A 57,224-nucleotide genomic window follows, 5' to 3' on the forward strand; every position below is an offset into this window, starting at 1 on the left:
CGGCCGCCTCGTCCTCTCCGATGGCGAACTCGAAGCCGACGGCGTCGTCCTGGCGACCGGTGGGCGCGCTCGGGCCTTGCCGGGAACGGAATCCGTTGCCGGAGTTCATGTTCTGCGCACCTTGGACGACGCTCTCGCCCTCCGCGAGGAGCTGGTCACCGGTGCCCGGGTCGTGATCGTCGGCGGCGGATTCATCGGGGCCGAGGTCGCTTCGACCTGCCGCGGCTTGGGCCTGGACGTCACGGTGCTGGAGGCATTGCCGACGCCCATGGCGCGCGTGCTCGGCCCCGAGCTCGGCTCGATCTGCGCGCGCCTGCACGGCCGGAACGGGGCCACGCTCCGCTGCGGCGCTTCGGTCGCCGGGCTGTCCACGACCTCCGGCCGGGTCACCGGGGTACAGCTGGAGAGCGGCGAGACTCTGCCCGCCGACGTCGTTGTCGCCGGGATCGGGATGAGCCCCGCAGTCGGCTGGCTGGACGGCTCGGGGCTAGAGATCGGCAACGGCGTGCGCACCAACGCCGGCCTGGTCACTTCACTGCCGAACGTGGTCGCGGCGGGCGACGTCGCGGCGTACGGACCGGCGGGCCTCCGGCACGAGCATTGGACGAACGCCACCGAACAGGCTTCGGTCGCGGTCGCCAACCTGCTGGCCGGACAGGTGGTCCGGGAGTACGAGCCGAGCGGCTACGTCTGGTCCGATCAGTACGCGGGGACGCTCCAGCTCGCCGGGCATCCTTCCCCCGGCGACGAGGTGCGCTTCGCCGACGGCGGCCCGGACGACGAGTCCTTCCTCGCCACCTACCACCGCGACGGCCAGACGGTGGCCGTGTTCGGGTTCAACAACCCGAAGGGGTTCGGCCGCCTGCGCCGGCAAGCGCTGCGGCGGCCGATGCCCGTCGGGTGACTACCGCACGACCTGGACCACGTCGCCCGGCTGCAGCGTGTTGAAGAACGCCACCGCGTCCGCGTGCGACAAATGCACGCAGCCGTGCGACTGGACCTTCAGGCTGCCCTGATGGAACGCCACTCCGGTGTTGGTGAAGAAGACCGAGTACGGCATCGGGCCGTGGAACTGCTTGCTGTAGTGGTGAAGATCCTTGTACTGCACGCGGAACGTGCCGACCGGCGTGGGGTACGCGGGCTTGCCGACGGTCACGCGCACGCCGCCGCGGGTGACCTTGCCGTTGTTCATCAGCCACGCCGTGTTCGCCGACAGCTTCAGGCACGCTTTCGCCTGCGCGCCGCACGGCGGTCCCGCCGCCTCCGCGGTCGCCGCGAATCCGATCGTTGCCGCCATCGCCGCGATACTGGCCAGCATTGCCGTGAGTTTCCGGTTCATCCTGTGCCTCCCCGAGACGGTCGTACTCTGGATCTTTCCCAGAGAGGGCGGAGTTAAACCAAAAGTGCGCCCATGTGGGTGATCCCTAACGAGACCGCCAGGACAGCGGCGACGTCGCCAGCGCGGCTTCGGCGACGCGCCGGGCGGTTTCGGTGAACAGCCCGGCCTGCGCCGACGCGAGCCATTCGTCCACTGTGGAGACTCCGGTCGCCCGGTATTCGAGGGCCTGGAAAAGCATTTCGAGTTTGTCGGCATCCTTCGCGCAACGCGCCTCGGGCGACTCGCGAGTTTCGTACTCGTCTACCGCCGCCTGCACGGTTTCCGCCGACGCACGCGGCAATCCGGCGGTCTGGTCCGCCGTGATAGCCCGGGGCTCCGGCTTCGCCAGATACGGCGCGGCGGTGTGCGGCAGGTCGCCGGTGCGGGTCTCCTGGGTGTCGTGCCAGAGCGCGAGGTACGCCGCGCGCTCGGGAACCGCGCCTTCCTCGGCGGCGAGCAGCGCGGCCAGCTGCGCCGCGCGGAGGCTGTGCTCGGCCACCGACTCGGGGTCGCGCACTCCCGCCTGCCACCAGCCCGCACGGCGGACGCGCTTGAGCACCCCCAGCTCGAACCCGAACGCGGCCAAGGCTTCGGCGTCCATCCCGCGATTCCTTTCCCCTGCCGATCTGCCAGCCGGAGCCTACGGGGCGTGGCATGCTGCCCGGACACCCGCTTCTTCGGCAGGAGGCCCCGCGTGAGCACTGTGCTGGTCGAGCACGACGGTCCGGTCACCACCATCGGCATCAACCGGCCGGAGCGGCGCAACGCCGTCGACCGCGCCACCGCCGAGGCACTGGCCGACGCCTTCCGGGAATTCGACGCTTCGGACGCCTCGGTCGCGGTGCTGTACGGCGTGGGCGGGACGTTCTGCGCGGGCGCGGACCTCAAGGCAGTGAGCGAAGGACGCGGCAACCGCACCGAGCCGGACGGCGACGGCCCGATGGGACCGACGCGCCTGCGGTTGCGCAAGCCGGTGCTCGCCGCCGTGTCCGGACACGCTGTCGCGGGCGGACTGGAACTGGCGATCTGGGCCGACCTCCGGATCGCGGAGGAGACCGCGGTGTTCGGCGTCTTCTGCCGGCGCTGGGGCGTTCCGCTCATCGACGGCGGCACGGTCCGGCTGCCGCGGCTGATCGGGCGCAGCCACGCGATGGACCTCGTGCTGACCGGACGTCCGGTCGGCGCGGAAGAGGCGCACCGGATCGGATTGGCGAATCGCGTCGTGCCTTCCGGGCAGGCATTGCCCGCCGCCATCGCATTGGCCCGGGAAATCGCGGCCTTTCCGCAAACGTGCCTGCGGGAGGACCGGGCGGCATTGCTGGAAGGCGAGTCTCTGACCGAGGAATCCGCATGGGAAAACGAATTCCGGCACGGGATTCAGTCATTGAATGCGGATACTCTTGCGGGTGCCGCGCGCTTCGCCGAAGGGGCGGGCAGGCACGGGTCGTTCGGGAACTAGTCGCGTCCGATTACCGTTGCACAGCAAGGCATGTACTCGCGTCCAAGCACGCGCGGACGACAGGCGGACATAGCAGGCATACCGCGCGATGCCGCCTTTTCGGCCCAGTCGCGCGGTTTTTCCGGACTAGGCCGAACGAGTGAAACCGCACGCGAATCCCTTTCGGTTTTTTCCGCGCCGGTCACCATTACCTGCGACGACCGTTTATTATCGCGGCCACATTCGGCGCTAGCCCGATCGAGCGAACGAAAAATTCGCTAAACGCACGTAGCGCCCAGGCCCTCGGCATCGATACAGATACACGAGGCCGGGCGCCGAAGCGCGCTCGCACGGCCGTCCGCACCGCCCGCCTCGACCACAACAGAACCCCGCCCCCCGACCCGTCGCCGGCAGGCTCTCCGCCGGCGGACGCCGACCGCCCGGCCTGACGAGGCCGGGCAATCGGCGCTTGCCGCCGCCGGAGAGCCTGCCGTGCCCCGTGCTCCCCTCCCCCCGCCGAGCACAAGACAAGAACCGAGGTTCTTCCATGACGTCGAACATCGAGCGTTCCAGCTCCTCGCCGTCGGACGACACCGCCTCCCGCCCGGCCGCCGGGCCCTGCTGCCGACTCCGGGTCGCCAGCCGCGGCGCCTGCGGGGAAAGACCGCGGCCGCGGAAGCTGTCCATCGTCATCCCCGCGCTGAACGAGCGGGTCAACATGCCCCGGGTGCTGGCCACGATCCCGCGCTCCGGGCTCGCTTCCCTCGGCTACGAGATCGAGGTGATCGTGGTCGACAACGCCTCGACCGACGGGACCGGCGAGGTGGCCGCCGCCCTCGGCGCGCGGGTGATCCTGCAGCCGCTGCGCGGGTACGGGCACGCCTATCACGCCGGTTTCGCCGCCGCGACCGGCGACGTGATCGCGACCGGCGACGCGGACTGCACCTACCCGTTCGACCACCTGCCCGGGCTGCTGTGCACGATGGCCGACCGGCAGCTCGATTTCCTGTCCACCAACCGGCTCGGCCACGAGAACCGGGAGGCGATGAAGCCCTCGCACCGGATCGGCAACCGGGTGCTGACCCTGATCAGCCGGCTCTTCTTCCGTTCGCCGTTCCGCGATTCGCAGTCCGGGATGTGGGTGTTCCGCCGGCACGTGTGGCAGCACCTCGACATCCGGTCCGGCGGGATGCCGTTCTCGCAGGAGATCAAGAACGACGCGTACGTCCGCGGCTTCCGCTGCGGCGAAACGCCGATCGAGTACCGGATCCGCGGCGGCGAAGTGAAACTGCACGCCGTGCGCGACGGCCTGCGCAACCTTTCGCAGCTGGCCGTCCACCGGGCGCGCACCGTCCGCGGGCCCGCGACCGTGCTCTGCGCCGGCGAAGCCGAGTGCGTCCTGGCGATGGCGGACTGAGCGTGGACGACTCCGCGGGAGAAGACCGGGGAAACGCTCGCGGCTGGCTGAAGTTCGCCGGCGCGGTTTCGGCGGTGGTGGTGCTCGGGGTCGTGACGGTCCTGGTGTGGCCCGCCGCGCGGACGCTGTTCCGGCAGTCCTTCACCGAGCAGCCCGAGACCTACACCGAGCTGTATTTCGTCGGCACACCCACGTTCCGGGACGGAACTGTCACCGCCGAAGTCGCGCTCGTGCGGCACGGTCCGGCGCACGCGGATTACACCGTCGTGGCGGCGCTGGAGACCTCGTCGGCGGACCGGCTCGCCGGGGTGTCGCGGCGCGTGACCCTCGAGCCCGGCCAGTTCACCACTCTGGACTTCCGCCTCCCGGTCCCGCCCGGGCACGTCGTGGACGCGATCGCGGTGAACGTCGCGGGCGGCATGGAGAACCTCCGGTTCCGCCTGCCCGGCAACGCTTCCGCCACCGGCGGCAGACCGTGACGCCCCGCCGCCGGATCGTCCAGATCACGCCTTACTACCCGCCGCATCTGGGCGGGATGGAAGCGGTGGTGCGGCACTTGGCGGTGCAGCAAGCGCGGCAGCACGACGTCACCGTGCTCACCACGACCGTCGGCGCCCGCGATTCGCCGCGGCGCGAGCGCGTGCACGACGTCGACACCATTCGGGCGCTCGCGCTCGACGTCGCGCACACGCCGGTGTCCGCCGGCTTCGTCCCCGCGTTGCTGCGCACGCCGAAGACCGCGGTGTGGCATCTGCATGCCGCCCACGCGGTGCTGCCCGAGCAGGTCGCGCTCGCCGCGGCGGTCCGGCGTCAGCCGTTCCTGCTGCACTTCCACCTGGACGTCGACCAGTCCGGGAAGCTGGGATGGCTGTTGCCGCACTACAAAAAGCACATCTTCGGCCGCGTTCTGCGGGCTGCCGCCGGGGTGCTGGTGCTGACCGAGGCGCAGCGGGAGTTCGTCCGCACCGCCTACCGGGTGGATCCGGCACGGATCTTCGCGGTGCCGAACGGGGTGTCCGCCGAGTTCTTCCTGCCGCCGCGTGCGCGACGGGAACCGGTGCTGCGCTTGCTGTTCGTCGGACGGCTCAGCCCGCAGAAGAACCTCGCCCGGCTGCTGCACGCGCTCACTCTGGTGCGCCACGCGGTCGAACTCGATGTCGTCGGGGACGGGGAACAGCGGCAGCTTCTCGAAGAAACCGTGCAGCGGCAAGGGATTCCGGGTGTGCGGTTCCACGGTCGCCTGCACGACGGCGAGCTGCTGCAGCGGTACGAACAAGCCGATCTGTTCGTGCTGCCGTCGGATCGCGAAGGGATGTCGCTCGCCGCGCTCGAAGCCATGGCCGCCTGGCTGCCGGTGCTCGCGACCGACGTTCCCGGCAACACCGAACTCCTGCACGGCGTCGGAGCCCTCACCCCAGCCGATCCCGCCGCCCTGGCCGCGGCGATCGACGACTTCGCGACGGACGAGGACTTCCGGCGACGGACCGCCGCGGCCAGCGCGGCAGCAGCGCGGAGGTTCACCTGGGCCGAGGTGGCAAGACACGTCGAAGACGTCTACGCCGAGGTACTGCCGTGACGAGACCCAGCCAGCGCACCGTCGTGCTCGGGTCGGTGCTCGTCGCCGGTGCCGTGGAGCTGAGCCCGTGGCGTCCGGCCGTACTGGTGACCGTCGCCGGTCTGTGGCTGCTGTTGGGCGCCCCGGCCTGGCTGTGCCGCCGGATTGCCACCAGGATCGTCTCCACTCGGGAAGCCCAATGGTTGCTGGGCCTAGGTTTCGCGGTGTTGGCGGCAATGGTGGCCGCACTGGCGGTCAACACCGTGCTCCCCTGGTTCGGCGTCTCGCGCCCCCTCACGACCGTGTCCCTCGCCGTGGCCCAGACCCTGACCGCGGCGGCGCTCGCGTTCTTGGACCGACGGCTCACCGGCGCCTCGCCGCCCGTGCGCGCGCTGCGGCTGATGCCGGTGCGCGACGTCGCGCCCATCGCTGTTCTCGGCGTTCTCGCGCTGGTGGTCGCGATCGCCGGGGCCGTCCGCCTGAACAACGGGTTCACCGGCGCGACAAGCCTGATCGCGCTGGTCATCATCGCGGCGCTGCTCGGGTTCCTCGTCCTCAAGGCTGGCCGTTACGGCGACGGAGCCATCGCGTTCGGAATCCTCTGCGCAGCAACGGCTTTGCTGCTGCTGACATCCCTGCGCGGCTGGTACGTCAGCGGGCACGACATCCAGCGCGAGTACCTCCTCTTCCAGCTGACCTCGACCAAGGGCTACTGGGACATCTCCGGCTATCCCGACGCGTACAACGCCTGTCTGAGCATCACCCTGCTGCCCGCCTCGCTGGCCAAGCTGACCGCGTTGCCCGGCTTGGCGATCTTCAAAGTCGTGCTGCCGACGCTGTTCGCCGCGGCACCGGTCGCGGTGTACCGCACGGCACGGAACCTCACCTCGAAACGCGTCTCGCTCCTCGCCGCGATCTACTTCCTCGCGTTCCCCACGTTTTTCACCGACATGCCCTTCCTCGGCCGTCAGGAGATCGCGTTCCTCCTGCTCGGCTGCGCGGTCCTGGCCCTGAGCGACGTCTCGGCCCCGCGACGAGCGCGCAGGATCGCGTTCACCGTCCTGTTCGCGGGAATCGTGCTGTCGCACTACTCCACCACTTACGTGCTGATCGGCGTCCTGATGCTCGGCAAACTCGCCAGCGGGATCATCCGCGTGGTCCCGCCGCTGCGCCGGCGGCTCGCAGACCGGGCGCCGAAGGAGGCGACCGACTTCGTCGCCTGGCCGATGATCGGCATCGCGGTCCTGTGCTCAGCGCTGTGGACCGGGCCGGTCACCGGCACCTGGCATCAGCTCCAGCACACCGCCGCGGCCACCGCCCAGGACCTGTTCCACCCGGACCAGGTGCAACGCGGTTCCTCCGACACCGCCTACGGCATCTTCAGCTCCGCCCGGGTCAGCCCGCAGCAACGGCTGCGCGACTACGCCGATTCCACCCGGCCGCACACTGGCGGCGCAGCACCGGCGGCGCTGTCCGCGGCGACCACCCAGGTCGCCCCCGCCGACAATCTCCCGCTCACCGCAGCGGGTTCCGCCCTCGACCGGCTCGGCGTCGACGTCCCCCGCGTCAACGGCCTGCTCCGCACCTTGTGCGCGGACGGGCTGCAACTGCTGCTGATCCTCGGGCTGGCCGGAACCGTCATCGCCACCGCGACGCTGTTCCGCCCGACGCACGACCTGTTCGTCCTCGCCGCCGGAGCTTTGGGCGTGCTCGCCGCCGAGATCGCCCTTCCACAGCTCTCGGTGGACTACGGCCTCCTGCGCACCTTCCAGCAGGGGCTGTTCGGGTTCGCCCCGTTCATCGCGATGGGGTCGGTCTGGGCGCTGTCGTGGCTCAGGCGGCGGTGGCGGATGCCCGCCGCGACCACCGCGGCGCTGCTGCTGTTCCTCGACCTCACCGGCGCGCTGCCCCGGCTGTTCGGCGGCTATCCCGCGCAACTGCACCTCGACAACGCGGGGCAGTACTACGACATCTACTACGCCCACCCGCAGGAGCGCGCCGCCATCGCCTGGCTCGAACAGCACACCGCCGCACCGCGGATCCAATCCGACCGCTACACGCTCAGCCGGCTCCAAACGCTCATCGACGGCCGCCCCGGCGACGACATCTATCCGACGCTCGTGCAGCCGGGCTCGTTCGTCCTCCTCGGCTACCCGACTGTCCGCAAAGACGAAGTCACCGTGTTCTACCAGGGCGATCTCGTCACCTACAGCTATCCGCTGCGGTTTCTCGACGCCACCAAAAACAAGGTCTACAGCAGCAACGGAACGAGTGTGTACCGATGACGTCTTCCCGTCCGCTCCGGATCCTGCTCGTCTCGCACTACTACCCGCCGCACGTCGGGGGGATCGAGAACGTCGCCGCCCAGCAGGCCCGGACCCTCGCCGCGCGCGGCGCCGACGTCACCGTGCTGACGAGCGCCGGGCCGCCGGTTGCGGACGAGGGCGTCCGAGTCGTGCGCGTTCCGGCTTTCAACGGGGTGGAAACCCGGACCGGAGTGCCGTATCCGGTGTTCGGGCCCCGGCTGGCCCGTGCCGTGGCCGAATGGGTGCGGTGGGCGGATGTCGTCCACCTTCACGACACGCTGTACCAATCCTCCTGGAGCGCCGGGCTGCGAGCCGCGCGGACCGGCACCCCGCTTTTCCTGACCCAGCACGTCGCGGTCGTCGAGCACCCGTCGGCGCTGGTGCGAGCCGTCCAACACGCGGTGTACCAGTCTGTCGGGCGGCGGCTGTTCCGGGCCAGTCGCGAGGTCTTCGTGGTCAACGATTCGGTCGCCGCCTTCGTCCGCCGATTCCGGGGCGGCAGCGCGGAACTGCTCCCCAACGGCGTCGACACCGCCCAGTACCGCCCCGCCGCGCCCGGAGAACGAGGGCTGCTGCGGAAACGCTGGCGGCTGCCCGACACCCGGGTGCTGGTGCTGTTCGTCGGACGGCCGGTGCCGAAGAAGGGATACGACCTGCTCCTCGCCGCCCGCCATCACGACTACGACCTGGTCTTCGCCGGCGAACGACCCCAGCACCTTCCCGCCGATCTCACCGTCCATCACCTCGGCGCGCTCAGCCCCGGGGAGATCAACGGCCTCTACCGCGCCTGCGACGTCTTCGCCCTGCCCTCCACCGCGGAAGGATTCCCCCTGACTGTCCAAGAAGCCATGGCCTCCGGCCTCCCGGTCGTCACCACCGACGACCCGGGATACGCCTCCTACGGACTCGACCGAACCCAAATCGCGCTCATCCCCCGCGACGCGGACATCCTTCGCGCGACGCTGCGCTCCCTGGCCGCCGATCCCGCGCGCCGCGAAGCCATGGGCCGCTACTCCGCCGGTCTTGCCGCCGCACGGTTCTCCTGGCCGAAGCACGTCCAGCGCCTCGAACAGGCCTACCGCGAGGCACTAGACCCGGCCGAGGTCCGGGCATGACTGCACTCGCCGGGCCCGTGCCGTCGTTCGCCGCCCGGCTGAAATCCGACCCGCTGGTGCGGAACTCGTTCTTCCTCATGGCCACGACCGCGCTCGGCGCCGGGTCCGGGTTCGTGTTCTGGATCGTCGTCGCCCGGCTGTACCCGCCCGCCGAGGTGGGCTGGGCGAGTTCGCTGCTCTCGGCGGTGACCCTGCTGAGCTATTTCAGCGGGCTCGGGCTCAGCTCCAGCCTCGTCCGGTACCTGCCCACGACGCCGTCCCGCGGCGCGCACGTCAGCACCGCGCTCACCTCGGTGGCCGTCACCGGCACCGTCCTCGGAGCCGGATTCGCCCTCGTCGCACCGCTGGTCTCGCCCGGGTTGTCGTTCCTCAGCGGGTCGTTCCCGGCGGTCGCGCTGTTCGCTCTGCTGGCGATGGCCGTCGCGCAGAACCTGCTGACCGACTCGGTGTTCGTCGCCCTCCGCGCGGCGAAATACAACATGCTCCTCAACGGCGTCCTGATGAGCGTGGTGAAAATCGGCCTGCCGATCGTTTTCGTCGGCGCGGGCGCGATCGGGATTTTCCTGTCCAGCACGGTGGCTTCCGCTGTCGCCGCCGTCGCCAGCGTCGTCGTCATCCGGCAGCGCCTGCGGATCCCGGTGCGGCCCCGCCTGTACCCGGCGACGCTGCGGTCCACGTTGTCGTACTCGCTCGGCAATTACGCGTCCAGCTGTCTGAATCTCGTGCCGCTGCTGGTGATTCCGCTGCTGGTGCTGCGTTCGCTCGGCCCGGAGGCGTCGGCGGCGTACTTCGTGGCGTTCCAGATCGCCAACTTCGTCAACGCCGTGCCGTTCGCGGTCGGCGAGGCGCTGTTCGCAGAAGGCTCGCACGAACAGGAAGACCTCAAGCATCTGGCGAAACGCTCGGCGCTGCTCATCCTCGCGATCGTGGTGCCCGCCGTCAGCATCACCGCCGCCCTCGCGAAACCCGTGCTGACCCTGTTCGGCGCGAGTTACGCCGCCGACGCCCGGAACTGCCTGGTCGTCCTCGCGGTCTCCGCTTTCGCGGTGGCTTTCAACACGGGGTCCGGGTTTTTGCTCAAGGTCACCCGCCAGCTCTCGGCGATGAATCTGTCGAATCTCGTCTACGCGGTGGTCACCGTCGGCCTCGCCGCGCTCGGGGCGCGGCACAGCCTCGTCTGGATCGCGGCGGCCTGGGGCGTCGGCAATCTCGCGTCCGGCCTCGTCGCGGTCGCCGCGCTGGCACTGCGCGGGTTCCGCTTTTCCCCGAGCGGCAAGGGAGGTTCGGATGAAGATCGCCCACATCGTCAACGTCGGCTTCGAAGCCGGCGGCGCGGAGCGTAGCGTCCGCCTCATCGCCGAGGGCCTGCGCCGCCGCGGGCACCAGGTCCTCGTCATCGCGACCGACCATCTGCTCGACGACCCCGCCGTCAGCGACCGCGAAGTCTTCGCCGACGTTCTGGTGCCCGCCATCCGCGGAGGTGCTGTCCGCCGCTTCGCCGGCTACTTCTGGCACCGGCCCGCCTACCGGCAGGTGACCGCCGCACTGCGGTCTTTCCGACCAGATGTGGTGCACCTGCACACCATCGGCGAATTCAGTCCCGCCGTGCTCAGCGCGTCCGCGGCCTGTCCACAGGTCCTCACCGTGCACGGTCCCGAAGACTGGACCGGGGACCTGCTGTCGTGGAATCTCCGCAGCCGCACCGAAGGCCGCGCCCGACTGTCCACGATGGACACTGCACGCCTGGCCTATTTGCGATTCCTGCAACGACCGGCCTACCTGTACCGCCTGCGCACCGTCGACCGCGTGCTGACCCCGAGCCGCTTCCTCGCCGACGCCGTAATGCACGATCTGCCCCGGACACCGATCCACGTCGTCCCGAACGGCGTGCCGCTCCGTGCTGCCGAACCGGTCCCCGACGCCGCCCACGCGCTGTTCGTCGGACGGCTCGAACCAGTGAAAGGCGCGCACGTCCTCGTGGACGCCTTCGCGACCGTCGCCCGCCGACTTCCTCGCGCTCGGCTGACGCTCGCCGGCGACGGAAAACAGCGGGCTGTCTTGGAAAAATCCGTCAGCGAACACGGGCTGGCCGACCGCGTGCGGTTCGCCGGCTGGCTCGACGGGCCCGAGCTGGCGGCCGCGTACCGCGCCGCCTCGGTGGTGGTGATCCCTTCGGTGTGGCCGGAGAATTTCCCGACTGTCGCGCTGGAAGCCCTCTGCGTCGGCCGGGCGGTCGCGGCCACCGAGGTCGGCGGGATCCCCGAACTGGTCCGCCCGGGCCACAACGGGGTGCTCGTCCCGCCGGGCGAACGCCGCGCCCTCGCCGACGCGCTCTCCCGGCTCCTCGGCGACACGGCGCTGCGGCGGGCGATGGGCGCGCGATCGGCCGGGCTCGCTTGCTGCCACAGCCTCAGCACGTTCCTCGACCGGCTAGAGCGGCACTACCAGGAGGTGCAGCCGTGAACCCCGCCCCCTGCTCAGCCCGCCCTCTCCGCTCGCCCCGAACCGCCACGCCAGGAGACCTGCTCATGCGCCGCACCCTCCCCGCTCCGCCGGAGCACCCCCGCCAGGAGGCCCGCCGATGACCCGCGTCCTCGTCGTCAACGCGTTCGAACGCGGCAACCGCGGCGACGCCGCCCTGCTCAGCGTCCTGCTCGACCAGATCCGCCGCGCGCTGCCCGGCGCGCGGATCGCGATCGCCGGTTTCGAGCATCCCTCGCGATGGCCGGAGTTCGAGGGCGTGCCCAACCTCGGCTCGTTCCGCCGCTACTCCGGCGAGGAGGACATCCCGCGGTTCCGGAGGATCCTGCGCAAACTGAGCCTGCTGCCCGTCCTCGCCCTCGCCGCCGCCCGGCTCCCGCGCCGTCCGCTGCTGGCCGTCGCCCGACTGCTGCCCGCCGAACCGCGGCGCGAACTGCGCGCCCTCGCGTCCGCGGACCTCGTCGTCTCCCTCGGCGGCGGCTACCTGACCGGCCGCGCGAACTTCGCCTCCGACCTGAACATCCTGTTCCTGCTGCTGCCGCTGTGGCTGGCCGAGCGGTTCGGCGTCCGGGTCGTGACCGGCCCGCAGTCCTACGGCCCGTTCCCGCGCCGGGTCCAGCGCGTGCTGGTCCGCCACGTCCTCGGCCGGGCGGACGCGGTCCTCGTCCGCGAGGACATCAGCCGCGACCGGCTCGCCGAAATCGGGCTGCCGCCGCGCTTGCTCACCCGCAGCGTCGACAGCGCCTTCGCCTTCGAAACCCGCTCCGACCGCGCCTGGCGCCCCGCCCTCGGCATCCCCGCCGACGCCCGGATCGCGATGGTCACCGCCCGCCAGTGGCTCGACGAGACCGGCCAGCACCGGTACGAGCACGCCTTGGCCGCGGGCATCCGCCACCTGCTCGGCCGCGGGTACTACGTCGTCCTGGTCCCCCAGGTGACCTGCGCCTTCCAAGGCGACGACGACCGCCGCGTCAACACCCGCCTCGCCGCCGGGCTCGAGCACCCCCGGCTGCGCGTCCTGGGCGACGACACCTTCGACCACCGCGACGCCCGCGCCCTCTACGCGGAGGCCGACCTCGTGATCGGCACCCGCTTCCACTCCGTCATCTTCGCCCTCACCGCGCACGTCCCGTGCCTCGCGATCGAGTACGAGCACAAAACGGCGGGCATCATGCGCGACCTCGGGCTCGAACAGTGGGTCGTCGGCATCGGGGAAGTCCGGGACACCACGTTGCCCGCGCTCCTCGACAGCCTCGTCGACCACCGTGAGGACTACCGGCGGCACCTGCGCGAAGTGCTTCCCCCTTACGCGCGCCGGGCCCGCGACCTGAGCCCGCTGCTGCATGCCGCCTGACCCGGGGTCAGCCCCGCCGCAGCCACCTGAACCGGCGGCAGCCGCACCGCCCGCAGTCGGTGCCGCCGCGCAAATGCTGGTGCTCGCTGCGGTCGTGGCCGCACGCGCGGCACCGCGCCGCCGCCCACGGCATCCGGATCCCGGACATCCTGCGCCTCCTCGAAGTCCCCCATCCCCCGACACAGACCATCACATCCGCGCGCGCCCAGCCAACCGGACCAATGAGGACAGGAGCCTCCGTGAGCCGAGACCGCACCGTCGTCTTCGTGACGCCGTACTACCCGCCGGACGTCGGCGGCGTGCAAACCTACGTGCACAGCCTGGCCGCCGCGCTGCGGGAAGTCCCCGGATGGCGGCCCGTCGTCATCACCACCAGCACCCGCGCCGGGTCCGCCGACGCCTTCCCGGTCTACCGGCTCCCGGCGCTCGCCAAACTCTCCAACACCCCGCTCGACCCGCGCTGGCCGTCTCAGATCCGCCGCATCCTGCGCGCCGAACAGGCCGATTACCTCAACGTGCACACTCCCGTGCCCGGCTTGGCCGACGCCGCGACGATAGTCGCCGGACGCACCCCCGTCGTCGTGACCTATCACGCCGCCGCCCTCGCCAAGGACGGTCACCCGCTCTTCAACACCGTCGCGCGCGCGTACTCCGGCGCCGAGGGCTTCATGCTCCGCCGGGCCGATCTGATCCTCGGGGTCTCCGGCTACGTCGCCGACCGCTTCCGTCCCCGCTTCGGCGACAAGGTCGGTGTCCTGGAGAACGCCGTCTCCCCTTCGGTCTTGGCTCCGTCCGCGCCGGCGCACCGTCCTTACGCCGCGGCTTTCCTGGCCAGCCTGGAGCCGACCCATGCCTGGAAAGGTCTGGACCAACTCTTGTACGCGCTGCGCCTGCGCCTCGGCGGTTCCGCGCCGTCCGCCCGCCTGCTGGTCATCGGCGACGGCGCCGCGCGTCCCGGATACGAAGCCCTCGCCCGGAAACTCGGCATCGCGGACAATGTCGCCTTCGCCGGAAACCTCGGCGGAGACGCGAAATTCCGGGCTCTCCGCAGCGCCGGGTCGCTGGTCCTCTGCCCGACCAGCCCGAACGACGCCTTCCCGACCGCCCTGCTCGAAGCGTGGGCGAACCGGGTGCCCGTCGTCGCCACCGCGGTCGGGCCGCTTGCCGCGCTGGTGGACGACGGCGTCAACGGGCTGCTGGCCGCGCCGTGTTCTCCCGAGGCATTGGCTGAAGCGTTGCGCCGCCTGGAGAGCAGTCCGGCTTTGGCGGAGACGCTCCGGGACAACGCCTACGAGCTTGTGCGCGGCCGGTACATGTGGAGCCATCGGGTCGCGGAGTTCGTCGAGCAGCTGACCGCGATCGATCGGCGCGGCGCTCGGGTCTCTCGGTGATGCCGACGCTGAAACCAGGACGCACCAAATCCCTGTGCCGCTTCACCTCCGCTTCACCTCCGCCGCGCCCACCGGATCCCGCGCCTCCGCCGCCTCCCCTGCCGGATTCCGGATCTCTCCCCCGGTTCCGGCCCGTTTTCCTTCCCCGCGGGCGAAACCTCCGGTTGCCGTCCCGCTCACCGGCACGACCCCCCGATCGTGGCCGCCCGCGGTCCGCCGTCCGGCGGGCGGTTCTGGGTAGCCTGGCGACGTGGCCGACCCGATCCCCCAAGTCCCTGCCCCCGGCGAGTCCGGATCCGAGCGTCCCGGCGAGGACGAACCGCCCCGGAAGGGCCGGCGGAAGCGTCCGTTCTGGCAGGAGCTGCCGATCCTGATCGGGATCGCGCTGGTGCTGACGATCCTGATCCAGCAGTTCGTCGCGAAGGTGTTCCTGATCCCGTCGGCGTCGATGGAGACGACGCTGCACGGCTGCGACGGCTGCTTCGGCGACCGGGTCGTCGTCGACCGCGTCACCTACGATTTCACCGACCCCGCCCCCGGCGACGTCATCGTCTTCCGCGGCCCGCAGCCGTGGACCGCGAACGAGATCGCGCCGCAGGAATCGGGCAACGTCTTCACGAAGGCGTTGCGCGGCCTCGGCTCCCTCGTCGGCTTCGCGCCGCCGGACGAGCGGGACTTCGTCAAACGCGTCATCGCCGTCGGCGGGCAGACCGTCCAGTGCTGCGACCCCCAGGGCCGCGTCCTGGTCGACGGCAAGCCGCTCGACGAGCCCTACATCCACTGGCTGGACCAGCCGCCGTCGGTGCGGCAGACGTTCCCCCCGGTCACCGTCCCGAAGGGCAGCCTCTGGGTGATGGGCGACAACCGCGAGAACTCGTGCGACTCCCGCTGCCAGGGCGGCGGCGGGGTGAACGGGACCGTCCCGGTGGACGACGTCATCGGCAAGGCCCGGGTGATCGTCCTGCCGCCGTCGCGCTGGGGCGGCGTCAGCGACCACGACCCGCAGGCCGCGCCCGCCGCGCTCGGCGCTCCCGCGTGGCAGCAGGGAATCCCGCTCGGGGCGGGCGCTTTGCTGGCGTTCCCGACGCTCGCCGCCGGCCGGGGTTTGCGGCGAAAGCTCAGCAAACAGGACTGAGCCGCCGTCTCCCGATCAGCCCCTCCATGCCGCACTTGTGGGCGTACCCACCGCGGCATGGGGCTTTCTCCGCAGCAGTGCGGTGTGCGGCGGCGCTGGCCAGGGGGATGCGGAGCACCGCCTGGCGAGACGGGCCGCGCGGCTCCGCTCCCGCGAACGTCCGTGAGGGGAACCCTGAGGGACTCAGAGTCCCTCAGGGTTCCCCTCACGGACCTCGGCGGCCGGTAAGCGGTCCGACGGTCCTGCTGCGGCCAAGCTCCCAGCTCGGGCCGCGCACCGTCGCCTTCGCCGGAGGGAGTCCGCGCTGCCGGTTCCGAAGTCCGCACTGCCTGTTTCAGCAGCGCGCCCCTTCGACGACGCGGCCGCGGTCACTGCCCGGAACCGGCCGCCCGCACGACGTCCAGCCGGAGATGCCGCGTCAGGTCCCCGGTCATCTGCAGCACCGGCGTCCGCTCCGCGAACAGCCACTCGTCCCCGCGCCGGACGAACCGGTCGTCGTAGTGCCCGGCCGCGATGGGCTGCAGCGGAAGGTCTTCCGTGGCTTGGAAAACGGTGAAGTAACTGTGCGCCGAGGCGGTGTCCTCCCCGGCCGCGATCCGGACGTTCGTCGTCACGTGCCGGGTCCTCGGGGTGCCGTCCGGATGGAGGATCAGGATGGCGCGGAACCAGTTCTCCACGGCTTCCCGCCCGGTCCGCCCGCCCCCGCTGTGCAGGGTTCCCTCGCGGAACAACTCGCCCACCCCGGCCAGATCGCCCGCGTCGATGCGCGCCGCGTAGGTCATGATCAGGTCCTGGATCGCCCACCGGGCCGAGTCTGCCGACATCGGGCCAGCATAGGAGCTCCACTGTGGACAACGGCCGGACAAGAACCGCCGCCGGAGCCCGAAACCGCGCCCGAACCTGTGACCTGCGGTTCTCCCGGACACCGCCCTCCCGCCGCAGCCCGGTCCGGCGGCGGTGGCATGATGCCCGCACGGTCCCGGCCGATCGGACCGCTCGCCGAGGAGGAGGGTGACGCTTGAGCACGCGCACTACCCAGGTGGACGACCTCCGGCTGGTGGCGCAGCCGAGCGCGGTCCCGTGCACCGAGCTGTTCGTCCGCCTGATCCTGACCGACTGGTCGCTGATGCCGATGCTGGACCAGGTCACGAACGCCGCCGTGCGGCTGGTCGGCGACGTCGTCGACCAGAGCAGCCCGTCCGCGCCCGCCTTCGTGACCGTCCGGCTGCAGCTGCGCGGCGACCGGCTCGTCATCGAAGTCGACGACGACCTCGTCGCCCCGACGCCGCCGCGCGACGAGCGGATCGGCGTCCGCCCCGGCGAACGCGGCGGCCGCACCACGTGGTGCGAACTGGCGCTGCCCGGCGGGATTTCGGCGGGCCAGGTCCGCCTCCCGCGCCGGGGCGACCGGCGCACGCTGGTGGACGAACCCGTCTCCGGCGAACCGGTCACCGCCGACCCGCAGGTGCTCGAACGGCTTCTCAACCGCCTCAGCACCTGGTCCGAGTAATCGTCGCCCCGGCAGCCAGTCGCACGCCCCGGCCGGCTGCCGGACGAGAATCCCGCTGACGCCGCCCGCCGGTCGAACGGCCTCGGAAACCAGCGACCGCGACGCGGACCGAGCCCCAGCGCTCGTCACCTGGAGCGTCGGCAGCCGTATCAGTTTCGGCCGCCGACACCCGGATGCCGCCAAGCCCGAAACGCCCCGGCAGCCACCACTCGGATACTGCCAAGCACCTCACGCCCCGGCAGCCAAACCAGCCTCACCGGTCACCACCCGGCCGCCGCCAAGGCCACCGCGACCAGCCGTCACCCGGCAGAAGCCTCCCAAGCCTGCTCCAGCGCCTGCGCGAAAACCTCCACCGACTGCCCGCCGGAAACCCCGAATCGCCGTCCCAGCACGAAAAACGGCACCCCGCCCGCGCCCAGCTCCGAAGCCTCGCGCTCCTCGGCCCGGACCGCGTCCGCGTACCGCGACGGATCGGCCAGCACCGCTTCCGCCTCCGCGCGCGGCAATCCGGCCTCCTCGGCCACCTCCGCGAGCACGTCCGAGGTGAACACCGCCCGAGCCTCGGCGAAATTCGCGCGGAACAACGCGGACACCATCTCGTTCTCCAGCCCCTTCTCCCGCGCGAGGTGCAGCACACGGTGCGCGTCGAAGGTGTTGCCGATTTCCCGGTCCGTCCGGTAGCCGAGCCCTTCCGCTTCGGCGAGCCCGGCGACCCGCTGCTCCATCTCGGCCGCCTGCGGCCCGTACTTCGCGGTGAGCATGTCCAGCAGCGGCTCGGTCCCCGTCTTCCCGGGGTCCAGTTCGAACGACCGGTACGTCACGGTCACCTCGTCCCGGTGCTCGAACCCGGCCAGCGCCTTCTCGAACCGCGCCTTCCCGAGATAGCACCACGGGCACACGACATCGCTCCAGATTTCCACCTGCATGCCGCCAGCGTAGAACGCGCCGCCTACCCGCCGGCCTTCACCGGCACCCGCGCCCCGGTCCGTTCCGCGCCGATGCCCGCGGCCACCACGAACGCGATCCCGGCCACCGCGGCGGGATTCGGCACCTGGTGCAGCACGATCAGCCCGAGCACCAGCGCGATCGCCGGCTCCAGGCTCATCAGCGTCCCGAACGCCGACGCCGTCAACCGCCGCAGCGCCAGCATTTCCAGGCTGAACGGCACTACCGGCACGAGCACCGCGAGCCCGAGCCCGGCCAGCACCAACGGCAACGTCAGGTCGCCGACCACCGCCGGGGCGTGCACGAAGGTGGCGACCAGACCGGCCACCGGCATCGACACCGCCAGCCCGCGCAAGCCCGACACCTCGTCGCCGACTCGTTGGGTCAGCACGATGTAGGCGCCCCAGCAGACCGCCGCCGCGAGCGCGCAGCCGAGGCCGATCAGGTCAGTCCCGCCCTGCCACGGCTGGGTCAGCAGCACCACGCCGGCCGCCGCCAGCACCGGCCAGACCCGGTTTCCGCCGCGGCCGCGCACAATCGCGACGGTCAGCGGCCCGAGAAATTCCAGCGCGCTCGCCGTGCCGAGCGGCAGCCGGGTCGCGGCGACCATGAACAGGATCGTCATCCCGGCGGTTGCGAAGCCGAGCACCACACAGGTCAGCAACGCCGGGCGACGGAACGCCGACGGCCTCGGCCGCACGAGCACCAGGAGCAGCACGCCAGCCCAAGCGAGCCGCAGCCACGCGACGCCGGTCGGCCCGATCTGGTTGGCGAGGCTGACCGAAACCGCCAGCCCGAGCTGGACGGACAGCATGGCGCCGACGGCCAGCGCGACACCGACGCGAGGAGTGGAGGGAAGCACGCTGTCCAGGAGAACTCATCGGGACCGTTCGTGTCCACGTGCCAATCCTGGACGTACCGTCCGGAGATCCTGGACAATCGACGGATGGACACTCGCAGGCTGCAGTTCCTTCTCGAACTGTCGCGGCTCGGCTCGATGCGCGCGGTCGCGGACGTGCTCGAAACCACAACGTCGACCGTCTCGCAGCAGATCTCGGTGCTGGCCAAGGAAACCGGCGTCGCACTGCTCGAACCGGACGGCCGCCGCGTGCGCCTCACCCCCGCCGGCCGGCGGCTCGCCGAACACGCCGTGACGATCCTGGCCGCCGTCGAAGCCGCCCGCGTCGATCTCGATCCCGAGGCCGAGCCCGCCGGCACCGTGCGCGTCGCCGGGTTCGGGACCGGGGTACGGCACGCCGTGCTCCCGGTCGCGGACCTTCTCGCGCAACGGCATCCGCGGGTCCGCGTGGTGATCAGCGAGCACGAGCCCGCGGAAGCACTGGCGCAACTCCGGACCGACGACATCGACCTCGCCCTCACCTACGACTACGACCTCGCGCCCGCGACCCACGATCCGTCGCTCGCCGTCCGTCCGCTGTGGACAGCGCCGTGGGGCCTCGCCGTGCCGCGCCCGGAGGCGAACCGGGTGCGGGGCGCCGGCGCGTTAGCCGTGGTCTCGGCGTTCCGCGAGCACGACTGGATCGGCAACTCCCGCAACGGCGCGGACGAGACGGTGGTCGGGACACTGGCGTCCATGGCCGGGTTCTCGCCGCGGTTCACCCACCGCGCGGACAACCTCGACCTGGTGCAGGACCTGATCGCCGCGGGCGGCGGGGTCGGCCTGCTGCCCGAATCGTGGCCGACCCGGCCCGACGTCACCGTCCTGCCGCTGACCGGCCCCGACGTCCGGCTGCGGGCCTTCGCGTGCACCCGGCGCGGGCGGGACGCGTGGCCGCCGCTCGCCCTTGTCCTCGGTTTGCTGCGCGCCGACTAGCATGGCGGCCGAGGCGGTTCGAGCACGGAGGAGGCGACATGGCAGCGGAAAAGGCGATCCTGGCCGGCGGGTGTTTCTGGGGCATGGAGGAGCTGTTCCGCCACCAGCCCGGCGTGACCGCGACCCGCGTCGGCTACAGCGGCGGCGACGTCCCGAACGCCACCTACCGCAACCACGGCACCCACGCCGAAACCATCGAAGTCACCTACGACCCCGCCCAGACCGACTTCCGCGCCCTGCTGGAGTTCTTCTTCCAGGTCCACGACCCCAGCACCACAAACCGCCAAGGCAACGACATCGGCGCCAGCTACCGCTCCGCCATCTTCTACACCACCAACGAGCAAAAACAAATCGCCGAAGACACCATCGCCGACGTCGACGCCTCCGGCCTCTGGCCCGGCAAAGTCGTCACCGAAGTCACCCCCGCCGGCGACTTCTGGGAAGCCGAACCAGAACACCAGGACTACCTCCAGCGCTACCCCAACGGCTACACCTGCCACTTCCCGCGCCCCGGCTGGAAACTCCCGAAGCGCGCCTGACCCGGCTCAGCGCGCCATCGCCGCCTCCGCGTCGCGGAACGCCGCCGGGGACAACTGACGCCACACAAACGCGGTCCCCAGCAACTGCACCGCCGCCGCCATCACCCACACCCCGCGCAGACTCCAGTGCACCGCCACAAACCCACCGGCGAGCGCGCCCAGCGGCGTCAATCCCCAAGCCAGCGCCCGGTGGCTGGTCAGCACCCGCCCCAGCAGCTCCGACGGCGTGAACCGCTGGCGGCTGGACTGCGAGCACACGTTCCAGATCAACGTCGTCCCGGTCAGGAAGATGAGCACCGCACCGACGAGCACCGGCCACGGCGGCACGATCGCGATCAGCAGCTGGCTCAGCACCGCGCACGCCTGCGCGATCCGCATCGCAGTCGAGTAGCCGAACCGCCGGACAAACCCGTCGACGAAGAACGACGACGCCACCCACCCGACGGCCAGACAGGCCAGCAGCACGCCGTACCCGAACGGCGAGAGGCGAAGTTCCTTCGTCGCGTACAGGACGAGCATCGAGCTCCCCGCAGCCGCCGCGAACGAGCCCAGCGCGACCGTGATGGTGATCGACCGCAACAACGGCGTCCCGACCAGGTAGCGCAGCCCGGCCGTGACGTCCTTCAGCGGATGTGCGGGCGCGCGCACCGGCTTCGCGGACGGAATCCCGCGCGCGAGCAGCAATGCGGCGAGCGCGGCGACGGCCGCCAGCCACGCGGGCAGTCCCGCGCTGATCCCGATCAGCAACCCCGTCGCGGGCGGGACCACGAACTGGACCATGCCGCGGTCGATCACCTGCAACCGGGAATTGGCCATGGTGAGCTGATCCGGCGTAACGACCTCAGGGACCACCGAACCCGCCGCGCCGTCTCCGAACACCTGCGCCGTGGTGAGCACGAACGCCACCACCAGCAACGCGGGAAGGCTCAGCGAACCGGTTGAACCCAGCAGCGCCAAGGTAAGCGCGGCGACGATCTGCACCGCGTACGCGCAAGCCAGCACGGTCGTCCGCCGGACCCGGTCGATCACCACTCCGGCGAACAGCGAAAGCAGCAGCCACGGCGCTTGTCCGGCGACGTTCACCAACGACACCGCACGCGGGTCCGTCGTGATCGAGACGGCTAACAAGGGCAGCGACGCAAGCAAAAGCCCTTCACAGGTTGAACCGGACACCGCCACCGCTTGCAGGCGGACCCAAGCCGATCCGCTCCCACCCCACCCCGCCATGTCCGCAGTGTCCCCCGCGGCGCAACCGGTTTTCCGCAGCGCACCGCCGCGCACTCCCGCTCTCCGGACCTCCTCGCCGAACAAAACGCCACTGGCTATCACGCGGGCGCGGGCCACGCTTTCCCTTGCGCGTCAACCGGAATCCATCCTCCCGGCCGAATCGCGGGACAGCCGCTCACCTGCTGGGACGGGCTTCAGCGAACCGCTCCGAACGGTTGAGCTGAACACATCCGATCCGTCCCCGCTGGAGGAACTCCGTGCCCCGCCACACCCCGCCCCGACCCGGCCGTCCTGCCCGCGCGCGGTCCCGTTTCGCCTTCGCACTGGCTCTTCCGCTGCTGCTCGCCGCCTGCGGCACCGCGGGCGGGGCCAGCCCGCAGGACGCCGGTCCCCCGCGTCCGGGCGGCACGCTGCGGCTGGGCATCTCGTCCAATCCGGACTGCGTCGACCCGCAGCAGGTCAGCACGAACGCCTCGGTCAACGTCGGCCGCCAGCTGGTCGATTCGCTCACCGACCAGGACCCGAAAACCGGCGCGATCACGCCGTGGCTCGCCGACCGCTGGACAGTCAGCCCCGATTCGACGAGCTTCACCTTCCACCTCCGCTCCGGCGCGACCTTCTCCGACGGCTCCCCGGTGGACGCCGCCGCGGTGAAGACCAGCTTCGACGGCATCAAGGCGCTCGGCGCGAAGGCCCTGCTCGGGTCCAGCTACCTCGCCGCCTATCGCGGCGCGACGGTGGTCGACCCGGCGACCGTCCGGCTCGATTTCAGCCAGCCCAGCGCCCAGTTCCTGCAGGCCAGCTCCACGATGTCGCTCGGCGTGCTCGCGCCGGCCGCGTTCAAGCACACCGCCGAGCAGCGCTGCCAGGGCACCGGCCTGATCGGCTCCGGTCCGTTCGTGTTCACCAGCCTGAAGCCGAACCAGAACATCGTGCTCAGCAAGCGCACCGGCTACCACTGGGGTTCGCCGTTGTGGCGGCACCAGGGCGAGGCGTACGTCGACAAGATCGACTTCCGCGTGGTGCCCGAACCGGGCGTGCGGTCCGGCAGCCTGACGTCCGGGCAGCTCGACGCGATCACCGACGTGCAGCCGGTGGACGAACCGCAGTTCTCCGGCAACGGGTTCACCGAACCGGTGCGGCCGAACCCCGGCATCGTGTTCAACCTGCACGCGAACGTGACCCGCGGCGTCCTTGCCGATCAGAAGGTGCGCCAGGCGGTCTCGAAGGGCGTGAACCGGCCCGAGGTCACCAGCACCGTGCTCACCCCGAACTACAAGCCCGCCACGAGCATCCTCGGCTCCGCGACGCCGCTGTACACCGATCTGTCCAAGGAACTCGCCTACGATCCGGCGGGCGCGCAGGCGCTGCTGCAGTCCGACGGCTGGGTCCCCGGCCCGGACGGCATCCGAACCAAGAACGGGCAGCGGCTGTCCGCGTCCGTGCTGTTCTCCGCGGTGTTCAACCAGAACCAGAGCGTGCTGGAGCTGCTCCAGCAGCAGCTGCGCAAGATCGGTTTCGACCTGAAGATCGAGCTGCACACCAACGCCGAGGTCACCCGGTTGCAGCAGGCCGGCGACTACGACTTCCTCTGGTACAACGTCACCCGCGCCGACCCGGACATCCTCCGCCAGCAGTTCTCCACGAAGACGAACAACCGGAGCAAGCTGCCCGCGGACAACCCGCTCGACGCGTCGCTGACCGAGCAGTCCGCCACCGTCGATGCCGCGAAGCGCAAGCCCGCGGCCGAAAAAGCACAGCGGACCATTGTGGAGCAGGCCTACTCGATCCCGGTGTTCGAGCTGACCCAGGTGCTCGGCGTCGGCCCGAACGCGCATGACGTCGGCTTCGAGGCTTCCTCGCGGCTGCAGTTGTTCGACGCCTGGGTTTCGGCCTCGTGAAAGGGTTTCCGCTGCTTCGCCGGATCCTGCAAGCCGTAGTGGTGCTGTGGGCGGCGTTCACGCTGTCGTTCGTCATCCTGTACCTGCTGCCCGGCGACGCGGTGCTGACCAAACTCGGCTCAGCCGAGGGCGGTCCCAGCGCCTCGCCGGAGCAGATCGCCGCCCTCCGCGCCGAGTACGGGCTCAACGACCCGGTCATCGTGCAGTACGGCAAGCACCTCCTCGCCGCGCTGCACGGCGACTTCGGCACCTCCGTGGCCACCGGCGACGACGCGACGCACCAGGTCCTCACCGCGTTGCCGCCGACGCTCGCCGTCTCCGGACTGGCTTTGGTGCTCGCGATCGTCTTCGGCGGCGGGATCGCCGTGCTCGGCACGTTCACCCGGACCCGCTGGGTGAGCCAGCTGCTGCTTTCCCTGCCGCCGCTGGGTACTTCGCTGCCGACGTTCTGGGTCGGGCTGCTGCTGATCCAGCTGTTCTCGTTCCAGCTGCGGCTGTTCCCCGCGCTCGGGTCGACCGGTTTCGCGTCGCTGGTCCTTCCGGCGGTCACCCTTGCGCTGCCGACCGGCGCCATCATCGCGCAGGTGCTGGCGAAGAGCCTGCAGACTCAGCTCGCCGAGCCGTACATCGAGGTGGTGCGGGCGAAGGGGGCGAGCCGTCGTCGAGTCCACTTCGGACACGCGCTGCGCAACGCCGGGCTGCCCGCGCTCACGCTGGTGGGCGTGGTCGCGGGCAACCTGCTGGCCGGTTCCGTGGTGACCGAAACCGTCTTCTCGCGCGACGGTCTCGGCCGGGTGACCGCGGCGGCGGTGACCGCGCAGGACGTGCCGGTGGTCCAGGCGGTGATCGTGCTCGCCGCGTTCTTCTTCGTGGTGCTCAACCTGGCCGTCGACCTCGTGTACCCGCTGCTCGACCCGCGGGTGTCCGTGCGCAAGGAGGTGCCCGCGCATGTCTGAAGCTGTGCTGCCCCAACGGTTCCTCCTCCGCCGGCCAGGCCTGCTCCTCTCCGGCCTCATCCTCGCCGCGGTCCTGGCCGCCGCCTTCGCGCCCACCCTGTTCACCGGCCAGGACCCCATCACCGGCGTCCCGTCCGAACGCCTCCAAGGCCCCTCGCTCGCGCACCTGTTCGGCACCGACGAGACCGGCCGTGACGTCTTCGCCCGCGTCGTGCACGGAGCCGGTTTGTCCCTGCGCGCGACAGTTCTCGCGGTGCTCGTCGCCTTTGTCGCCGGGTCCGCGTTGGGGCTGCTCGCCGGGTTCCGCGGCGGCTGGCTCGACTCGGTGGTGATGCGGATCGTCGACGTCCTCCAGGCAGTCCCGCCGATCCTGCTGTCGCTCGCGCTCGTGACCGCGCTCGGCTTCGGTACCACGAACGTCGCGATCGCCGTCGGGGTCGCGCATCTGGCCTCGTTCGCACGGCTGATGCGCGCGGAGGTGCTGCGAGTGCGCTCCGGCGTGTTCGTCGAGGCGGCCCGGGCGTCCGGCGTTCGCTGGGCCGGGGTGCTCGGGCGGCACGTGCTGCCCAACGCGTTGGGACCGGTGCTGGTGCTGGCCACGGTGACGGTCGGGATCGCGGTGCTCGAAGTGTCCGCGCTCAGTTTCCTCGGGTTCGGCGCGAGCCCGCCGACGCCGGAGTGGGGCGCGCTCGTGGCGGGCGGACGGAATTTCCTGGCCACCGCTTGGTGGATGACCACGTTCCCGGGCTTGACCGTCGCGGCCGTCGTGCTGGCCGCGAACCGCGTGTCCCGGGCTCTCGACGGCGAACGGAGCTGACAAAGTGCTGGAGATCAGCGAACTGGCGGTCTCGTACCGCACCTCGGGCGGCGTGGTGCCCGCCGTGCGCGACGTGAGCCTGCGGGTCGGCGCGGGCGAGATCGTCGCGGTGGTCGGCGAATCCGGCTCCGGGAAGAGCACCACCGCCCACGCCGCGATCGGGCTGCTGCCGCGCGGCGGGCTGGTCCGCCGGGGACGGATCGCCTTCGAGGGACGCGACCTGACCACACTGTCCGAAAAGGACTGGCGGAAGGTGCGCGGCACCGGGATCGCCCTCGTGCCGCAGGATCCGACGGTGTCGCTCAACCCGGTCCGGCGGATCGGCGAGCAGGTGGCCGAGGTGCTGCTGATCCACCGCCTGGCCGCCCGCGGCGATGCCGCCGCCCTCGCGGTGGAACTGCTGCGAAGGGCCGGCGTCGACCGGCCGGAGCTGCGCGCACGGCAGTATCCGCACGAGCTGTCCGGCGGTCTCCGGCAACGGGTGCTGATCGCCGTCGCACTCGCGGGCAAACCGCGGCTGATCATCGCCGACGAGCCGACCAGCGCGCTCGATGTGACCGTGCAGAAGGAAATCCTCGACCATCTGGCGGAGCTGGCCGCTGACGACGGCACCGCGATCCTGCTCATCACGCACGACCTGGGCGTCGCCGCCGACCGAGCCGCGCGGATCGCCGTCATGTCCGAAGGACGGCTGGTCGAGGAAGGACCGGCCCGCGAACTCCTCGCCGCTCCGACGCAGGACTACACGCAACGGCTCCTCGCCGCCGCACCGAGTCTCAGCCGCGAACCACTCCGGCCTCGCCGCGCGGAGGGTCCGGAGGTCCTGCTGTCCGTCGACTCGGTCTCGAAGACCTTCGCTTCGTCCCGGGCCGGGTCGGTGCAAGCCGTGGACGACGTGTCGTTCCAGCTCACCCGCGGCCGAACGCTGGCGCTGGTCGGCGAATCCGGCTCCGGCAAGACGACCACCGCCCGGATGGTGGTCGGCCTCGAAACCCCGACCGCGGGCACGGTCAGCTTCGACGGCCAGGACGTCACCCGGCTCCCGGCCGCCGAACTGCGCCGGCTCCGCCGCCGGTTCCAGCTCGTCTACCAGAACCCGTACGCCTCGCTGAACCCGCGCTTCTCCATCGCCGACGTGATCGGCGAACCGCTGCGCGCGTTCCGCGTCGGCGGCCGGGCCGCACGCGTCGCCGAGCTGGCGGACCAGGTCGCGCTGCCGTCGTCCGTGCTGCGCCGCAAGCCCGCCGAGCTGTCCGGCGGCCAGCGCCAGCGCGCGGCCATCGCCCGGGCATTGGCGCTCCGCCCGGATCTCGTGGTGCTCGACGAGCCAGTGTCCGCTTTGGACGTTTCCGTGCAGGCGCAGATCCTGAACCTGCTCGTGGAGCTGCAGGACGAACTCGGCCTGACGTACCTGTTCATCACCCACGACCTGGCCGTGGTGCGGGAGATCGCGGACCAGGTCGGGGTGATGCGCGAGGGCAAGCTGCTCGAACTCGGCCCGGCCGACGACGTCCTGCTGCGGCCGCGCGAGCAGTACACCCGCGACCTGCTGGCCGCGATCCCCGGCGGCGAGCAGGTGCGCGCGTGACGCTAGTTGGCGAGCACCAGCCGTCCGACGGCCTCGCCCGCGTCCATCCGCCGGTGCGCCTCGCGCGCCTGCGCCATCGGCAGGACGGTGACCGGCAGCCGGATCCGGCCGTCGGTGTAGAGCGGGAGCACGGCGTCCGCGGCGGGACGGGCGGGCGCGGGGCCGGCGGCCAGGAAACCGCCCACGTTGAAGCCGATCACGCCGATGTTCTTGCCCCACACGGCGTTCGAGTCCACCAGCGGCGCGGTCTCGCTGCCCGCGCTGCCGACGACCAGCATCCGGCCCATCGGCGCGAGCAGGTCCAGCGACTCGATGCGCAGGTCTCCGCCCACCGGGTCGACGATGACCTCGAACCGCTCCTCGCCCAGGCCACTGAGCTCCCCGGACAGCAGGACGCGGTCGAAGCCGAGTTGCTTCGCCGCCTCGACCTGCTCGGGCCGCCGGACCGTGCCGACGACCTCGCGCGCGCCGAGCAGCCGCGCCACCTCGGGATACACCGAGGCGAGACCGCCGAGCGCACCGTGCACGAGCACGCGCGCGTCCTTCGGCAGCCGCACCGCCTCGGTGAGCGAAAGGTAGGCCGTCACGGTGTTCGCCAGTCCGGCGACCGCCTGCGCGCGCTCCACTCCGGTACCGGCCAGCGGCACGACGAGAGCGGCGGGCGCGAGCTTGACGTCGGCGTACCCGCCCATTCCGGGCAGCGTGAGCGTGACGACCTCGTCCCCGACCGAGAAGCCGCTGTCCGGACCGGCCGCGCGGATCGTGCCCGCGACCTCGAGCCCGGGCACGAGCGGCGGCTTCGGCGCGTAGTCGTACTCGGCGAGCGTGCCGCGGCGGATCAGCGCGTCGATCAGCCCGACGGACGCGTGCGAGACCGCGATGGTCACCTCGCCCGGTCCCGGAACGGGCTCGGGCACCTCGATTTCCTCGAGGACCTCGGGACCGCCGTAGCGAGTGATGGACAAAGCGCGCATCGTGCGTACTCCCCAGTGTTCTGCGTTTGTTTCAGCGAGCCGGAACAACCTACGCCACGCGGCGGTTATTCCGGCTTAGTTCACCCGAGGAAGGACGCGCCGTGCCGACCGAAACGCAATCGCTGCGCAAACTGGGTTTCCTGACGATCGGCTTGTTCGACGGCGACGACCCGCGGCCAGGGCACGAGTCCACGCTGCGCGTGCTCGAACTCGGCGAGCAGCTCGGCTTCGACAGCGCCTGGGTGCGCCACCGGCACCTGCAGTACGGCATCTCGTCGCCGGTCGCGGTGCTCGCCGCGGCCACCCAGCGCACCAGCCGGATCGAGCTGGGCACCGCGGTGATCCCGCTCGGCTGGGAGAACCCGCTGCGGCTGGCCGAAGACCTGGCGACCGTCGACGTGCTGTCCGGCGGGCGGCTCAACCCCGGCGTCAGCGTCAGCCCGCCGAGGCACTACGAGGACGTGCGGAGCGCGCTGTACCCGGACACCGGCGACCAGGAAGACTTCGGCTACGACCGGGTGTCGCGGCTGTTGTCGCTGATCCGCGGCGAGCGGGCCTCGACGTTCAGCGGGGTCGAGGGCATCGAGACGTTCTCCGACCGGGTGCAGCCGCATTCGCCCGGGCTGGCCGGCCGCCTCTGGTACGGCGGCGCGAGCACCCGCTCGGCGATCTGGACCGGACAAGCCGGGATGAACTACCTGACCAGCAGCGTCGTCCGCGCCGAGGAGGGCTCGACGGACTTCGAGAAGATCCAGCTCTCGCACGTCCAGGCGTTCCGGGCGCATCATCCGGACGGCGCGCGGGCACGGGTTTCGCAAGGTCTGGTGGTGATTCCGACCGACAGCGCCACGGCCGAGCAGCGCGCGAAGTACGAGGATTATGCGGCAAAACGCCTGCCGCGCACGAAAACCCCGCAAGGTCCGGGCGGTTTGCTGTTCTCGCGCGACTACGTCGGGACTTCTGCCGAAATCGCGTCGCAGCTGTACCAGCACGCCGCATTCCGCGAGATCGACGAGGTCGCCTTCGCGCTCCCGTTCACCTTCGAGCACGAGGACTACGTGCAGATCCTCACCGACCTGGCCACCCGGCTGGGCCCGGAGCTGGGCTGGAAACCGGCGTCCTGACGGCGGCGAGTGCTAGCGTGGCAGGGTGCCGGATTTCACGTCCACAGTGGACATTGCCCGTCCCGCCGGGGACCAGCGCGACGCACTGCAGTGGGCCCGCGCGGTCTGGGAAGAAGCTCCGCCGCCGATGCGGACGTTCCTGCGCACCGGATGGCTCGGCCTCGGCCTGACCACCCGCCTGGCTCCGGACCGCGTGCTGGGCTGGACGATCGCTTCGGCCGCGCCGGACCGGGTCGTGCTCGAAGCGCCGTCGCCGCTGATGACGACGCGCAACATCGTGCACCTCGACGCGGACCGGGTGTACTGGACCACCGAAGTCACCTACGACCGGTTCCCGGCCCGCCAGCTGTGGGCCTTGGCGGTGCCGATCCACGAACTCGTCATCCCGGCCCGCTTGCGGCACGCCGCCGGTGCCTCGCGGCCAGGCGATCTGCAGCACCAGCTCGTCACGACCTTCCAGCGACGGCTCGGCAATCCGGTGCTGTCGCGGCTCCCCGGCCAGACGCTGCTCGAAACGACCGGCCGCACCTCGGGTCTCCCCCGCCAGACCCCGATCGGCGGGCGGCGGACCGGCCAGGAGTTCTGGCTGGTGTCCGAATTCGGCGAGCGGTCGCAGTACGTGCGCAACATCCAGGCCGACCCGAACGTCCGGCTGCGCCTGCACGGCCGCTGGCTGCGCGGGGTCGCGCACCTGCTCCCGGAGGACGACGCCCGGGCGCGGCTGAAATCGTTGCCGCGCTTGAACAGCACGGCGGTCCAGGCGTTCGGCACCGACCTGCTGACGATCCGGATCGACCTCGGCTAGCCGTCGGACAACACAGCCTCGATGGTGCGCCGCGAATTGGCCGCCAGCACCGGATTCGTCTCGCGGTAATACGGCAGCTGGATCAGCGCGATCGACAACGCCCAGCCCCGGCCGCGCTCCCACGTCGCGTCGTCCACCTCCACCGCCTCCCGGAACACCTCCCGCTCAGCCGCCGCGAACGTGTTCCACGCCGGGATCACATCCACCGCCGGATCTCCGACGCCCACCCCCGCGAAGTCCAGCACCGCGGTCAGCCCGCCGTCTCCGACCAGCACGTTCCCAGGCGACAGATCCGCGTGCAGCCACACCGGTCCTCCGGTCCACTCCGGTGCCGCGAGCGCCTTCTCCCAGGCCGCGACATACGCCGGATCGCCACCGAGCTGCGCGATCGCCTCCCGGGTCGGCGCGTCGCGAGTGCCCAGCGGACGGCCCCGGCTGACCTCCGGCACACCGGAAATGTCCAGGCCGCGCAAGGCTTTCACGAACGCCCCCAAATCCCGCGCGACCTGGGCATCGCCGAAATCCGGATTGACGCCGGGCAGCCAGCGCAGCACCGACCAGTCCCATTCGAAATCCTCGCCCGGCCGTCCTTCGCCGAGCACTTCCGGCACCGCGACCGGCAGCCGCGGCGCGAGCCACCGCAGCCAGCGCTGCTCGTGGCCGATCTCGGCGGCTCCGCGTTCCAGTCGCGGCAGCCGGACCACCAGCTCGTCGCCGAGCCGGAACATCGCGTTTTCCGTCCCCGACGAGGCGACCCGCGAGACCGCCAGCCCGGCCCACCGCGGAAACTGGGCCGCGACGAGGCGACGAACGAGGTCGTCGTCGATTTCCGCTTCGTCCTTGTGCATCCGATTCATCGGCATCGAGCAAACCGCGTCCGCGCGACAGCGGGCAACCGGTTTATTCCCGTTCCCGCCGACTGTCCCAGACCCTGGTTACCGTCGCCGCCGTCCCGGATCCCGAGCCACACTGCAGGCATCCACGGGGAAAGGACGCAGCATGACAGGGCTCACCGGACCACGGCTCGCCGTCGCGCTGGAAGGCGCCGGCTGGCATCCGGCCGCGTGGCGCGAACCGGACGCCCGCCCGGCCGACCTGCTCACCGCCGGATACTGGACCGGGCTGGTCCAGGAAGCCGAAGCCGCGCACCTCGACTTCGTCACCTTCGAAGACTTCCTCTCCCTGCGCGACCCCGCCGAACCGGAGGCTCGCGCCGACCGGGCGCAAACCCGGCTGGACGCCGTCCTGCTCGCCTCGCGGATCGCGCCGCTGACGTCGAACATCGGCCTGATCCCGACCGCGGTGGTCACCCACACGGAGCCGTTTCACCTGTCGAAGGCGATCGCGACACTCGACTACGTGAGCACCGGCCGCGCCGGGGTCCGCGTGCAGGTTTCCGGGCGTCCGGAGGAGTTCCAGCACTTCGGCCGCCGCACGCCGCCCGAGCTCGCGGACCTGTTCGAGGAAGCCGCCGATTACGTCGAAGTGCTGCGCCGACTGTGGGACAGCTGGGAGGACGGCGCCGAGATCCGCGACGTCGCCACCGGCCGGTTCATCGACCGGGACAAACTGCACTACATCGACTTCGAGGGCCGCTGGTTCTCCGTCAAAGGCCCGTCCATCACGCCGCGTCCGCCGCAGGGTCAGCCGATCGTCGCCGCACTCGCGCACGGTCCCGACGCCTACCGCCTCGCCGCCCGCCAGGCCGACGTCGTGTACGTGACCCCGAACGACCGCGCGCACGCCGCGTCGATCATCGACGAAATCGGTGCCCCGGTTCAGGTTTTCGCCGACCTCGTGGTCTTCCTCGACGAAACTTCGCAGGCCGCCGCCGACCGCAAGGCCCGGCTGGACGACCGCGCCGAGTTCACCTCCGACGCGCACGTCTTCACCGGCACCCCGGCGCAGCTCGCCGACCTCCTGCTCGACTGGCACGCCGCCGGGCTGACCGGCTTCCGGCTCCGCCCCGGCGCCCTGCCGCACGACCTCGCCGCCATCACCCGCGCGCTGGTCCCCGAACTGCGCGACCGGGGCGCGTTCCGCTCCGGATACGAGGCCTCGACCCTGCGCGGGCTGCTGGGCCTGCCGCGCCCGGCCAACCGCTACGCCGCCTGATTCCCGGGAGATTTTCCATGACTGCCAAGCAAATCCACCTCGCCGCGCACTTCCCCGGGGTCAACAACACCACCGTGTGGAGCGACCCCGAAGCGGGCAGCCACATCGAGTTCAGCTCGTTCGTCAAGCTGGCCCAGACCGCCGAACGCGCGAAGTTCGACTTCTTCTTCCTCGCCGAAGGCCTGCGCCTGCGGGAACAGGGCGGCGAAATCTACGACCTCGACGTCGTCGGCCGCCCCGACACCTTCACCGTCCTGTCCGCGCTTGCCGCCGTCACCGACCGCCTTGGCCTGGCCGGGACCATCAACTCCACCTTCAACGAACCGTTCGAGGTGGCCCGCCAATTCGCCTCCCTGGACCACCTTTCCGCCGGCCGGGCCGCGTGGAACGTCGTCACGTCCTGGGACGCCTTCACCGGCGAAAACTTCCGCCGCGGCGGCTTCCTGCCGCAAGACCAGCGCTACTCCCGCGCCGAAACCTTCCTGCGCACGGCGTGGGAACTCTTCGACTCCTGGCGTGGCGACGAACTCCTGGCGGACAAGGAATCCGGCCGCTTCCTGGCCGGCGGCGGCGACTTCGCCCACCACGACGCCCACTTCGACATCTCCGGCCGCTTTCCGGTCCCGCGGAGCCCGCAAGGCCGCCCAGTCACCATTCAGGCCGGAGACTCCGAAGAAGGCCGCGAATTCGCCGCCGCGACCGCCGACGCCATCTTCACCCGCCACGGCACTCTCGAAGCGGGCCAAGCGTTCTATCAGGACGTCAAGGGCCGCCTGGCGAAATACGGCCGCGCGCCGCACGAGCTGGTCATCCTGCCCGCCGCCACCTTCGTGCTGGGCGACACCGACGCCGAAGCGCACGAACTCGCCCACGAGGTGCGGTTGCAGCAGGTCAGCGAGCAAACCGCGATCAAGTTCCTCGAACAGCTCTGGAACACCGACCTCAGCGACCACGACCCGAACGGCCCGCTCCCGTCCTTCGACCCGACAGTCGGCGACCTGATCTCGAAGGGCCGCGCGAGCGTCCGCATGCACCGCGACCCGATCGCGACCGCTCATGAGTGGCGTCAACTGGCGGAGGCGAAGCACCTGTCGAGCCGGGAACTGATCATCGAGGTCACCGGAAGGCAGAACTTCATCGGCTCCGCCGAGACTGTCGCGTCGACGATGAACGAACTCGTGCAGGCCGACGCGTCAGACGGGTTCATCCTGGTCCCGCACGTCACGCCGGGCGGGCTGGACCGGTTCGCCGACGAGGTGGTGCCGCGGCTGCAGGAGCGCGGGGTGTTTCGGGAGGACTACAGCGGGCCTACGCTGCGGGACCACCTCGGCCTGAATTAGCCCAAGAAGCGCTTTGCGTTCCCTCGCAACAACAACTCCCGCGAGGCCTCGTCGAGAAACTCCGCCTGTCGAACCACCCCGCCAGCCGGGCGCTCCCCCAGCGGATACGGGTAATCACTCCCCACCATCACCTGCCCCGCCCCCAGCGTATCCACCAGATTCCGCAGCGCCGCCTCGGTGAACACCACCGAATCGACACTGAACCGCCCCACATACGCCGACGGCGGCAACTCCGACGTAGCAATAATGTCCGCCCGCTGATGCCAAGCGTTCTCCAACCGCCCCAACCAGAACGCGAACGACCCGCCGCCATGCGCGAAGCAGATCCGCAAGCTCGACGGCACCCGATCGAACACCCCGCCGAGGATCATCGCGATGACCGACAGGTGCGTCTCCGCGGGCATCCCGGTCAGCCACCGCGCCATCCACCGGTCGAGGCGCGGCGCGAGCGGCATGTCCCACGGGTGCACGAACACCGGCACGCCGAGCGACGCCGCGTGCTGCAGGAAAGTCACCACGCCCGCGTCGTCGAGGTCGCGGTCGCCGACGTGGTTGCCGATCTCCACGCCCCGGTGCCCGGCCGCGACCGCGCGGTCCAGTTCGCGGCACGCGGCGTCGGTGTCCTGCAACGGAACCTGGCAGAACGGGATCAGCCGCTCCGGCGCGGGAGCGCAGATCTCGAGCGCGAGGTCGTTGAAGACCCGCGCGATCTTCTCGCCTTGTCCGGGACTGGTTTCGTAGCCGAAGAACACCGGCGTCGGCGAGACGACCTGCGCCTCGATGCCGTCGGCGTCCATGTCGCGCAGCCGGACGGAGGCGTCCCAGCAGTCGGACCGGATCCGGCGGAACTCCTCCGACCCGACCATGATCATGGCCTCGCGCTCGGTTTCCGCGCGCAGCCACGGCATTCCCTCGCCGAGGTCGGGCCAGCCGTGCGGGACGAAATGGCTGTGGACGTCGATCGCGCGCACGCTCAGCCCTTCCCCGGGTGCAGCGTCCCGCACGCCCCGCAGGTCCGGGCTTCCTCGGACGCGTAGAACTGCTCGAACACCGGCGGCAGGTCGTCGACGATGTCGCGCACCTGCAGCTCGACCTCGTGCACCTTCGCGTCGCACTCAAGGCAGAACCACACGAACTTCTCGAGCGTCCCTTCCTCCCGGATCCGCTCGATCACGATCCCGATCGACCCCTCCTGCGGACGCTGCGGCGAATGGTGCACGTTGCGCGGCAGCATCCACATCTCGCCCTCGCGGATGTCGACCCGCCGCGGGCCGTCCTCGGTCATCAGGTTGACGTGCATGTCGCCCTGGTACTGGTAGAACCATTCCTCGTACGGGTCGAGGTGGAAGTCGGTCCGCTGGTTCGGCCCGCCGACGACCTGCACGATGAAATCGCCCATCGGGGCCCACATCTGCTTGTTGTTGACCGGCGGCTTCAGCTCGTCCTCGTGCTCTTTGATCCACTTCGCGAAATCGAACACGGGCGGGATGGCGGTCATCGTTCCTCCTTGCCGGGGATCCGGGCGATCGCCTGGATCTCGATGAGCAGATGCGGATGCGGCAGCTGATGCACCGCGACGGTCGTGCGGGCCGGACCGGTCTCGTCGAAGAACTCGCCGTAGACCTCGTTGTAGCCGCCGAAATCGTTCATGTTGACCAAAAACACGGTCACCTGCGCGAGGTCTTCGAGCCCCGCGCCGGCCGCGGCCAGGATGTCGCGGATGTTCTCGAGCACCGCACGCGTCTGCGCCCGGATGTCCAAAGTGGTCACACCGAATTCGTCGGCCTCCGCGCCGGCGAAGGTGTTGTCCGGCCGCCTGCTGCTGGTGCCGGAGACGAACACGAGGTCCCCGACCACCTTGACGTGCGGGAACCGGCCGCGCGGCGTCGCTTTCCCTGCGACGACATGGGCTTGCGCCACGTTCATCCCTCCTTAGTCCGCACCGAAACCGAACCGAGCCCGGCCACCCGCGCCTCGACGTGCGTTCCCGCTTTCAGCGCCACGGCCGCGGTCGCCGCACCCGCCAGAAGGACCGACTCGCTGAGCAGACGGTGCCCGTATGCGGCGGCCATCCGTTGTGCGGCGGGAAGCGCGCGCAGCGGGTCGCCGAGGATGTCGGCGGTCGATCCGGACGCGACGATCTCGCCGTCGAAGAGCAGTTCAACGGCCAGCGCGTCCACCTGGTCGATCTTGGACCATGGCCCGACTACGAACGCTGAGGCCGAGGTGTTGTCGGCGACGACGTCGGCCAGGCTGAACCGGAAGTCGCGGTAGCGGCTGTCGATGATCTCCAGCGCGGGCGCGACAGCAACCAGCTCGCCGTCCGGTCCGAGCCGGAACGCGACCTCGGGTTCGACCCGCGGATGCACGCCCCGGCTGACGTCGAACGTCCCGCCGTCCTCGATCCGCATGCGGTCGGTCAGCGAGCCGATGATGACGTCGGAGACACCCATCTGCTCGGCCTTCGCCTTGCTCGTGAAGCCCAGTTTGACTCCCGCCAGCTTCTCCCCGCGCCGCTCGCGCAGTGCGATTCCCGCGTGCTGCACGGCGTACGCCGTCGCCAGGCTCATCGGTTCGCTGCTGGTGAGCTGCGGAATCGCCTGTCCGGTGGCAGTCGCCTGGTCAAGCAGAGCTGCCCGTTCCTCGATGGTCATAGCTGCACGCACACATTCGTCGGCTGGGTGTAGAAGTGCATCGAGTGCAGGCCGCCCTCCCGGCCGATGCCGGAAAGCCCGACACCGCCGAACGGCGAGCGCAGATCCCGCAGGTACCAGGTGTTGACCCAGGCCATCCCGACCCGCATCTGCTGCGCGACCCGGTGGCCTCGCTCCAGGTCGGTGGTCCAGACGGCGGCGGCGAGCCCGTAGTCGGTGTCGTTCGCCAGCCGGACGGCCTCGTCCTCGGTGTCGAACGGGATCAGCGCCGCGACCGGCCCGAAGACCTCCTCGCGCACGACCCGCGCGGAGTTGTCCAGGCCGGTCCACAGCGTCGGTTCGATCCACGACCCGCCCGCGAGACCCGGCCCGAGTTCCGGCACCGAGCCGCCGGTGAGCACCGTCGCCCCCTCGGCCACCGCGAGGTCCAAATAGGACTGGACTTTCTTCCGGTGCTGCTGGGAGATCAACGGCCCGGTCGTGGTGTCCGGAGCGTCCGGCCGCCCCAGCCGCAACGCCTTTGCCCGCTCGGCGAGCCCATTCGCGACCGCGTCGAAGACCGAGCGCTCGACGTAGACCCGCTCCGTGCACAGGCACACCTGCCCGGTGTTCAGGAAAACCGACCGGGCGAGGCCGTCGAGAGTCTTCTCGAGGTCGCAGTCCGCGAACACCACCGCCGCGTTCTTGCCGCCGAGCTCAAAAGAAACCGGCCTTACCGACGGAGCGACCGCCCGCATGATCGCCGAGCCAGTCCGGGATTCGCCGGTGAAGGTCACGCCGTCGATGCCGCGGTGCGTGGTGAGGTACTCCCCGGCGGAGTCCGGCCCGAAGCCGTGAACGACGTTATACACCCCGGCCGGCGCCCCCGCCTCCGCGATCACCTCGGCGAGCAGGGTCGCGGTCGACGGCGTCTCCTCCGACGGCTTGACCACCACCGCGTTCCCGCACGCCAGCGCGGGCGCGACCTTCCAGGTCAACAGCAACAGCGGCAGGTTCCACGGCACGATCACCGCGACCACGCCCAGCGGCTTGGGCACCGCGTAGTTCAGCGCCTTCCGGCCGTTCGGCAGCTCGGTCAGGAAGGAGTCGAGACCGGCCGCCGCGACGGTGTCGGCGAAAGACCGGAAGTTCGTCGCCGCCCGGGCGACGTCCAGCTCGCGAGCCAGGTGCTCCGGCTTTCCGGTGTCGCGGACCTCAGCGGCGACGAAATCCTCGAACCGCTCCTCAATCCGGTCCGCGATCCGGCGCAACAAGGCGGTCCGCTCAGCCACCGGCGCGCGTCCCCACGGCCCGTCCAGCGCGGCGCGCGCCGCGGCGACCGCGGCGTCGACCACGTCCGGCCCAGCCTCGTGGACGTGCGCGACGAGCGACCCGTCGACCGGATCGAGCTTCTCGAAGGTACGCCGCCCGGCGACCCGGGTCCCGCCGACGACGTTGTGGAGTTCCGCAGCCATGAAACAGACCGTAGGGACGCCAGGAATGCCTGGCCAATGCTCTTTGCCGCCGCTGCCATAGCCGTCCGGACATGCCTCGGCCATGCCTGCCGCGGCATAGCTTTCGCCGGAATGGGCATTGGCCAGGCATGACGACGGCGGCGAAGGATGGGGCCCGTGAGCCACGTCGACCAGGACTACAGCGCACAGGCCACGGTGACCGAGCCCGAGTTCGACGCCGTGATGGCCCGCTACCGCTCCGCCTCCGAATCCGCCACCGCCGGTCTGAACGGCGAGGTTGGCCTGGCGTTCGACCCGCTCAGCGACGAACGATTGGACGTCTGGGGCACCTCGCCAGGGCAGTCGCGCCCGGTCGTGATCGCCGTCCACGGCGGCTACTGGCGCATGCTGTCGCGCCACGACACCGCGTTCATGGCCAAGGTGCTGGCCGACGCCGGAATCGCCACCGTCGTGCCCGACTACACGCTCGCTCCCGCCGCCGCACTGGAAGAGATCGTGCGCCAGGTCCGCGCCGCGGTCGCCTGGGTGCACCATCACGGCGCCAAGCACGGCCTCGACCCCCGCCGCATCCACATCGTCGGCAGCTCAGCCGGAGGCCACCTCACGGCAATGACCGCGGTCGCCGGATGGCAGGTCGCCGCCGGGCTGCCCGAGGACGTCGTCAAAGGCGCGATGACGATCAGCGGTCTCTTCGATCTCCGCCCGCTCGTCGATTCCTTCGCCAACGCGTGGCTGACCCTCGACCCGGCCCGCGCGGAAGCCCTCAGCCCGATCTTGCTGCCGCCGGGCGCCGCGCCCCTGCACGTCGCGGTCGCCGAACACGAAGCCGCCGGATTCCATCGGCAGAGCAAGGCTTTCCACGCGCACTGGCCCGCCGCTTCTTCCTGGACCGCCGTGCCCGGCCGCAACCACTTCGACGTCTTCCTCGACCTCGCCGACCCCAGCTCCACGCTCAGCCGCACCCTCATCGAGCTTGTCCGCCCATGACGCTGGAGCCCGCCCCGGCCAGTACTGTCGCCGGAATGGAGATGCCCCGCCTGCTCGACGGCCGCCTCAAGCTCAGGCACCTCGTGCTGGTGGACACCCTCACCGAACAGGGCAGCGTCGTCGGCGCGGCGGCCGCCTTGCACGTCACGCAGCCGGTGGTCACGCGCGGGCTGCACGACCTCGAAGCCATCCTCGGCGTGCCGCTCTACGAACGCGGCCCGCGCGGCATCACGCCGACCGAGTTCGGCACCGCCTTCACCGAACACGCTCGCGCCGTCCTCGCCCAGCTCACGCACGCGGCGCGACACGTCGTCGAAATCGCCGACGCGACGCGAGGCCGGGTCGTCGCAGGCATCCACCTCGCCGGTTCGAACCTCCTGCTGCCACGCGCCATCGCGCACTTGAAGAACGACCACCCGCTGGTCACCGTCGTGGTCCGGGAGGGAACGCCCGAATCGCTGCTCGTGGAACTGACCGCAGGCCGCGTGGACGTGATCGTCGGCCGGCTCAGCGGCCCGGGCACCGAAGGCACCCGACGGCAAGCGCTGTACCAGGAGTCGATCCGCGTCGTCGCCGGCGCGCACCATCCGCTCGCCGCGCGCGAGAGCGTCTCGCTGGAGGATCTCGCCGACTTCCCGTGGATCGTGCCCGGCACCGAAACGATGCTGCGCCAGGAGCTGGAAAGCCTCTTCGCCCAGCACGGTCTCGACCTGCCCGCCAACCGCGTCGAAGCCACGTCGTTCCTCACGGTCCGGCAGCTGCTCACCGAAACCGCCATGGTCGCCGCGCTCCCCGGTCTGCTCGGCATAGACGACCCGCGCCTGGTCACCCTGCCGACGCCGCTGGAGAACATCGGCCACAGCGTCGGCCTCACGCTCGCTGCCGGACGCAGGCTGAACCCGGCCACCCAGGCGCTGATCACGTCCCTGCACACCGTCGCCGCGCAGATCGAAGACGCCTGACGACGTCTATCGCTTTCTTGACGACCGACGTCAAGCCGTGATACCTCATTGGTCCGCCGCGGAGGGAGCGTTCCATGGGTTACCGCTTGTCCACCGTCGATCCGGCCCGCACCGCGCTGGTCGTCATCGACATGCAGCACGACTTCCTGGCTCCGGGCGCCCCGCTGGAATCCCCGGCTGGCCGCGCCATGATCCCCGTCCTCAACGACACCGTCCGGTTCTGCCGCGACGCGGGCATTGCCGTGTTCTTCACCGCGCACGTCCACCGCCCGGACGGCACCGACATGGGCCGCTTCGCCGACCTGTACCCGCCGATCGCCGCCGGTGCCGCGCTCATCGATGGCACGCCCGGCGCCGCCTTGTATTCCGAAGTGGACCGCCGCCCCGACGAACCGCTGATCCCCAAACACCGCTACAGCGCCTTCTACGGCACCGATTTCGAAATGCAACTCCGCGGACGCGGCGTGGACACCCTGATCGCCACCGGAGTGACCACTGAGGACTGCGTCCACGCCACCATCCGCGACGCCATGTTCCGCGACTTCCGCACGGGCGTGCTGTCCGACGCCTGCGCCACCTACGACCACCCCGACCAGGGCCACGGCGCAATGTCCGCCGCCGAAGTGCACGCCGCCACCCTGGTCGTGCTAGCCCAATCCACCACGAACGTCCTGACCAGCACCGAATTCACCACCCTCACCACGAAACCCTGACCCCCCCCACCCCGCGGAGTCGCGTCGGCGTCTGGAGGGCAACGGGACCGCCCCCAGGCGGTCGCGTTGCCCTCCAGACGCCGACCTCACGGCGACTCCGCACGCGGCGGCGAAGCCGACGCCAAAGACACAGCGTCGTGCGAGTGAATCCACTCCACCGTCTCGCCGATCCGCCCCAACTCGACGTCCCTGGCGTTAGCCGCCGGACCGTCCGGCAAATGCAACAGCCCATTCGCCACCCACGAACTCCGCTGCACCGCCCGAGTCCGCGGCCGCCGCAGCTTCTCGTACCGGGCCAGCGCCGTCTCGCGTGAATCCCGCGCCAGGCACTCGGCGAGCGTCACGGCGTCCTCGATCGTCTGGTTCGCGCCCTGCCCGTGGTGCGGCAGCATCGCGTGCGCGGCGTCGCCGAGAAGCACCACGCCGCCGCGATGCCAGCGGTTGAGCGGATACTGGCTGAACAACCCCCACCGCTGATACAACGTCGTCGCGCCGACCATCTCGCGCACCGCCGGATGCCAGCCCTCGAACGCCGCCTCGATCCGCTCCCGGGGAATGTCCTCGGTCCACGACGCGCCCGCCCACTCGGCCGGTTCGTCCAGCACCGCAAGGAAATTCACCACCGACCCGTCGCCGATCGCGTAATGCAGCAGATGCCCGCCCGGCCCCATCCAGAACTGCATCGCCCCCGCGTCCGGCAACGACGGCACCCGCGATACCGGCACCAGCCCGCGAAACCCGCTCGAACCCGAGTACCGGGCAAGCGACGCGCCGTCCACCCACGCGCGAACCGTCGAATGCACCCCGTCCGCACCCACCACCACATCAGCGATTTCGCTTGTCCCGTCGGCGAATTCGAGCCGATACCTCGACCCCTCCGCGACCACCTCGGTCACCTGCCGGCCAAGATGGACCTTGCCCCACGCGTCCGCCAGGATCCGCTGCAAATCCGCCCGATGCACCCCGAAATACGGCCCGCCGAACCGTTTCTCGTAGGCGTCCCCGATCGGAAACGCCACCACGCGCTGCCCGCCCCGCCAATGCCGGTAAACCAGCTCCGTCGGCACTGCGGAACACGCCGCCAGCTCGTCCCGCAGCCCCAGCCGCTGCATCACCCGGGACCCGTTGGCAGCCAACGCCACCGCCGCCCCGACCTCCCGCAGTTCGGCAGAGCGCTCGTACACCTCCGCCCCGATCCCGCGCTGCCGCAACGCGAGCGTGAGCCCGCCGATCCCGCCGCCGACGATCGCCACCGAGAGTGCTTTGCCCGCCATCGACCCTCCTCCGCCATGTACCGATCGGTACATGAATGGACGGTACGACGTACCGATCGGTACAGTCAAGGGGTGGATTCCGGAACCGGCCGCCGCGCCGAACTGCTGCAGCAAGCCGTGGGCTACCTCGCGACGCACGGCATCGCGGACCTGTCGCTCGCGCCGATGGGCGAAGCGCTGGGGACGAGCAAGCGGATGCTGCTGTACTACTTCGGCAGCCGGGAAAACCTGATCACCGAAGCGATCGCCGCGAGCCGCCCGGACGTCACCGAGCTTTTCCGCTCCGTGCACGACGAGGAATCCCTCGCCGCCGCGGCGCTCGCCCTGTGGAAAGCGATCACCCGAGGCCGCCAGCAACGGCCGATCCACATCCTGTTCCAGGTGCTGGCGCTGGCCCCGACGCAACCGGAGCGGTACCTGGAAGTCGCCAGGGAAACGATCACCGCGATGGTGGATCCGCTGCTGCCGGTGTACCGCGGCCTGGGCTACACCGAAACCGAGGCAGGAGCGCGGGCAAGCCTGCTGATCTCAGGCCTGCGGGGGCTGTGCCTGGACCGGATCGTCACGGGGGACGACGAACGGATCGAGATCGCGGCCCGGGCGCTGATCGCCGCCGCGGTCGCGCCGCCCGCCTGACTGCAGCGACGCCTCAAGCAGCTAGCCCTCAAGAACCGCCGGCAACTCAGCCACCGACCCCAGCACATGCGTAGCCCCGTGCGCCCGCAACGTCGCCTCGTCGTGCGCCCCCGTCAACACCCCCGCCGCCACCGACGCGCCCGCGCGACGGCCGGTCAGCATGTCGAACCCGGTGTCCCCCGCCACCGCCACCGCGCGAACATCCGTGATCCCCAACCGCAGCACCGCGGTCAGCACCATGTCCGGGAACGGACGGCCCCGCCCGCCAGCATCCGCCGGGCACACCACCAGATCCGCCAGCTCCGTCCACCCGAGCCGCCGCAGCAAGGCATCGCGCGTCACAGCCGAGAATCCCGTGCTCAGGCACACCCGGCGCCCCTGCGCCCGCAACTTGTCAATCGCTTCCTCCGCACCAGGAAGCGGCGTAGCAACCTCGACCGCCTGCGAGGCAAAAGCGCGCTCGAAAACCTGATTAGCCTTCTCCGCAACCCCCGCAGCAGGGAACAACGCCCGGAAGACCTCGATCTTCGACTGCCCCATAGTGTCGCGAACGTAGGCATCCACGTCTTCCCGCTCCGGCGAGTCCGCGGGAACCCCGACGGCCTCCAGCGCGGCGGCAAAAGCAGCCTCGACAGCGCCGTCGTCCCGAACCGTCGTGCCGGCCATGTCCAGCACGACCAGCTCCACCCCTCGCGTCATCGGACCCCCTCCACTTCCCGCCCGGTCACCGCGTGCACCGCGCTGATCAGGGCCATCGTCTCGATGTCGGCGGCGCTGCAGCCGCGCGAAAGGTCGTGCAGCGGCGCTGCCACGCCTTGCAGAATCGGACCCAGCGCAGTCGCGCCGCCGAGCCGTTCGGCGATCTTGTAAGCGATGTTCCCCGCGTCAAGGTTGGGGAACACCAACACATTCGCCCGCCCAGCCACGGTCGACCGCGGTGCCTTGGCCACCCCGACCGCATCCACCACAGCGGCATCGAATTGCAATTCGCCATCCACGTCCACCCCGGGCAGCCGTTCCCGCACCAGCGAAGTGGCCTGACGAACCTTGTCCACCGCCGAATGCTTAGCGCTGCCTTGCGTGCTGAACGACAGCATCGCCACAACCGGCACAGTTCCGGTCAAAGCGCGGTGCGTCGTCGCCGCGCCGACCGCGATGTCCGCCAGCGCATCCGCGTCCGGCTCCGGAACCACGGCACAGTCAGCAAAAGTGAGCGACCGGCCGTCCTGCAACAGCATCAGGAAGCAACTGCTCAAAGTCCGCACCCCGGCAGCAAGGCCGACGATCCGCAGCCCAGCCCGGAGCACATCGGACGTCGGCCGCGTCGCGCCAGCGAGGCACGCGTCCACCCGGCCCAACGCGAGAAGCGCAGCCGAGAGGGCAACAGGATCATTGCGAACCGTCTCGACCCGGTCCGGAAACGCCGTAGCCAGCCGCGCGAGGACAGCCTTGTCGGCAGCCAGCTCAGCGGTGTCCAGCAAAGGCGGAACAACCACCCGAAGCTCCGCCGCGACAGCAGCGACCTCCGCCGAAGGCCCTACCAGCACCGGTTCGATCTCGCCGCGGTCAACCAGACGCGCAGCCGCCGTGACGGCACGCGGATCGGCGCCGTCGGCAAGCGCGATCCGCGGGCGGGCGTCGCCGACGCGTTCCCGCCAGGTCTCGGCCAGAGGGGCCATGGTCATCTCGCAAACTCCCTCGCGGACGGCAGTGCTCCCCGAGCAGGATCTCGGCCCCTGGCCCCAAGCGACAGAGCCAGAACAGTCCCCGATGAGGGGTCCAGAAGGCCCGGCGGCTGGACCCGTCGACCGAGCGGTTTCTGGCACTTTCGCGGTGGCCAGCCGTCCCGCACTCTCGGTCGGACCACACACGGCAGATGGGAGCAGGCGATGAAGATCGGTGTGCCTCGCGAGGTCAAGAACCACGAATACCGGGTGGCGGCGACGCCTGCCGGAGTACACGAGTTCACCTCGGCCGGCCACGAGGTCTTCGTGGAGCGCGGCGCGGGCGAGGGCTCGTCGATCCGCGACGAGGACTACACGGCCGCCGGCGCGAAGCTGCTCGACCACGCGGACGACGTGTGGGGCACCGCGGACATGGTGCTGAAGGTCAAGGAGCCGGTCGCCGAGGAGTACCACCGGCTGCGTTCCGACCAGCTGCTCTTCACCTACCTGCACCTCGCCGCGAGCGAGCCCTGCACCAAAGCCCTGCTCGACGCGGGCACCACGTCCGTGGCGTACGAGACGGTCCAGCTGCCGAACGGCTCCCTTCCGCTGCTGTTCCCGATGAGCGAGGTCGCCGGACGGCTGGCTCCGCAGGTCGGCGCGCAGACGCTGATGCGCGTGAACGGCGGGCGCGGCGTGCTGATCGGCGGCGTCTCCGGGGTTCCGCCGGCCCGCGTGGTCGTGCTGGGCGCGGGCGTCGCCGGGATGAACGCGGTCGCCGTCGCGGCCGGGACCTGGGGCGACGTCGTGCTGTTCGACAAGAACGTCGACAAGCTGCGCGCCGCCGACCGGATGTACCAGGGCCGCATCCGCACCGCCGCCGCGAACTCGTACGCGATCGAGCAGGCGGTACTGGAAGCCGACCTGGTGATCGGCGCGGTGCTCGTCCCGGGCGCGAAGGCCCCGAGCCTGGTGTCCAACGAGACGGTCTCCCGGATGAAGCCGGGCAGCGTGCTGGTGGACATCTCCATCGACCAGGGCGGCTGCTTCGAGGACTCGCGCCCGACGACCCACGCCGACCCGACCTTCCGGGTCCACGAATCGGTGTTCTACTGCGTGGCCAACATGCCGGGCGCGGTCCCGCACACCTCCACGCACGCGCTCACCAACGTCACGCTCCCCTACGCGCTGGAGATCGCGAACAAGGGCCTCCGCACCGCGGTGCAGGACACGCCCGAGCTCCGCGGCGGCGTGAACACCGTGGCCGGGGCGCTGACCTACGAGCCGGTCGCGCTCGCGCACGGCCTGCCCGTCACCGACGTCGCCGACGCGCTGGCCTGAGCCCCGTCGGCGTGGCGCGGGGTGGGAAAACCGGCCACTGCGAGTTACGTTTCAGCCCACCCCGCTCCACGCCGGCCACTTGGGAGAGCGCACTTGCCACGCACGTTGATCGAGATCGACCGCTCATCGGACGAACCGCTGTACCGCCAGGTCCGGCGGGCGATCGAGCACGGGATCGCCATCGGCACGTTCGACCCGGCCCGCCGGCTGCCGAGCTCGCGGGAACTGGCCGTCGAACTGGGCGTTTCCCGGAACACGATCAACCTCGCCTACCAGGAGCTCGTCGCCGAGGGCTACGTGGAAAGCCGCGAGCGCAGCGGACTGTTCGTCAACGGCGAGATGCGCCCGCACTGCGCGGTGGAGGAACGGGACACCGAATCGCGCATCGACTGGGCCGCCCGGGTGCGCCGGTTCCCGGACGCCGACGTCGCCCACATCGAGAAGCGCACCGACTGGGCGAGCTACCCGTACCCGTTCCTCGCCGGGCAGGTCGACATCACCGCGTTCCCGGCCCGGTCCTGGACGCGTTGCCTGCGCGACGCCCTGTACCGGCCGCACGTCTTCCACAGCCTGCAGGACAGCGTCGGCTCCGACGATCCGATGCTGGTCGAGATGGTGTGCCGCCAGCTGCTGACCACGAGAGGCATCGAGGCCGACCCCGACGAAGTCCTGATCACCGTCGGCTCGCAGCAGGGCCTCGACCTGCTCGGCCGCGTGCTGCTCGGCCCGGACCAGGTCGTAGCCATCGAAAACCCCGGCTACCTCGACGCCCGGCACATCTTCCTCCGCACCGGCGCCCGCGTGACCGGAATCGACGTCGACTCCCGAGGCCTCCAACCACCGGAGTCCCTCGACGGGGTCGACCTTCTCTACCTCACCCCGAGCCACCAGCACCCGACCAACGCGACGCTCAGCATCGGCCGCCGCCGCCAACTCCTCGCGCAAGCCGCCGCGTCGGGCACGGTCGTCGTAGAAGACGACTACGACAGCGAATTCCGCTACCAAGGCAGCCCCACCCCGGCGTTGAAGGCGCTCGACAACACCGGCGACGCGGTCTACCTCGGCACCTTCTCGAAGTTCCTCTCCCCCGGCCTCCGCCTCGGCTACCTAGTCGGCCCCCGTGAGCTGGTGCGCGCGCTGCGCGAGGCCCGCCGGTACGTCCTGCGCCACCCGCCCGGCCAGCTGCAGCGGGCGCTGGCGCTGCTCATCGAAAGCGGCGAGTACCACCGTTCCCTGCGCCGCTACCGCACGAAACTGATGCGCAAATGGACCGCCACCACCGCCGCGGTCACCGAATACCTGCCGTGGGCGCAGGGTCCGTACCCGCCCGGCGGAGTCAGCCTCTGGATGACCGGACCGTCCGAACTGGACTGCCGCCTCCTGGTGGAACGCGCGGAAGAACTGGGCATCCTCATCGAACCCGGCGACATCTTCTTCCTCGGCGAGGACCCGCCGCGCAACCACTTCCGCATCGGCTTCTCCGCCACCCCGCCGTCGGCGATCGACCCCGGGATCCGGCTGCTCGGCGACCTCTGCCGGGAGCTATTGGACAGCTGACCCGCCCCGGCAGCCGGGGGTACGCGAGGGGAATCCTGATGCCCTTACAGGCGCGGTCGGGGCGTGCCCGCCCATGCCGAAGCGACTGGCGGGCCGGGCTGCCTCTCGCCGGGGCCGACGCGGGTGTCGGGAGCGGGGTGGATCGTCCGTGAGGGCCACCCTCAGGGAATCAGAGTCCGTCAAGGTTCCCCTCACGTACTCGCAGAAACGCCCCCTAGGAGCCAATCGGGCATTTCGCCAAGGTTGGCGTCCTTTGTAGACGGTCGGCGCTGAGGCCGCCGGCAGCCGCGCCGTCTGGACCCACGCGCGGGCAGCTTTCTGGACCTGTTCGCGGGCCAGCTCCCCCGGCACTGTCTTGGGGGCAGGACACGTGGACAAGGAGGTCCCATCGTGGGCGAACCCGCTGTATCCGCTCGTCCGGCTCCCGACCTGGTGGTGCTCGGGGGCACGGTGCTGACCCTGGACCGAGGCGGGACGCGGGCGTCCGCGCTCGCCGCCCGCGACGGCCGGATCACCGAAATCGGCGACGACCGCTCGATCGCCGCCCTCGCCGGTCCCGAGACGACAGTGCTCGACCTGGCCGGACGCACGGTCGTCCCGGGTTTCGTGGAGTCGCACAACCATCCGTCGTTCTTCGGCATGACGCTGGCCGCCCCGGTCGACGCCGGCAGCCCGCCCAACGACCGGATCAGCGACATCGCCGACCGCGTCCGGCAGGCGGCGCGCGACTTCGGCCCCGGCGAATGGATCAAGGGTTTCCGTTACGACGACACGCTTCTCGCCGACAACCGGCACCCCACCCGGCACGACCTGGACTCGGCTTCACCACGCAACCCGGTCCTGCTCACCCACGTGACCGGCCACTTCTCCGTGGCGAATTCCGCCGCGCTGCGAGCCGTCGGCATCACCGCGGCCACTCCCGATCCGCCCGGCGGGGTGATCGCCCGCGACGAACGCGGCGAACCGACCGGCCTCCTCATCGAGACGGCGGCGTTCCTCGTCAACTCCGCGATGCCCTCGCAAGGCCCCGACGAACTGGCCGAAGCACTCCGACTGGCCGACGCCGAATACCTGCGCAACGGCGTCACTTCCGTGCACGACACCGGAATCGGCCTGATCGGCGGCGAACAGGAACTCGCCGCGTACCGGATGCTGACCCGAGCCGGAAAACTGCACACCCGCATCCACGGCTACCTCTTCCACACCCTGCTGCCCGGCCTCGCCGAAGGCACCCCGGAGTCGCCCGATCTGTCCAATCCGGACGGATTCACCATGAACGGCATCAAAATCGTCGCGGACGGCTCGATCCAAGGCCGCACCGGCTGCCTGGCCGAGGGCTACACCTGCGCCCCCGACGACCACGGCATGATGCTGCTCGAACCGGACGACCTGTCCCGCCGCATCGCCGCGCTCGACGCCGCGGGCTGGCAGGTCGCCGTGCACGGCAACGGCGACGCGGCGATCGACGCCATCATCGACGGCTACGCCCGCCTAGGCGCACCCGAAGGCACCGGCCGCCGCCACCGCATCGAACACTGTCAAACCGCCCGCGAAGACCAGCTCGACCGGATGGCCCAAAACGGCATCGCCGCGTCGTTCTTCATCAAGCATGTCTACTACTGGGGCGACCGGCACCGCGACGTGTTCCTCGGCCCGGAACGCGCCCGCCGGATCAGCCCGCTCGCCTCGGCACGCTCCCGCGGAATCCACTTCGGACTCCACTCCGACACCCCGGTCACCCCGGTGCCGCCACTGGAAGGCATCTGGTGCGCCGTCGCCCGCCAAACCAGCAGCGGCCAGTTGCTGGGCCCGGAGCAGGCGATCGACGTCGAAGCCGCCCTGCGCGGCTACACCATCGACGCGGCCTACCTCGCTGGCGAGGAAGAGCTCAAGGGCAGCCTCGAAATCGGCAAGCTCGCGGACCTCATCGTGCTGTCCGAGGATCCGACCACAGTGGACCCGAGCCGGATCCGCGACCTGACCGTCGACGCCACGGTGATCGGCGGACGCCTGGTCTGGCAACGCGATCCGATCCCGGCGGGAGGTGTCCGATGATCCGCAGCTGGCCGAGCCTGTGCATCGGGCTCGGCGTCCCCGCGGTCGCGATCCTCGGCGGAATCCCGCTGGTGGCGGGCTCGCCCGCGACTGTCGCCGGGTTTCCGCTGGTGTTCTTCTGGATGTTCCTCTGCTTCCCGCTGACCACCCTGTGCCTCTGGATCAGCTGGCGGTTCTTCGACCGTCAGCACTACCCGGCCGACAAGCCCGCGGCGAAGGAGGACCAGTAATGCTGATTCTCATTGTCGCCGTCGTCATGGGACTGTCGATCCTGCTCGCGCTCTGGGCGGGGCGATCGTCTCGCGGCGGCGGGATCTCCGAATTCCTGGTCGGCGGCCGCTCGTTCCCGCCGTGGCTGCTGTACTTCCTGGCGGTCGGCGAGGTGTACAGCATCGGGACGATGATCGGCTTCCCGAGCGGGATCTACGCCCACGGCGCGAGTTACGGAATCTGGTTCCTCGGCTACATCCTGCTCGCCTATTCGCTGGGCTACTTCCTCGCCCCGCTGGTCTGGCGCGCGGCGCGCAAACACGACGCGATGACCGTCCCGGACGTCTTCGGCCGCCACTACGGCAGCCGGACCCTGGAGCTGATCACCTGCGTGACGATGCTGATCGCGCTCGTGCCGTGGGGCCAGTACCAGTTCATCGGCCTGCAGGTGGTGCTGAGCAACCTCGGGCTGAAACTCACGCCCGTGCAGTGCGTCCTGCTGGCCGGGGTCATCGCGTTCGCCTACATCGCCGTGTCCGGCATCCGCTCCCCCGCGTTCGTGTCGATCCTCAAAGACGCGTTCATGCTGCTCGGCGTGGTGCTCGTCGGCCTCGCCGCGGTGCTGGTCGCCGGCGGCACGTCCGGGGTGACCGGCCCGGAGGCGCTGGCCAGGGCGCAAACCACGATGGGCGGCCAGGACCTCTGGTTCGCGATGACCACGATCCTGTTCCAGAGCGTGGTCTTCTACCTCGGTTTCGGCGGCGCGTACGTGTTCCCGGCACGTTCGGAGCGGACGGTGAAGAGTTCGACGGTGTGGATGCCGCTGTACATGCTGATCTACCCGTTCCTCGTCTTCGCCGCCTACTACGGGCTCAAGCAGCACCCCGGCCTCAAGAATCCGAACACCGTCTTCATGGTGACCGCGAAAGGCCTTCTGCCGGAACCGGTTCTGGGCTTGGTAGCCGCCGGCGCCGCATTGTCCGGCGTGCTGGTGCTGTCCGCGACGGCATTGGCGATCGGCGGCATGGTCAGCCGCAACCTGGCCCCGAATGTCCGGCCCGCGGCACAACGGCGCTGGACGGTCGTGGCGGTGGCGGTGTTCCTGGTGCTCGCCGCCGTGCTCACGCTGACCGCCTCGACGCTCATGCTCACCGTGCTGAACCTGACCTACAACCTGCTGGCCCAGGTGGTGCCGGGCTGGCTGGCGATCCTGTTCGCGCGCCGAGTGCGCACCGCCGCGATCGCGACCGGCATGGTGGTCGGCGTGGTGACCGCGGTCGTCCTGTACGCGACTGGCGTGACACTCGGCGGCCTCAACACCGGTCTGGTATCGATGGGCGTCAACATGGTGATCGTCTTCGGCTGGAGCCTCCTCGCTCCCGGCAAGCGACGCTCACCGATCGCCTTGGAGCGCAACGAACCCGCCGCGGTCTCGCCGGTCGCGCAACCAGCGGGCTAGCGGCGCGCCATCAGATCGAGGATCTCGCGGAAGGCACGGAACCCCGTGCCTTCCGCGGCGTCCAGCGCCACGCTGCGGCGGTAATACGCACTGAGATCCAGCCCGACCCCGATGCCGTACACCTCCGTCTCGCTCCGCTCCAGCCCGTCGGCCACCTGCACGAGATGGCGATCGAGATAGCGCTCCTCGTTGGCTAGCACGGTCGCGCCGTCCATCGGGCTTCCGTCCGACAACACGAAAACCAGCCGCCGCCGACCCTCGCACGCCCGCGCTCGTTCAGCCGCCCACGTCAGTGCCTCGCCGTCGATGCCCTCGCGGAACAGATCGGCTTTGAGCAACGCCGCGACGTCCCTACGAGCGCGCCGCCACGGTGTCGCAGCGTCCTTGAACACCAGATGCCGACGCTCATTCAGCCGTCCCGGGTGTTTCGGCCGCCCGGCGCGCATCCAATCCCGCCGCGCGCGTCCGCCGTGCCAAGCACCCGTGGTGAAGCCGAGAATCTCGCAGCTGGAACCGGCGAGATCGAGCGCGCGAGCGAAAAGATCGACAAGCACCGCAACGGTTTCCCGGTGCGCCTTCATCGACCCCGAGCAGTCGATCAGGAACGTCACCAGCACGTCCGCGACCGGCTCCGTCCGCTCGATCCGGAACACGCGATGGTCGGCGGGCGTCGCGATCAGCCGCGCGAGGGCACGGCCGTCGATCTGGCCTTCCTCCTGCGCGCCGTCCCACCCGGACCGCTCCGGCTCAGCGAGCACCGCGGTGAGTTCCCGCGCGAGCCGAGCCACGTTGACGCCCTGCTTCGCGACCCGCGTATCAAGCCTTTCTCGTAGCTCCCGCAGCAATTCCGGCCGCACTAACGGTCCCGCCCGGTCCTCACGGTCGTACGCGGTGGTGAAGACACGATACTGCCCGGCCGCCACCGGTCCTTTGTGGTCACCGAGGCCCGCGATACCGCCTTCCTCGCTGCCGGTTTCGTCGTCGAAATCCAGCAGCAACGCGTACGCCGCAGCTTCCGCTTCGTCCTCATCCTCTTCGGACTTCTCCGGCTCCAGCAACGCCGCGACCGCTTCGGCCAGCGCCCGCGCATGCTCGGCAAACGCAGCCTGATCAGCGCGATGCCGCCGAAGCCCGGCTAACTGCGTACCCAGCATCGGCGCGATCGCCGCCCGAGTCACCTCGATCAGGTCCTCAGTCTCTTCCACGACCGGCTCGCCAGTGATCCGAGCCCGCGCAACCTGCGCGACGGTGTAAATCAGCACACCGCGCGCCGTCTCGGTCAGTCCACTGTGGTGCGCCGACAGCGACCAGCGTTCGTGCCGCCGCCGCACATTCGCCGTGATACCAGGAAAACCGGCCGGAACCAAAGACTCGACCCGGAACTGCTCCAGCAGCTCGAACAGCAGCCGCTCGACGCCGCCGTCGGGCCGCAATCGCCTGTGCAGCGCCCGATCGGACCGGCTCAGGTGCAACGCCATCCCGTCCGCCGCGCCGCGGAACGACTGCAGATCCTCGTCGTCGGCCAGCAGATGCGGCGCGGGCATCGGCACCGGGCGGGTGCCGCGGTGCAAGCGCCCGCCCCGGAAATGCGCGTCCGGCACCCCGCTGACCGCCCGGATCGCCGCCGCGGACAGCTCCTCGACCTGCTGGCGCCGCCGGGTCTCGGGCGTGCTCACGCCGCGGCCAGCTCCTGGTCGAAGCACCGCTGGAAGTACTCGGCGACGACCGGGCGTTCGGCCTCGTCGCATTTGTTCAGGAACGTCAACCGAAACGCGAGCGCCGGATCCGTGAAGATCTCGCAGTTCTCCGCCCACGTGATGACCGTGCGCGGCGACATCAGCGCCGACAGATCACCCGCCCGGAACCCTTCGCGGGTCAGCCCGGCGACCGCCACCATCGCCTCGATCAAAGACACGGACAGTCCCGGCACGCGCGCCCGCACGATCGCGGCTTCTTCTTCAGGGGCCAGATAATCCAGCGCGGCGACGATGTTCCACCGGTCGATCTGCGCGTGGTTGAGCCGCTGCACGCCGTGGTAAAGCCCGTTGAGATTGCCCAGCCCCACCGTGTTGGCGGTGGCGAAAAGCCGGAAACCCGGATGCGGGCGCAGCACGGTGTTGCTGTCGATCAGGGTGAATTTGCCGTCCCGTTCGAGCAGCCGCTGGATGACGAACATGACGTCCGGCCGCCCCGCGTCGTACTCGTCGAGGATCAGCGCCGTCGGCCGCCGCAGCGACCACGGCAGGATTCCCTCCCGGAATTCGGTGACCTGCTTGCCTTCGCGCAGCACCACCGCGTCCTTGCCGACAAGGTCGAGTCGGCTGATGTGCCCGTCGAGATTCACCCGCAGGCACGGCCAATTCAGCCGCGCCGCGACCTGTTCGACGTGCGTGGACTTGCCGGTGCCGTGCAATCCCTGCACGAGCACGCGCCGGTTGTGCGCGAACCCGGCCAGCAACGCGAGCGTCACGTCCGGGTTGAAGCGGTAGGCCGGATCGACCTCGGGCACGTGCTCGTCGGGTTCGGAAAAGCACGGGACTGTCATGGACGAGTCGAGGCCGAACGCGTCGCGCACGGCGATCCGGGCGTCAGGGCCGGTGGGACCGTTGCCGCTCAACGGGTTCATCGGGGGACCTCCGTCAGGACGGGATGCTGTCGGCGTCGTCGGCCGACCCCTCGGCCTCGACCTCCTTGATCGCTTCGGCGGCCCGCTGCAACGCGGGAAGCGCCTGCAAAGCCTTGTCGGCGGTGAGCCGCATGACCGGAGCCTGCACCGCCACCGCCAGGTTGGACCGTCCGGTCCGGCTGGGCACCAAAACCGCCACGCACACGAGCCCGGGCAGGAATTCCTCGTCGTCGAGGGCGAAACCGTCGCGCCGGATGCGGGCGAACTCCTCCTCCAGCGCGTCGAGATCGGTGACGGTCTTGGCCGTGTACTGCTTGAGCGGAGCGTGCGCCAGGAGCTTGCGCCGCTGCGCCGGGCTCATCTGGGACAGGATGATCTTGCCGCTGGCCGAGCAGTGGATCGGCACGCGCGAACCGGGCCGCAGGTAGAACCGCAGCGGCTCGGGCGTTTCGACGCGGTCGAGGTAGACGATCTCGCTGCCGGACAGCGCGGTGATGTTGCAGCTCTCGCCCAGCTCGTCGACCAGGTGATTGAGCACCGCGCGCCGCGCGCCGTGATGCGTGGCGTTGAGCAGCAGGTTTTCCGCGAGGCGGCGCAACCGGTCGCCGGTGCCGTAATGCCGCCCGTCGGCCTGGCGCACGAGCAGCCCCGCGCCCTCCAGCTGCTGCAGCATCCGGTGCAGCGTCGGCTTCGGCAGGCCGGTCTCCTCGACCAGGCCCTGCAGCGTCACCAGCTGGTCCTTCGCCGCGATCAGCTCGAGCAGCGCGAACAGCCGCATGGTCGGGGTGTCTCCGTCGAGGCCCGCGCCGTCCGGCTCGCGCACGAGTTCCACGGCGCTGGTCTTCCGCAACTCACTCACGTTCCGAAAACTAGCACATCCTGTCTCGTTTTCCATCAACTGCCGGTTGACCTCCCGCGCGCGGCGTCCTATCGTCCATCGCGTTCAGCTTTCACGAACCTCACGTACCGAAAACCAAGACTTTCAGCGTCGAAGGAGTTCAACCATGGCGGAGAGGAAGACGGGCGACGGCCGCACCGTCGTCAGCGGGCCGGCGAAGATGACCCCGTCGGAGGCCTTCGTCGAGACGATGGTGGCCAACGGCGTCACCGACATCTTCGGCATCATGGGCTCGGCGTTCATGGACGCGATGGACATCTTCGCGCCGGCCGGCATCCGGCTCGTCCCGGTAGTCCACGAACAGGGCGCCGCGCACATGGCCGACGGCTACGCCCGGGTCAGCGGACGGCACGGCGTGGTCATCGGGCAGAACGGCCCCGGCATCAGCAACTGCGTCACCGCGATCGCGGCGGCGTTCTGGGCGCACAGCCCGGTCGTGATGATCACGCCGGAAGCGGGCACGATGGGCACCGGCCTCGGCGGCTTCCAGGAAGCCAACCAGCTGCCGATGTTCCAGGAGTTCACCAAGTACCAGGCGCACGTCAACAACCCGAAGCGGATGGCCGAGTACACCGCGCGGGCCTTCGACCGGGCGCACGCGGAACTCGGCCCGACCCAGCTGAACATCCCGCGCGACTACTTCTACGGCGAGATCGAAACCGAGATCCCGGAACCGCAGCGCCTCGACCGCGGCCCCGGCGGCGACCGGACCCTCGCGCAGGCCGCCGAACTGCTGGCCACCGCGGAATTCCCGGTCATCATCTCCGGCGGCGGCGTCGTGATGTCCGACGGCGTCGAGGAGTGCAAGGCGCTCGCCGAGCGCCTCGGCGCGCCGGTCGTCAACAGCTACCAGCACAACGACAGCTTCCCGGCCAGCCACCCGCAGTGGTGCGGCCCGCTCGGCTACCAGGGCTCCAAGGCCGCGATGAAGCTGATCTCGCAGGCGGACGTGGTGATCGCGCTCGGCACCCGGCTCGGCCCGTTCGGCACCCTGCCCCAGCACGGCATGGACTACTGGCCCAAGAACGCGAAGATCATCCAGATCGACGCCGACCACAAGATGCTCGGCCTGGTCAAGAAGATCACCGTCGGCATCTGCGGCGACGCGAAGGCCGCCGCCGCCGCGCTGACCGAGCGCCTCGCCGACCGCACCCTCGCCAGCGACGCCACCCGCGACGAACGCGCCGGGCGGATCAAGGCCGAGAAGGACGCGTGGGAAGAAGAACTCACCGAGTGGACCCACGAGAAGGACCCGTACTCCCTCGACATGATCGCCGAGCAGGAGGGCGAGGAGGGCAACTGGCTGCACCCGCGCCAGGTCCTGCGCGAACTGGAGAAGGCCATGCCCGCGCGGGTGATGGTGTCCACCGACATCGGCAACATCAACTCGGTCGCGCACAGCTACCTGCGGTTCGAGGAGCCGCGGTCGTTCTTCGCGCCGATGTCCTTCGGCAACTGCGGTTACGCGCTGCCGACCATCATCGGCGCCAAGGCCGCCGCGATGGACCGCCCGGCGATCGCGTACGCCGGCGACGGCGCGTGGGGCATGAGCATGGGCGAGGTCATGACCGCGGTGCGGCACGACATCCCGGTCACCGCCGTCGTGTTCCACAACCGCCAGTGGGGCGCGGAAAAGAAGAACCAGGTCGACTTCTACGACCGCCGGTTCGTCGCCGGAGAACTGGAAAGCGAGAGCTTCGCCGGGATCGCGCAGGCGATGGGCGCGGACGGCATCGTCGTGGACAAGCTCGAGGACGTCGGCCCGGCGCTGCGGAAGGCCGTGGACGCGCAGATGAACGAAGGCCGCACCACGGTCATCGAGATCATGTGCACCCGCGAACTGGGCGACCCGTTCCGCCGCGACGCCCTGTCGAAGCCGGTGCGGTTCCTGGAGAAGTACCAGGACTACGTGTAATCCCCCGCTTCGCGAACAGTTGAGCCGGCCGGGCCTTGCGCCCGGCCGGTTTTTCGCGTCCGGACACCGGATCTGGCACTAGTGATCCGCCTCTTTCTGGCTCTGGGCGTGGACCAGAAAGATTGCGATCGTCGACACATTCCCGTTCTCGCACACACAGGAGGTCGCCAGGTGAACGTCACGGAGCTGCGGGCCACTGCCCGCCGACACCTCGGGCCGCACTTCACGCGCAAGGACACCTGGCAAAGCGAATTCCCGGTGTTCGTCCGCGGCGAGGGCAGCTACCTGATCGACACCGAGGGCCGCCGCCACCTCGACGGTCTCGCCGGGCTGTTCTGCGTCAACATGGGCCACGGCCGCGCGGACATCGCCAAGGCCGCGGCCGAGCAGGTCGGCACCCTCGCCTACGCCAGCAACTGGGGCTCGGCGCACCCGCCGTCGATCGAGGCCGCCCGGATCATCGCCGACCTCGCCCCCGGCGACCTCGGCACCACGTTCTTCGTGAACTCCGGTTCGGAAGCGGTCGAGACCGCGCTGAAGTTCGTCCGGCAGTACCACCGCAGCCAGGGCGCGCCGGAGCGGACGAAGATCATCAGCCGCGAAATGGCTTACCACGGAACGACAATGGGCGCGCTGTCGGTCACCGGCCTGCCCAAGATCAAGGAGCCGTTCGGCCCGCTGCTGCCGGGCATCCGGCACGTCCCGAACACCCTCGGCTTCACCGGCGACTGCGGCCCGGCCGACCAGCTGGACTGCGTCCGCGCCATCGAGGCGGTCATCCTCGAGGAAGGCCCGGAGACGGTCGCCGCGGTCTTCGCCGAGCCGGTCCAGAACGGCCGGGGCGCGCTGGTCCCGCCGGAGGGCTATTGGCCGGCGCTGCGGGCGCTGTGCGACAAGTACGGCATCCTGCTGGTGTCGGACGAGGTCATCTGCTCGTTCGGCCGCCTCGGCCACTTCTTCGGCCACGGCCTGACCGGCGTCGTACCGGACCTGATCACCTTCGCCAAGGGCTCCACCTCGGGCTACGCCCCGCTCGGCGGCGTGATCGTGCGCGAGCAGCTGGTCACCGAGCTGTACGACTCCCCGAAGGGCGGCGTCTTCACCCACGGCGCGACGTGGGGCGGCCACCCGGTGTCGACGGCCATCGCGGTCGCCAACATCAGCGCGATGCGCGACGAGAAGGTGCCCGAGCACGTCCTCTCCGAGGGCCCGAAGCTGCAAGCCGCGCTGGAGTCGCTGAAGGACGCCCACCGCTGCGTCAAGGACGTCCGCGGCACCGGTTTCTTCTACGCGATCGAGCTGATGGCCGACCGCGACGGCGGCCGCGAGCTGACCGACCAGGAGTCGCTGACGGTCCTGCGCGAGGTCCTGCCGGAGTCGTTCCGCCGCACCGGAGTCATCCTCCGCGGCGACGACCGGGGCGCGACCATGCTGATGATCTCGCCGCCGCTGGTGGCCGACACGGACGTGCTGGACGAGCTGCTGCACGGCGTCGACGGCATGCTCACCGACGTGGAGAAGGCGATCCAGCCCTGACGGATAGCCGCGACGGGCGCTGGGTACCCCTTTGTTCC

The 57,224-nt window shown here is 70.3% G+C and carries 53 protein-coding genes (1 of these 53 running past the window's edge); 34 read left to right on the forward strand and 19 right to left on the reverse strand.

Annotated elements, in window-relative coordinates; genetic code table 11:
• A protein-coding gene (locus ACFXI3_RS02715) for an NAD(P)/FAD-dependent oxidoreductase (protein WP_378397623.1) crosses the window boundary here: on the forward strand, positions 1-904 show its 3' portion. The gene continues 254 nt to the left of window position 1, outside the view; only the last 904 of its 1,158 coding nucleotides appear in the window; its start codon lies beyond the left edge, outside the window; the stop codon is at positions 902-904.
• Here ACFXI3_RS02715 and ACFXI3_RS02720 read toward each other — a convergent pair whose 3' ends face one another.
• On the reverse strand, positions 905-1,339 hold the full coding sequence (locus ACFXI3_RS02720) for a L,D-transpeptidase (protein ID WP_344273940.1): 435 nt from the start codon (positions 1,337-1,339) through the stop codon (positions 905-907).
• An 85-nt stretch (positions 1,340-1,424) separates the two neighbouring features.
• Entirely contained in the window at positions 1,425-1,979 is a 555-nt protein-coding gene (locus tag ACFXI3_RS02725; protein ID WP_378397624.1) for an HD family hydrolase, read from the reverse strand.
• Positions 1,980-2,072: 93 nt separating this feature from the next.
• Here ACFXI3_RS02725 and ACFXI3_RS02730 point away from each other — a divergent pair, with 93 nt between their 5' ends.
• The 11 genes from ACFXI3_RS02730 to lepB all read left to right on the forward strand — a co-directional run bounded on the left by ACFXI3_RS02730 (position 2,073) and on the right by lepB (position 15,570).
• Complete coding sequence (locus tag ACFXI3_RS02730; RefSeq protein WP_344273935.1) at positions 2,073-2,837, forward strand: crotonase/enoyl-CoA hydratase family protein; 765 nt, start codon at positions 2,073-2,075, stop codon at positions 2,835-2,837.
• A 526-nt stretch (positions 2,838-3,363) separates the two neighbouring features.
• Positions 3,364-4,233 carry a glycosyltransferase family 2 protein gene (locus ACFXI3_RS02735; RefSeq protein WP_344273932.1) on the forward strand — a complete coding sequence of 290 codons (870 nt, stop codon included), beginning with the start codon at positions 3,364-3,366 and terminating at the stop codon, positions 4,231-4,233.
• A gap of 2 nt (positions 4,234-4,235) precedes the next feature.
• Complete coding sequence (locus ACFXI3_RS02740; RefSeq protein WP_378397625.1) at positions 4,236-4,712, forward strand: hypothetical protein; 477 nt, start codon at positions 4,236-4,238, stop codon at positions 4,710-4,712.
• Positions 4,709-5,809, forward strand: a complete 1,101-nt coding sequence (locus ACFXI3_RS02745) for a glycosyltransferase family 4 protein (RefSeq protein ID WP_378397626.1) — start codon at positions 4,709-4,711, stop codon at positions 5,807-5,809. The genes ACFXI3_RS02740 and ACFXI3_RS02745 overlap by 4 nt, the downstream gene beginning before the upstream one ends.
• Entirely contained in the window at positions 5,806-8,073 is a 2,268-nt protein-coding gene (locus ACFXI3_RS02750; protein WP_378397627.1) for a DUF2206 domain-containing protein, read from the forward strand. Before ACFXI3_RS02745 ends, ACFXI3_RS02750 begins: the two co-directional genes overlap by 4 nt.
• The gene (locus ACFXI3_RS02755; protein WP_378397628.1) at positions 8,070-9,209 is read left to right on the forward strand and encodes a glycosyltransferase family 4 protein; all 1,140 of its coding nucleotides are present in this window, start codon (positions 8,070-8,072) and stop codon (positions 9,207-9,209) included. The genes ACFXI3_RS02750 and ACFXI3_RS02755 overlap by 4 nt, the downstream gene beginning before the upstream one ends.
• Complete coding sequence (locus ACFXI3_RS02760) at positions 9,206-10,552, forward strand: oligosaccharide flippase family protein (RefSeq protein ID WP_378397630.1); 1,347 nt, start codon at positions 9,206-9,208, stop codon at positions 10,550-10,552. The genes ACFXI3_RS02755 and ACFXI3_RS02760 overlap by 4 nt, the downstream gene beginning before the upstream one ends.
• On the forward strand, positions 10,497-11,672 hold the full coding sequence (locus tag ACFXI3_RS02765; protein ID WP_378397631.1) for a glycosyltransferase family 4 protein: 1,176 nt from the start codon (positions 10,497-10,499) through the stop codon (positions 11,670-11,672). Before ACFXI3_RS02760 ends, ACFXI3_RS02765 begins: the two co-directional genes overlap by 56 nt.
• A 118-nt stretch (positions 11,673-11,790) precedes the next feature.
• Positions 11,791-13,044, forward strand: coding sequence for a polysaccharide pyruvyl transferase family protein (locus ACFXI3_RS02770; protein WP_378397632.1), 1,254 nt, complete (start codon positions 11,791-11,793; stop codon positions 13,042-13,044).
• 239 nt (positions 13,045-13,283) lie between these two features.
• On the forward strand, positions 13,284-14,435 hold the full coding sequence (locus ACFXI3_RS02775; protein WP_378397633.1) for a glycosyltransferase family 4 protein: 1,152 nt from the start codon (positions 13,284-13,286) through the stop codon (positions 14,433-14,435).
• A gap of 250 nt (positions 14,436-14,685) precedes the next feature.
• Positions 14,686-15,570, forward strand: a complete 885-nt coding sequence (gene lepB, locus ACFXI3_RS02780; RefSeq protein ID WP_378397634.1) for a signal peptidase I — start codon at positions 14,686-14,688, stop codon at positions 15,568-15,570.
• Between the two features lie 368 nt (positions 15,571-15,938).
• On the opposite strand, the gene ACFXI3_RS02785 is transcribed toward lepB, so the two are convergent.
• Positions 15,939-16,394 (reverse strand): nuclear transport factor 2 family protein, encoded by a 456-nt coding sequence (locus ACFXI3_RS02785; RefSeq protein WP_378397635.1) that lies wholly within the window; start codon positions 16,392-16,394, stop codon positions 15,939-15,941.
• 194 nt (positions 16,395-16,588) lie between these two features.
• Here ACFXI3_RS02785 and ACFXI3_RS02790 point away from each other — a divergent pair, with 194 nt between their 5' ends.
• Positions 16,589-17,080: a hypothetical protein gene (locus ACFXI3_RS02790; protein ID WP_037814340.1), complete on the forward strand. Its 492-nt coding sequence runs from the start codon at positions 16,589-16,591 to the stop codon at positions 17,078-17,080.
• 299 nt (positions 17,081-17,379) lie between these two features.
• Here the strand turns inward: ACFXI3_RS02790 and ACFXI3_RS02795 are convergent, their stop codons facing one another.
• Together ACFXI3_RS02795 and ACFXI3_RS02800 are read right to left on the reverse strand one after the other, a co-directional pair.
• Positions 17,380-18,006, reverse strand: a complete 627-nt coding sequence (locus ACFXI3_RS02795) for a DsbA family oxidoreductase (protein WP_378397636.1) — start codon at positions 18,004-18,006, stop codon at positions 17,380-17,382.
• 23 nt (positions 18,007-18,029) lie between these two features.
• A complete protein-coding gene (locus ACFXI3_RS02800; protein WP_378397637.1) occupies positions 18,030-18,887 on the reverse strand; it encodes a DMT family transporter in 858 nt (285 codons plus the stop codon).
• 84 nt (positions 18,888-18,971) lie between these two features.
• Here ACFXI3_RS02800 and ACFXI3_RS02805 point away from each other — a divergent pair, with 84 nt between their 5' ends.
• Both ACFXI3_RS02805 and msrA read left to right on the forward strand, forming a co-directional pair.
• Complete coding sequence (locus ACFXI3_RS02805) at positions 18,972-19,859, forward strand: LysR family transcriptional regulator (RefSeq protein WP_344273886.1); 888 nt, start codon at positions 18,972-18,974, stop codon at positions 19,857-19,859.
• Between the two features lie 38 nt (positions 19,860-19,897).
• Positions 19,898-20,398, forward strand: a complete 501-nt coding sequence (gene msrA / locus ACFXI3_RS02810; protein ID WP_378397638.1) for a peptide-methionine (S)-S-oxide reductase MsrA — start codon at positions 19,898-19,900, stop codon at positions 20,396-20,398.
• A 6-nt stretch (positions 20,399-20,404) separates the two neighbouring features.
• Here msrA and ACFXI3_RS02815 read toward each other — a convergent pair whose 3' ends face one another.
• On the reverse strand, positions 20,405-21,625 hold the full coding sequence (locus ACFXI3_RS02815; protein WP_378397639.1) for an MFS transporter: 1,221 nt from the start codon (positions 21,623-21,625) through the stop codon (positions 20,405-20,407).
• Between the two features lie 323 nt (positions 21,626-21,948).
• Between ACFXI3_RS02815 and ACFXI3_RS02820 the strand changes: the two genes are divergently transcribed.
• The 4 genes from ACFXI3_RS02820 to ACFXI3_RS02835 are packed head-to-tail and all read left to right on the forward strand — an operon-like array spanning position 21,949 to position 26,887.
• Entirely contained in the window at positions 21,949-23,526 is a 1,578-nt protein-coding gene (locus ACFXI3_RS02820) for an ABC transporter substrate-binding protein (RefSeq protein WP_378397818.1), read from the forward strand.
• Entirely contained in the window at positions 23,523-24,482 is a 960-nt protein-coding gene (locus tag ACFXI3_RS02825) for an ABC transporter permease (RefSeq protein ID WP_378397640.1), read from the forward strand. The genes ACFXI3_RS02820 and ACFXI3_RS02825 overlap by 4 nt, the downstream gene beginning before the upstream one ends.
• The gene (locus ACFXI3_RS02830) at positions 24,475-25,299 is read left to right on the forward strand and encodes an ABC transporter permease (protein ID WP_378397641.1); all 825 of its coding nucleotides are present in this window, start codon (positions 24,475-24,477) and stop codon (positions 25,297-25,299) included. Before ACFXI3_RS02825 ends, ACFXI3_RS02830 begins: the two co-directional genes overlap by 8 nt.
• Before the next feature lie 4 nt (positions 25,300-25,303).
• On the forward strand, positions 25,304-26,887 hold the full coding sequence (locus tag ACFXI3_RS02835) for a dipeptide ABC transporter ATP-binding protein (protein ID WP_378397642.1): 1,584 nt from the start codon (positions 25,304-25,306) through the stop codon (positions 26,885-26,887).
• A 2-nt stretch (positions 26,888-26,889) separates the two neighbouring features.
• Here ACFXI3_RS02835 and ACFXI3_RS02840 read toward each other — a convergent pair whose 3' ends face one another.
• A complete protein-coding gene (locus ACFXI3_RS02840) occupies positions 26,890-27,861 on the reverse strand; it encodes a zinc-binding alcohol dehydrogenase family protein (protein ID WP_378397643.1) in 972 nt (323 codons plus the stop codon).
• Between the two features lie 101 nt (positions 27,862-27,962).
• Here ACFXI3_RS02840 and ACFXI3_RS02845 point away from each other — a divergent pair, with 101 nt between their 5' ends.
• Complete coding sequence (locus tag ACFXI3_RS02845; protein ID WP_378397644.1) at positions 27,963-28,985, forward strand: LLM class flavin-dependent oxidoreductase; 1,023 nt, start codon at positions 27,963-27,965, stop codon at positions 28,983-28,985.
• A gap of 25 nt (positions 28,986-29,010) precedes the next feature.
• A complete protein-coding gene (locus ACFXI3_RS02850; RefSeq protein WP_378397645.1) occupies positions 29,011-29,790 on the forward strand; it encodes a nitroreductase/quinone reductase family protein in 780 nt (259 codons plus the stop codon).
• On the opposite strand, the gene ACFXI3_RS02855 is transcribed toward ACFXI3_RS02850, so the two are convergent.
• Entirely contained in the window at positions 29,787-30,647 is an 861-nt protein-coding gene (locus ACFXI3_RS02855) for an aminoglycoside phosphotransferase family protein (RefSeq protein WP_378397646.1), read from the reverse strand. The genes ACFXI3_RS02850 and ACFXI3_RS02855 overlap by 4 nt on opposite strands.
• A gap of 142 nt (positions 30,648-30,789) precedes the next feature.
• Between ACFXI3_RS02855 and ACFXI3_RS02860 the strand changes: the two genes are divergently transcribed.
• Entirely contained in the window at positions 30,790-31,905 is a 1,116-nt protein-coding gene (locus ACFXI3_RS02860; protein WP_378397647.1) for an LLM class flavin-dependent oxidoreductase, read from the forward strand.
• A gap of 17 nt (positions 31,906-31,922) precedes the next feature.
• Positions 31,923-33,245 carry an NtaA/DmoA family FMN-dependent monooxygenase gene (locus tag ACFXI3_RS02865; protein WP_378397648.1) on the forward strand — a complete coding sequence of 441 codons (1,323 nt, stop codon included), beginning with the start codon at positions 31,923-31,925 and terminating at the stop codon, positions 33,243-33,245.
• On the opposite strand, the gene ACFXI3_RS02870 is transcribed toward ACFXI3_RS02865, so the two are convergent.
• From ACFXI3_RS02870 to ACFXI3_RS02890, 5 genes are read right to left on the reverse strand one after another with little or no spacing between them, the layout of a single operon-like run.
• Positions 33,242-34,216, reverse strand: a complete 975-nt coding sequence (locus ACFXI3_RS02870; RefSeq protein ID WP_378397649.1) for an amidohydrolase family protein — start codon at positions 34,214-34,216, stop codon at positions 33,242-33,244. The two genes, ACFXI3_RS02865 and ACFXI3_RS02870, sit on opposite strands and share 4 nt — an antisense overlap.
• Positions 34,217-34,218: 2 nt before the next feature.
• Entirely contained in the window at positions 34,219-34,743 is a 525-nt protein-coding gene (locus tag ACFXI3_RS02875) for a 3-hydroxyanthranilate 3,4-dioxygenase (protein WP_378397650.1), read from the reverse strand.
• The gene (locus tag ACFXI3_RS02880; RefSeq protein WP_378397651.1) at positions 34,740-35,165 is read right to left on the reverse strand and encodes a RidA family protein; all 426 of its coding nucleotides are present in this window, start codon (positions 35,163-35,165) and stop codon (positions 34,740-34,742) included. The genes ACFXI3_RS02875 and ACFXI3_RS02880 overlap by 4 nt, the downstream gene beginning before the upstream one ends.
• 2 nt (positions 35,166-35,167) lie before the next feature.
• Complete coding sequence (locus ACFXI3_RS02885; RefSeq protein WP_378397652.1) at positions 35,168-35,899, reverse strand: 2-keto-4-pentenoate hydratase; 732 nt, start codon at positions 35,897-35,899, stop codon at positions 35,168-35,170.
• Positions 35,896-37,353, reverse strand: a complete 1,458-nt coding sequence (locus ACFXI3_RS02890) for a 2-hydroxymuconic semialdehyde dehydrogenase (RefSeq protein WP_378397653.1) — start codon at positions 37,351-37,353, stop codon at positions 35,896-35,898. The genes ACFXI3_RS02885 and ACFXI3_RS02890 overlap by 4 nt, the downstream gene beginning before the upstream one ends.
• A 156-nt stretch (positions 37,354-37,509) precedes the next feature.
• On the opposite strand from ACFXI3_RS02890, the gene ACFXI3_RS02895 reads away from it, so the two are divergent.
• The 3 genes from ACFXI3_RS02895 (at position 37,510) to ACFXI3_RS02905 (ending at position 40,015) form a co-directional block, all read left to right on the forward strand.
• The gene (locus ACFXI3_RS02895) at positions 37,510-38,340 is read left to right on the forward strand and encodes an alpha/beta hydrolase (RefSeq protein ID WP_378397654.1); all 831 of its coding nucleotides are present in this window, start codon (positions 37,510-37,512) and stop codon (positions 38,338-38,340) included.
• Between the two features lie 35 nt (positions 38,341-38,375).
• A complete protein-coding gene (locus ACFXI3_RS02900; protein WP_378397655.1) occupies positions 38,376-39,302 on the forward strand; it encodes a LysR substrate-binding domain-containing protein in 927 nt (308 codons plus the stop codon).
• Positions 39,303-39,376: 74 nt separating this feature from the next.
• Entirely contained in the window at positions 39,377-40,015 is a 639-nt protein-coding gene (locus tag ACFXI3_RS02905; RefSeq protein ID WP_378397656.1) for a cysteine hydrolase family protein, read from the forward strand.
• 86 nt (positions 40,016-40,101) lie between these two features.
• On the opposite strand, the gene ACFXI3_RS02910 is transcribed toward ACFXI3_RS02905, so the two are convergent.
• Positions 40,102-41,289: an FAD-dependent monooxygenase gene (locus ACFXI3_RS02910; protein WP_378397657.1), complete on the reverse strand. Its 1,188-nt coding sequence runs from the start codon at positions 41,287-41,289 to the stop codon at positions 40,102-40,104.
• A 72-nt stretch (positions 41,290-41,361) separates the two neighbouring features.
• Here ACFXI3_RS02910 and ACFXI3_RS02915 point away from each other — a divergent pair, with 72 nt between their 5' ends.
• Positions 41,362-41,925 (forward strand): TetR/AcrR family transcriptional regulator, encoded by a 564-nt coding sequence (locus ACFXI3_RS02915; protein ID WP_378397658.1) that lies wholly within the window; start codon positions 41,362-41,364, stop codon positions 41,923-41,925.
• A gap of 21 nt (positions 41,926-41,946) precedes the next feature.
• Here ACFXI3_RS02915 and ACFXI3_RS02920 read toward each other — a convergent pair whose 3' ends face one another.
• On the reverse strand, positions 41,947-42,624 hold the full coding sequence (locus ACFXI3_RS02920) for a phosphonatase-like hydrolase (RefSeq protein WP_378397659.1): 678 nt from the start codon (positions 42,622-42,624) through the stop codon (positions 41,947-41,949).
• Entirely contained in the window at positions 42,621-43,610 is a 990-nt protein-coding gene (locus tag ACFXI3_RS02925; protein ID WP_378397660.1) for a phosphotransacetylase, read from the reverse strand. Before ACFXI3_RS02925 ends, ACFXI3_RS02920 begins: the two co-directional genes overlap by 4 nt.
• Positions 43,611-43,814: 204 nt before the next feature.
• Here ACFXI3_RS02925 and ald point away from each other — a divergent pair, with 204 nt between their 5' ends.
• The 5 genes from ald to ACFXI3_RS02950 all read left to right on the forward strand — a co-directional run bounded on the left by ald (position 43,815) and on the right by ACFXI3_RS02950 (position 50,211).
• Positions 43,815-44,930, forward strand: a complete 1,116-nt coding sequence (ald, locus tag ACFXI3_RS02930; protein ID WP_344273820.1) for an alanine dehydrogenase — start codon at positions 43,815-43,817, stop codon at positions 44,928-44,930.
• Between the two features lie 93 nt (positions 44,931-45,023).
• Positions 45,024-46,487 (forward strand): PLP-dependent aminotransferase family protein, encoded by a 1,464-nt coding sequence (locus ACFXI3_RS02935; protein WP_344273818.1) that lies wholly within the window; start codon positions 45,024-45,026, stop codon positions 46,485-46,487.
• A 390-nt stretch (positions 46,488-46,877) separates the two neighbouring features.
• On the forward strand, positions 46,878-48,542 hold the full coding sequence (locus tag ACFXI3_RS02940) for an amidohydrolase (RefSeq protein WP_378397661.1): 1,665 nt from the start codon (positions 46,878-46,880) through the stop codon (positions 48,540-48,542).
• On the forward strand, positions 48,539-48,772 hold the full coding sequence (locus ACFXI3_RS02945; RefSeq protein ID WP_378397662.1) for a DUF3311 domain-containing protein: 234 nt from the start codon (positions 48,539-48,541) through the stop codon (positions 48,770-48,772). Before ACFXI3_RS02940 ends, ACFXI3_RS02945 begins: the two co-directional genes overlap by 4 nt.
• Positions 48,772-50,211: a sodium:solute symporter gene (locus tag ACFXI3_RS02950; RefSeq protein ID WP_378397663.1), complete on the forward strand. Its 1,440-nt coding sequence runs from the start codon at positions 48,772-48,774 to the stop codon at positions 50,209-50,211. Before ACFXI3_RS02945 ends, ACFXI3_RS02950 begins: the two co-directional genes overlap by 1 nt.
• Here the strand turns inward: ACFXI3_RS02950 and ACFXI3_RS02955 are convergent.
• From ACFXI3_RS02955 to ACFXI3_RS02965, 3 genes are read right to left on the reverse strand one after another with little or no spacing between them, the layout of a single operon-like run.
• The gene (locus ACFXI3_RS02955; RefSeq protein WP_378397665.1) at positions 50,208-51,887 is read right to left on the reverse strand and encodes a cobalt chelatase; all 1,680 of its coding nucleotides are present in this window, start codon (positions 51,885-51,887) and stop codon (positions 50,208-50,210) included. The two genes, ACFXI3_RS02950 and ACFXI3_RS02955, sit on opposite strands and share 4 nt — an antisense overlap.
• Positions 51,884-52,837 (reverse strand): AAA family ATPase, encoded by a 954-nt coding sequence (locus tag ACFXI3_RS02960; protein ID WP_378397666.1) that lies wholly within the window; start codon positions 52,835-52,837, stop codon positions 51,884-51,886. The genes ACFXI3_RS02955 and ACFXI3_RS02960 overlap by 4 nt, the downstream gene beginning before the upstream one ends.
• 13 nt (positions 52,838-52,850) lie before the next feature.
• Complete coding sequence (locus ACFXI3_RS02965) at positions 52,851-53,696, reverse strand: IclR family transcriptional regulator (protein ID WP_344273801.1); 846 nt, start codon at positions 53,694-53,696, stop codon at positions 52,851-52,853.
• Positions 53,697-53,841: 145 nt separating this feature from the next.
• Between ACFXI3_RS02965 and xsc the strand changes: the two genes are divergently transcribed.
• Together xsc and ACFXI3_RS02975 are read left to right on the forward strand one after the other, a co-directional pair.
• Entirely contained in the window at positions 53,842-55,650 is a 1,809-nt protein-coding gene (gene xsc, locus ACFXI3_RS02970) for a sulfoacetaldehyde acetyltransferase (RefSeq protein WP_344273798.1), read from the forward strand.
• Between the two features lie 171 nt (positions 55,651-55,821).
• On the forward strand, positions 55,822-57,186 hold the full coding sequence (locus ACFXI3_RS02975) for an aspartate aminotransferase family protein (RefSeq protein WP_378397667.1): 1,365 nt from the start codon (positions 55,822-55,824) through the stop codon (positions 57,184-57,186).
• Positions 57,187-57,224 lie beyond the last annotated feature (38 nt).

The organism is Amycolatopsis sp. NPDC059235 (assembly GCF_042754125.1).
Classification (GTDB): domain Bacteria; phylum Actinomycetota; class Actinomycetes; order Mycobacteriales; family Pseudonocardiaceae; genus Amycolatopsis; species Amycolatopsis albidoflava.

Coding starts and splice junctions, on each gene's coding strand:
- ACFXI3_RS02860 (WP_378397647.1), top strand. CDS start 30,790: ATGACAGGGCTCACCGGACCACGGCTCGCCGTCGCGCTGGAAGGCGCC.
- ACFXI3_RS02725 (WP_378397624.1), bottom strand. CDS start 1,979: ATGGACGCCGAAGCCTTGGCCGCGTTCGGGTTCGAGCTGGGGGTGCTC.
- ACFXI3_RS02755 (WP_378397628.1), top strand. CDS start 8,070: ATGACGTCTTCCCGTCCGCTCCGGATCCTGCTCGTCTCGCACTACTAC.
- ACFXI3_RS02960 (WP_378397666.1), bottom strand. CDS start 52,837: ATGAACCCGTTGAGCGGCAACGGTCCCACCGGCCCTGACGCCCGGATC.
- ACFXI3_RS02950 (WP_378397663.1), top strand. CDS start 48,772: ATGCTGATTCTCATTGTCGCCGTCGTCATGGGACTGTCGATCCTGCTC.
- ACFXI3_RS02815 (WP_378397639.1), bottom strand. CDS start 21,625: ATGGCGGGGTGGGGTGGGAGCGGATCGGCTTGGGTCCGCCTGCAAGCG.
- ACFXI3_RS02890 (WP_378397653.1), bottom strand. CDS start 37,353: ATGGCTGCGGAACTCCACAACGTCGTCGGCGGGACCCGGGTCGCCGGG.
- ACFXI3_RS02785 (WP_378397635.1), bottom strand. CDS start 16,394: ATGTCGGCAGACTCGGCCCGGTGGGCGATCCAGGACCTGATCATGACC.
- ACFXI3_RS02770 (WP_378397632.1), top strand. CDS start 11,791: ATGACCCGCGTCCTCGTCGTCAACGCGTTCGAACGCGGCAACCGCGGC.
- ACFXI3_RS02885 (WP_378397652.1), bottom strand. CDS start 35,899: ATGACCATCGAGGAACGGGCAGCTCTGCTTGACCAGGCGACTGCCACC.
- ACFXI3_RS02945 (WP_378397662.1), top strand. CDS start 48,539: ATGATCCGCAGCTGGCCGAGCCTGTGCATCGGGCTCGGCGTCCCCGCG.
- xsc (WP_344273798.1), top strand. CDS start 53,842: ATGGCGGAGAGGAAGACGGGCGACGGCCGCACCGTCGTCAGCGGGCCG.
- ACFXI3_RS02840 (WP_378397643.1), bottom strand. CDS start 27,861: ATGCGCGCTTTGTCCATCACTCGCTACGGCGGTCCCGAGGTCCTCGAG.
- ACFXI3_RS02905 (WP_378397656.1), top strand. CDS start 39,377: ATGGGTTACCGCTTGTCCACCGTCGATCCGGCCCGCACCGCGCTGGTC.
- ald (WP_344273820.1), top strand. CDS start 43,815: ATGAAGATCGGTGTGCCTCGCGAGGTCAAGAACCACGAATACCGGGTG.
- ACFXI3_RS02760 (WP_378397630.1), top strand. CDS start 9,206: ATGACTGCACTCGCCGGGCCCGTGCCGTCGTTCGCCGCCCGGCTGAAA.
- ACFXI3_RS02720 (WP_344273940.1), bottom strand. CDS start 1,339: ATGAACCGGAAACTCACGGCAATGCTGGCCAGTATCGCGGCGATGGCG.
- ACFXI3_RS02925 (WP_378397660.1), bottom strand. CDS start 43,610: ATGACCATGGCCCCTCTGGCCGAGACCTGGCGGGAACGCGTCGGCGAC.
- ACFXI3_RS02830 (WP_378397641.1), top strand. CDS start 24,475: ATGTCTGAAGCTGTGCTGCCCCAACGGTTCCTCCTCCGCCGGCCAGGC.
- ACFXI3_RS02855 (WP_378397646.1), bottom strand. CDS start 30,647: ATGAATCGGATGCACAAGGACGAAGCGGAAATCGACGACGACCTCGTT.
- ACFXI3_RS02910 (WP_378397657.1), bottom strand. CDS start 41,289: ATGGCGGGCAAAGCACTCTCGGTGGCGATCGTCGGCGGCGGGATCGGC.
- ACFXI3_RS02795 (WP_378397636.1), bottom strand. CDS start 18,006: ATGCAGGTGGAAATCTGGAGCGATGTCGTGTGCCCGTGGTGCTATCTC.
- ACFXI3_RS02865 (WP_378397648.1), top strand. CDS start 31,923: ATGACTGCCAAGCAAATCCACCTCGCCGCGCACTTCCCCGGGGTCAAC.
- msrA (WP_378397638.1), top strand. CDS start 19,898: ATGGCAGCGGAAAAGGCGATCCTGGCCGGCGGGTGTTTCTGGGGCATG.
- ACFXI3_RS02805 (WP_344273886.1), top strand. CDS start 18,972: ATGGACACTCGCAGGCTGCAGTTCCTTCTCGAACTGTCGCGGCTCGGC.
- ACFXI3_RS02900 (WP_378397655.1), top strand. CDS start 38,376: ATGGAGATGCCCCGCCTGCTCGACGGCCGCCTCAAGCTCAGGCACCTC.
- ACFXI3_RS02765 (WP_378397631.1), top strand. CDS start 10,497: ATGAAGATCGCCCACATCGTCAACGTCGGCTTCGAAGCCGGCGGCGCG.
- ACFXI3_RS02875 (WP_378397650.1), bottom strand. CDS start 34,743: ATGACCGCCATCCCGCCCGTGTTCGATTTCGCGAAGTGGATCAAAGAG.
- ACFXI3_RS02735 (WP_344273932.1), top strand. CDS start 3,364: ATGACGTCGAACATCGAGCGTTCCAGCTCCTCGCCGTCGGACGACACC.
- ACFXI3_RS02920 (WP_378397659.1), bottom strand. CDS start 42,624: ATGACGCGAGGGGTGGAGCTGGTCGTGCTGGACATGGCCGGCACGACG.